This is a genomic window from Clostridium hominis, assembly GCF_014287825.1.
In the GTDB taxonomy this organism is placed as follows: Bacteria; Bacillota; Clostridia; order Clostridiales; family Clostridiaceae; genus Clostridium; species Clostridium hominis.
In genome coordinates, this window is record NZ_JACOOO010000022.1 from 57672 (window position 1) to 102823 (window position 45152).

General features: G+C 29.0%; 50 protein-coding genes and 1 other annotated feature (1 of these 51 only partly in view). Of the genes, 13 read left to right on the top strand and 37 right to left on the bottom strand.

Annotated elements, in window-relative coordinates:
- Together H8S20_RS10945 and H8S20_RS10950 are read right to left on the bottom strand one after the other, a co-directional pair.
- Window positions 1-318 carry the 5' portion of a biotin transporter BioY gene (locus H8S20_RS10945; RefSeq protein ID WP_032117917.1) on the bottom strand. Its footprint begins 237 nt before the window's first position, so the window shows 318 of its 555 coding nt (coding positions 1-318); the start codon lies at window positions 316-318; the stop codon falls past the left edge of the window.
- Entirely contained in the window at window positions 319-882 is a 564-nt protein-coding gene (locus tag H8S20_RS10950; RefSeq protein ID WP_186860129.1) for a hotdog family protein, read from the bottom strand.
- A gap of 58 nt (window positions 883-940) precedes the next feature.
- Here H8S20_RS10950 and H8S20_RS20700 point away from each other — a divergent pair, with 58 nt between their 5' ends.
- Window positions 941-1063, top strand: coding sequence for a hypothetical protein (locus H8S20_RS20700; protein WP_279288179.1), 123 nt, complete (start codon window positions 941-943; stop codon window positions 1061-1063).
- 158 nt (window positions 1064-1221) lie between these two features.
- On the opposite strand, the gene H8S20_RS10955 is transcribed toward H8S20_RS20700, so the two are convergent.
- The 4 genes from H8S20_RS10955 to H8S20_RS10970 form a co-directional block, all read right to left on the bottom strand.
- Window positions 1222-2445, bottom strand: coding sequence for an NAD(P)/FAD-dependent oxidoreductase (locus tag H8S20_RS10955; protein WP_032117915.1), 1224 nt, complete (start codon window positions 2443-2445; stop codon window positions 1222-1224).
- Entirely contained in the window at window positions 2442-2858 is a 417-nt protein-coding gene (locus H8S20_RS10960; protein WP_032117914.1) for a 4Fe-4S dicluster domain-containing protein, read from the bottom strand. Before H8S20_RS10960 ends, H8S20_RS10955 begins: the two co-directional genes overlap by 4 nt.
- Window positions 2859-2868: 10 nt before the next feature.
- Window positions 2869-4944 (bottom strand): molybdopterin oxidoreductase family protein, encoded by a 2076-nt coding sequence (locus tag H8S20_RS10965; protein ID WP_186860130.1) that lies wholly within the window; start codon window positions 4942-4944, stop codon window positions 2869-2871.
- Between the two features lie 129 nt (window positions 4945-5073).
- On the bottom strand, window positions 5074-5553 hold the full coding sequence (locus H8S20_RS10970; protein ID WP_186860131.1) for a peptidoglycan recognition protein family protein: 480 nt from the start codon (window positions 5551-5553) through the stop codon (window positions 5074-5076).
- A 193-nt stretch (window positions 5554-5746) separates the two neighbouring features.
- On the opposite strand from H8S20_RS10970, the gene H8S20_RS10975 reads away from it, so the two are divergent.
- Complete coding sequence (locus tag H8S20_RS10975) at window positions 5747-6532, top strand: Cof-type HAD-IIB family hydrolase (protein ID WP_186860132.1); 786 nt, start codon at window positions 5747-5749, stop codon at window positions 6530-6532.
- Window positions 6533-6576: 44 nt separating this feature from the next.
- On the opposite strand, the gene H8S20_RS10980 is transcribed toward H8S20_RS10975, so the two are convergent.
- Entirely contained in the window at window positions 6577-6810 is a 234-nt protein-coding gene (locus H8S20_RS10980) for a YgjV family protein (RefSeq protein WP_032117910.1), read from the bottom strand.
- Window positions 6811-7013: 203 nt separating this feature from the next.
- Here H8S20_RS10980 and H8S20_RS10985 point away from each other — a divergent pair, with 203 nt between their 5' ends.
- The gene (locus H8S20_RS10985) at window positions 7014-7328 is read left to right on the top strand and encodes a YbjQ family protein (protein WP_032117909.1); all 315 of its coding nucleotides are present in this window, start codon (window positions 7014-7016) and stop codon (window positions 7326-7328) included.
- Window positions 7329-7341: 13 nt separating this feature from the next.
- Window positions 7342-7482: a hypothetical protein gene (locus tag H8S20_RS10990; RefSeq protein ID WP_141395439.1), complete on the top strand. Its 141-nt coding sequence runs from the start codon at window positions 7342-7344 to the stop codon at window positions 7480-7482.
- A 138-nt stretch (window positions 7483-7620) separates the two neighbouring features.
- Here H8S20_RS10990 and H8S20_RS10995 read toward each other — a convergent pair whose 3' ends face one another.
- Window positions 7621-9570 carry a GTP-binding protein gene (locus H8S20_RS10995; RefSeq protein ID WP_186860133.1) on the bottom strand — a complete coding sequence of 650 codons (1950 nt, stop codon included), beginning with the start codon at window positions 9568-9570 and terminating at the stop codon, window positions 7621-7623.
- A 167-nt stretch (window positions 9571-9737) separates the two neighbouring features.
- On the opposite strand from H8S20_RS10995, the gene H8S20_RS11000 reads away from it, so the two are divergent.
- Window positions 9738-11096, top strand: coding sequence for an MATE family efflux transporter (locus H8S20_RS11000; RefSeq protein ID WP_032117907.1), 1359 nt, complete (start codon window positions 9738-9740; stop codon window positions 11094-11096).
- Between the two features lie 43 nt (window positions 11097-11139).
- Here H8S20_RS11000 and H8S20_RS11005 read toward each other — a convergent pair whose 3' ends face one another.
- Window positions 11140-11343, bottom strand: a complete 204-nt coding sequence (locus H8S20_RS11005) for a hypothetical protein (RefSeq protein ID WP_186860134.1) — start codon at window positions 11341-11343, stop codon at window positions 11140-11142.
- Window positions 11344-11556: 213 nt separating this feature from the next.
- Here H8S20_RS11005 and H8S20_RS11010 point away from each other — a divergent pair, with 213 nt between their 5' ends.
- Entirely contained in the window at window positions 11557-12129 is a 573-nt protein-coding gene (locus H8S20_RS11010) for a beta-class carbonic anhydrase (protein WP_186860135.1), read from the top strand.
- Window positions 12130-12226: 97 nt separating this feature from the next.
- Here the strand turns inward: H8S20_RS11010 and H8S20_RS11015 are convergent, their stop codons facing one another.
- Both H8S20_RS11015 and H8S20_RS11020 read right to left on the bottom strand, forming a co-directional pair.
- A complete protein-coding gene (locus H8S20_RS11015; protein ID WP_186860136.1) occupies window positions 12227-12721 on the bottom strand; it encodes a CarD family transcriptional regulator in 495 nt (164 codons plus the stop codon).
- 153 nt (window positions 12722-12874) lie between these two features.
- Entirely contained in the window at window positions 12875-13381 is a 507-nt protein-coding gene (locus tag H8S20_RS11020) for a CarD family transcriptional regulator (RefSeq protein WP_186860137.1), read from the bottom strand.
- A gap of 411 nt (window positions 13382-13792) precedes the next feature.
- On the opposite strand from H8S20_RS11020, the gene H8S20_RS11025 reads away from it, so the two are divergent.
- Window positions 13793-14530, top strand: coding sequence for an NAD-dependent protein deacylase (locus H8S20_RS11025; RefSeq protein WP_186860138.1), 738 nt, complete (start codon window positions 13793-13795; stop codon window positions 14528-14530).
- A gap of 29 nt (window positions 14531-14559) precedes the next feature.
- Window positions 14560-15942, top strand: a complete 1383-nt coding sequence (locus tag H8S20_RS11030) for a GTP pyrophosphokinase (protein ID WP_186860139.1) — start codon at window positions 14560-14562, stop codon at window positions 15940-15942.
- Window positions 15943-16061: 119 nt separating this feature from the next.
- On the opposite strand, the gene H8S20_RS11035 is transcribed toward H8S20_RS11030, so the two are convergent.
- From H8S20_RS11035 to asnA, 6 genes are all read right to left on the bottom strand, one after another.
- Entirely contained in the window at window positions 16062-17528 is a 1467-nt protein-coding gene (locus H8S20_RS11035; protein ID WP_186860140.1) for a glycoside hydrolase family 1 protein, read from the bottom strand.
- Window positions 17529-17557: 29 nt separating this feature from the next.
- A complete protein-coding gene (locus H8S20_RS11040) occupies window positions 17558-19423 on the bottom strand; it encodes a beta-glucoside-specific PTS transporter subunit IIABC (protein ID WP_186860141.1) in 1866 nt (621 codons plus the stop codon).
- Window positions 19424-19536: 113 nt separating this feature from the next.
- Window positions 19537-20370, bottom strand: a complete 834-nt coding sequence (gene licT, locus H8S20_RS11045) for a BglG family transcription antiterminator LicT (protein WP_032117898.1) — start codon at window positions 20368-20370, stop codon at window positions 19537-19539.
- Between the two features lie 274 nt (window positions 20371-20644).
- Window positions 20645-21328, bottom strand: a complete 684-nt coding sequence (locus H8S20_RS11050) for a 5'-methylthioadenosine/adenosylhomocysteine nucleosidase (protein ID WP_032117897.1) — start codon at window positions 21326-21328, stop codon at window positions 20645-20647.
- A gap of 23 nt (window positions 21329-21351) precedes the next feature.
- Window positions 21352-22656, bottom strand: a complete 1305-nt coding sequence (locus tag H8S20_RS11055) for a cobyrinic acid a,c-diamide synthase CobB (RefSeq protein WP_186860142.1) — start codon at window positions 22654-22656, stop codon at window positions 21352-21354.
- 80 nt (window positions 22657-22736) lie between these two features.
- A complete protein-coding gene (gene asnA, locus H8S20_RS11060; RefSeq protein WP_186860143.1) occupies window positions 22737-23750 on the bottom strand; it encodes an aspartate--ammonia ligase in 1014 nt (337 codons plus the stop codon).
- 63 nt (window positions 23751-23813) lie between these two features.
- Window positions 23814-24085: a binding site (T-box leader), on the bottom strand.
- A 251-nt stretch (window positions 24086-24336) separates the two neighbouring features.
- Here asnA and H8S20_RS11065 point away from each other — a divergent pair.
- The gene (locus H8S20_RS11065; RefSeq protein WP_032117894.1) at window positions 24337-24513 is read left to right on the top strand and encodes an HTH domain-containing protein; all 177 of its coding nucleotides are present in this window, start codon (window positions 24337-24339) and stop codon (window positions 24511-24513) included.
- A gap of 271 nt (window positions 24514-24784) precedes the next feature.
- Here H8S20_RS11065 and H8S20_RS11070 read toward each other — a convergent pair whose 3' ends face one another.
- The 5 genes from H8S20_RS11070 to H8S20_RS11090 form a co-directional block, all read right to left on the bottom strand.
- Window positions 24785-25525 (bottom strand): GerMN domain-containing protein, encoded by a 741-nt coding sequence (locus tag H8S20_RS11070; protein ID WP_186860144.1) that lies wholly within the window; start codon window positions 25523-25525, stop codon window positions 24785-24787.
- Between the two features lie 108 nt (window positions 25526-25633).
- Entirely contained in the window at window positions 25634-26071 is a 438-nt protein-coding gene (locus tag H8S20_RS11075) for a gamma-glutamylcyclotransferase family protein (RefSeq protein ID WP_032117893.1), read from the bottom strand.
- A gap of 1 nt (window position 26072) precedes the next feature.
- Window positions 26073-26714 (bottom strand): pyroglutamyl-peptidase I, encoded by a 642-nt coding sequence (pcp, locus tag H8S20_RS11080; protein WP_032117892.1) that lies wholly within the window; start codon window positions 26712-26714, stop codon window positions 26073-26075.
- A 143-nt stretch (window positions 26715-26857) separates the two neighbouring features.
- The gene (locus H8S20_RS11085; RefSeq protein WP_186860145.1) at window positions 26858-27787 is read right to left on the bottom strand and encodes a DUF979 domain-containing protein; all 930 of its coding nucleotides are present in this window, start codon (window positions 27785-27787) and stop codon (window positions 26858-26860) included.
- Between the two features lie 13 nt (window positions 27788-27800).
- Window positions 27801-28481 carry a DUF969 domain-containing protein gene (locus H8S20_RS11090; RefSeq protein ID WP_032117890.1) on the bottom strand — a complete coding sequence of 227 codons (681 nt, stop codon included), beginning with the start codon at window positions 28479-28481 and terminating at the stop codon, window positions 27801-27803.
- Window positions 28482-28793: 312 nt separating this feature from the next.
- Here H8S20_RS11090 and H8S20_RS11095 point away from each other — a divergent pair, with 312 nt between their 5' ends.
- Window positions 28794-29261, top strand: a complete 468-nt coding sequence (locus H8S20_RS11095; RefSeq protein ID WP_032117889.1) for a pyridoxamine 5'-phosphate oxidase family protein — start codon at window positions 28794-28796, stop codon at window positions 29259-29261.
- 104 nt (window positions 29262-29365) lie between these two features.
- On the opposite strand, the gene H8S20_RS11100 is transcribed toward H8S20_RS11095, so the two are convergent.
- The 4 genes from H8S20_RS11100 to H8S20_RS11115 all read right to left on the bottom strand — a co-directional run bounded on the left by H8S20_RS11100 (window position 29366) and on the right by H8S20_RS11115 (window position 32669).
- Window positions 29366-30100 carry a hypothetical protein gene (locus H8S20_RS11100; protein ID WP_186860146.1) on the bottom strand — a complete coding sequence of 245 codons (735 nt, stop codon included), beginning with the start codon at window positions 30098-30100 and terminating at the stop codon, window positions 29366-29368.
- 253 nt (window positions 30101-30353) lie between these two features.
- Window positions 30354-31235, bottom strand: coding sequence for an anti-sigma factor domain-containing protein (locus tag H8S20_RS11105; protein ID WP_186860147.1), 882 nt, complete (start codon window positions 31233-31235; stop codon window positions 30354-30356).
- A gap of 10 nt (window positions 31236-31245) precedes the next feature.
- A complete protein-coding gene (locus H8S20_RS11110; RefSeq protein WP_032117886.1) occupies window positions 31246-31911 on the bottom strand; it encodes a sigma-70 family RNA polymerase sigma factor in 666 nt (221 codons plus the stop codon).
- A gap of 98 nt (window positions 31912-32009) precedes the next feature.
- Entirely contained in the window at window positions 32010-32669 is a 660-nt protein-coding gene (locus H8S20_RS11115; protein ID WP_032117885.1) for a hypothetical protein, read from the bottom strand.
- A 413-nt stretch (window positions 32670-33082) separates the two neighbouring features.
- On the opposite strand from H8S20_RS11115, the gene H8S20_RS11120 reads away from it, so the two are divergent.
- Window positions 33083-33286 carry a hypothetical protein gene (locus H8S20_RS11120; protein ID WP_186860148.1) on the top strand — a complete coding sequence of 68 codons (204 nt, stop codon included), beginning with the start codon at window positions 33083-33085 and terminating at the stop codon, window positions 33284-33286.
- 192 nt (window positions 33287-33478) lie between these two features.
- Here the strand turns inward: H8S20_RS11120 and H8S20_RS11125 are convergent, their stop codons facing one another.
- Complete coding sequence (locus tag H8S20_RS11125; RefSeq protein ID WP_186860149.1) at window positions 33479-34111, bottom strand: HAD family hydrolase; 633 nt, start codon at window positions 34109-34111, stop codon at window positions 33479-33481.
- A 189-nt stretch (window positions 34112-34300) separates the two neighbouring features.
- Between H8S20_RS11125 and H8S20_RS11130 the strand changes: the two genes are divergently transcribed.
- Window positions 34301-34648: a DUF1622 domain-containing protein gene (locus H8S20_RS11130; RefSeq protein WP_032117882.1), complete on the top strand. Its 348-nt coding sequence runs from the start codon at window positions 34301-34303 to the stop codon at window positions 34646-34648.
- A gap of 144 nt (window positions 34649-34792) precedes the next feature.
- Here the strand turns inward: H8S20_RS11130 and rhaA are convergent, their stop codons facing one another.
- From rhaA to H8S20_RS11165, 7 genes are all read right to left on the bottom strand, one after another.
- Entirely contained in the window at window positions 34793-36067 is a 1275-nt protein-coding gene (gene rhaA / locus H8S20_RS11135; protein WP_186860150.1) for an L-rhamnose isomerase, read from the bottom strand.
- Window positions 36064-37485: a rhamnulokinase gene (gene rhaB, locus H8S20_RS11140; protein ID WP_186860151.1), complete on the bottom strand. Its 1422-nt coding sequence runs from the start codon at window positions 37483-37485 to the stop codon at window positions 36064-36066. Before rhaB ends, rhaA begins: the two co-directional genes overlap by 4 nt.
- A gap of 29 nt (window positions 37486-37514) precedes the next feature.
- On the bottom strand, window positions 37515-37835 hold the full coding sequence (gene rhaM / locus H8S20_RS11145) for an L-rhamnose mutarotase (protein WP_186860152.1): 321 nt from the start codon (window positions 37833-37835) through the stop codon (window positions 37515-37517).
- A gap of 124 nt (window positions 37836-37959) precedes the next feature.
- Window positions 37960-39111 carry a substrate-binding domain-containing protein gene (locus H8S20_RS11150; RefSeq protein WP_032117878.1) on the bottom strand — a complete coding sequence of 384 codons (1152 nt, stop codon included), beginning with the start codon at window positions 39109-39111 and terminating at the stop codon, window positions 37960-37962.
- Between the two features lie 61 nt (window positions 39112-39172).
- Window positions 39173-40207 carry an ABC transporter permease gene (locus tag H8S20_RS11155; RefSeq protein WP_042281342.1) on the bottom strand — a complete coding sequence of 345 codons (1035 nt, stop codon included), beginning with the start codon at window positions 40205-40207 and terminating at the stop codon, window positions 39173-39175.
- Complete coding sequence (locus H8S20_RS11160) at window positions 40207-41211, bottom strand: ABC transporter permease (protein ID WP_186860153.1); 1005 nt, start codon at window positions 41209-41211, stop codon at window positions 40207-40209. The genes H8S20_RS11155 and H8S20_RS11160 overlap by 1 nt, the downstream gene beginning before the upstream one ends.
- A 3-nt stretch (window positions 41212-41214) precedes the next feature.
- Window positions 41215-42726 carry a sugar ABC transporter ATP-binding protein gene (locus H8S20_RS11165; RefSeq protein ID WP_032117876.1) on the bottom strand — a complete coding sequence of 504 codons (1512 nt, stop codon included), beginning with the start codon at window positions 42724-42726 and terminating at the stop codon, window positions 41215-41217.
- Window positions 42727-42984: 258 nt separating this feature from the next.
- Here H8S20_RS11165 and H8S20_RS11170 point away from each other — a divergent pair, with 258 nt between their 5' ends.
- Complete coding sequence (locus tag H8S20_RS11170) at window positions 42985-44022, top strand: AraC family transcriptional regulator (protein WP_032117875.1); 1038 nt, start codon at window positions 42985-42987, stop codon at window positions 44020-44022.
- A 64-nt stretch (window positions 44023-44086) separates the two neighbouring features.
- Here H8S20_RS11170 and H8S20_RS11175 read toward each other — a convergent pair whose 3' ends face one another.
- The 3 genes from H8S20_RS11175 to H8S20_RS11185 all read right to left on the bottom strand — a co-directional run.
- Window positions 44087-44446, bottom strand: a complete 360-nt coding sequence (locus tag H8S20_RS11175) for a hypothetical protein (protein ID WP_186860154.1) — start codon at window positions 44444-44446, stop codon at window positions 44087-44089.
- Between the two features lie 5 nt (window positions 44447-44451).
- The gene (locus H8S20_RS11180; RefSeq protein WP_186860155.1) at window positions 44452-44616 is read right to left on the bottom strand and encodes an ATP-binding protein; all 165 of its coding nucleotides are present in this window, start codon (window positions 44614-44616) and stop codon (window positions 44452-44454) included.
- An 80-nt stretch (window positions 44617-44696) separates the two neighbouring features.
- Window positions 44697-45152, bottom strand: a 456-nt coding sequence (locus tag H8S20_RS11185) for a hypothetical protein (protein WP_207725309.1), incomplete at its 5' end; no start/stop codon positions are given.

The window sequence follows — 45152 nt, forward strand, 5'->3', positions numbered from 1 at the left end:
AGTAATAACGAGTACTGTTAATAAAAACCCTAAGAAATAACCGCCACTAGGTCCTACTAAAGTTCCAACACCAGACCTTCCCCCTGAAAATACTGGCAATCCAATTGCTCCAATAAGATAAAATACAATTATTGATAATACCCCATTCTTAGTATTCATTGTAATAGCTATTAAATTAATTATTATAGTTTGTGATGTTAACATTATTGGCGTAAATGGTAGGGGAAAAGCTATATATGATGATATGCATAAAAGAGCAACCATTAATCCAATAGCAGTTATATCTCTAACTTTATTTTTCTGTGCTACATTAATCATTTATTTAAATACTCCTTTTATAACTATTTTATTTATAGAAATTATTGATATAGTATCTCTATCTATATTGATAGAAATTTCTTCATTTACATATACCGGTCTTAAAAATCTAATTTCTAACTTTGAAAATTCTATTTTCCTATCCTTTAAATAGTTATCTATATAATTTAACAAAATCATACCTGGTACTATTAAATGTCCTTTGTCATGTAGTGTATTCTTATCACCAGTAATATTAATGAACTCTTCCACCTCTTTATAACTTACCTTTGCTAATAACTGCTTTTTATCCTCTATAGAGATGTAGTCGTCTTTTAATTTACTATTATTCCTTGGCCTTATTAATGTAATATCACAACTTATGCATTTCTTATCATTATCAACTATATAAGCCGAACATCGTTTATATAGTTGTCCATCTTTTGTAACTTCGCTTTTTATAGAAGCCATCTTTTCTTCATAATCATAATAAATATTCAAAACTGCTTTTCCTATAAAAAAGCCATTAACTCTTTTATCATATAACTTTCCTAATCCCTTAGCTAATTCATATATCCTATCCATCTCATCCTCCTTTTAATTAAAATACAGTATTTTTATTTGATTGTCAAACTATTTGTTTGTGAATATATGTAGTCTTACCTTTAGCAAGAGAAATGTTCAGCAAGCTGAAGATAAATATGTAGCTAAAGCTACAGAGAAATATTTTGCTTATGCAAAAGAAAAATGTATGTATACGACATAGATAAATATTGGCTTACGCCAGAATAAATAAATGCCTGCGGCATAAATCTTGTATCTGCCGTAGGCACATTTCTCTACACTTTTGATGTATATTGCCTTATCAGAAGGACATATTTCTCTTTATCAAAGTCAAATATTTCTCTTTTGCTTTAGCAAACTTTAATAAGTATATTCAAGATTTTCTTTTATATTAAAAAAATCTGCATAATCTATATCAAACAATGGTTTCTTTACTTTTGATACATCTATTTTTTCTTTTATAAGCTGAGTTAAAACACCTGCATAAGATAAATCCCCTTGGATTATAGCACCGTAAATCTTTCCATCCTTATATATAACTTTTTTATAATCCTTACCATCAAAATCTACTTCTTCTTGATATGAATCATCTGGTTTAACTACAACCCCTAAAGACATAGTTGCTAACCCTAAAAAATTCATTGTATTTTTACTACCAAAGAAATCTGTCATGTATAATTCTTTGCCATACATATTATTAGCTGCTATTATTCCTTCCTTTACTGCTGTTGGCCATATAGGATTTCTTCCTGTAATATCACCAGCACCATAAACGTCCTTAGTATCAGTTTCACCTTTTTCATTTATTATAAGTCCAAATTTATCTGTATCTATTCCACTATCTTTTAAAAATCCAATATTTGATCTTACTCCGGTACAAGCTATAACTAAATCACAAGGTATTTTATCTCCTGTATTTAAAAGTAATTCTACTGGGTTATTACTTTGGTCTAAAACTAGTTTTTCAGCTCTTACTCCAAGCTTTAAATCCACACCTTTATCTGTAAGCATATCTTGATAAACCTTAGCTGCATAACTATCTAATTGAAGTGGTAATATTCTATCTCCCATTTCAACCATAGTTAACTTAACATCATAATCTACAAGACCAGCTAACGCATCAACACCTACAAGACCAGCCCCTAGTATAACTACATTTTTGCATTTTTCTGCTACCTCTTTAATTTTAATGGCATCATCTAAATTTCTTAACCCTACAACATTATTCCCTTCCCTTAATCCTGGTACTGGTGGTATAAATGAGGATGATCCTGTAGCTAATAACACCTTATCATAGCTTAACTCTTCACCATTATCTAATTTTAATTTATGTTCCTTAGGATCTATGCCTATAACTTCAGTTCCTTTCATCCATTCTATATTATATAAATCAAAGAACTTTCTTGGGGTAAAATCTAAATCTTCTATAGTTCTTCTTCCATCTAAGTAATGATGAAGAATACACCTAGAATATACATAATCATCTTTTGAAATTAATATTATTTCAGCTGCCTTATCTAGCTCTCTTAAAGTTTTTGCTCCACTTATTCCTGCTGCTGATGCCCCAACAACCACATATCTCATATCTCATCTACCTCCTCTAGTGTTATTGCCGCCATAGGACATTTTGCTACACATTGAGGGTATCCACTTTCTGTTTCCCTACACATATCACATTTCATTACTTCCCTATTATTCAAATGATCCATTTTTAATACACCATAAGGACACGCCATTATGCACATAAAGCAACTTGCACATCTTGACTTATCGTATAAAACAAGACCACTTTCATTATCTCTTCTCATTGCTCCTGTCATACATGTATAAACACATTCTGGTCTATCACAATGTCTACAAAATATTGGTGAATATCTTCCTTCACTATTTATAGCAATTCTACTTCTTGTATCTTCTGAACCATGGGATACTATGCAAGCTGTCGTACAAGTCAAACATCCAATACATTTTTTCCTATCTATTTTAATTCTCTTCATAATTAATCACCTAACTTACTTTCTCTATATTAACTGGAACTAACTTATAAGAAGGTTCCTTTGAATATGTATCAAAAAAAGATGGTAATAATGCATTAGCTTCAATATAATGCATAGGTGCATATATTTCTCCCTTTTTAACTGTTCTAGAAAGTTTAGCTATAAATTCTTTGCTTACACCATTTGCAGAATTTACTCTAACTTTATCATTTTCTTTAATATTTAACTCTTCTGCAAGTTCTGGATTTATATTTATATAGGCATGTTCTGGTACTATAGCGGTAACAGCAGGTATTTCCCTAGTTCTAGTTTGAGTATGCCATTGCCCTACTGTTCCTCTTCCTGTATTTAATACATAAGGATATTCTTCAGATAATTTTATTGGCCACTCTGCTACATCTTCATATATAAGCTTTGCTTTTCCACTTGGAGTATAAAACTTTTTATCTTCAAATAATCTTCTTTCATTACATTCTAACTTTTCACCAGCTCTAAATGGCCATTGTACTCCCTTTGAGTTAGTAATCATATCATAAGTAACTCCTGTAATATCACAAGGCATACCCCTGCTACATTCCTTCAATGTCTCAAATGCTATCTCTGGAGTTCTCCATTTATCTAAAAGACTTCCCATACCAAGAGCCTCACCTATTTTCAAGAATATGTCATAATCAGTGAGTTCATCTTCATTCTTTTCAAGTACTGGATTTATAGTAGATAATCTTCTCTCTGTATTTATAAGAACACCTTTTTTCTTAAGTCCTCCAGTAGATGGCAATAATAAATGACAATATTTAGTTGTATCTGTTTCACCATACATATCTTGAACTACTAAGAAATCTATTTTCTCTGCTGCTTTTCTAAATTCTTCATTATTGATCCATGATGATCTTGGATTCGTAGCAACTACCCATAAAGCCTTTATTTCTCCTTCTATAACCTTTTGAATTATAACATTATAAGGTATTGTTGGCTTTTTAGGCAGCATTTCTTCACCTATATTTAAAGCCTTAGCAACAGCTTTTCTTCTTGTTTCATTATCATAATCACCACCACCATAAAGCCCAGTAGTATTACTATATACTCTTGATCCCATAGCATTGCATTGGCCTGTTATAGAATTAGCTCCTGTTCCTTCTCTTCCTATATTTCCTGTAATAAGTGCTAGATTGATTATTCCTTGGGCTGTTCTTACAGCTTGATAACTTTGATTTACTCCCATAGTCCACCAGAAGGATACTTTCTTACCATTATGTATTATCTCAGCAAGCTCTAGAACTCTTCCTTTAGATATTCCTGTTTTCTCTTCCACATTGTCTAAAGTGTACTTTTTAACATGTTCTTTGAAACCATCAAAATCTTCTGTGTGATTTTCTATAAACTCTTTATCAATCCATCCTTTTTCGATTAATACATTTGCTAAAGTATATAATAAATATAAATCTGTCTTAGGTCTTATATCTATCCATATATCTGAATTACATGCTGTTTCTGAACGTCTAGGATCAATAGTTATTATCTTTGCTCCTGGATTATTTTTGACTCTTCCCCAAAGTATTGGATGGGCAACTACTGGATTTGCTCCAATAAATATAATTACATCAGATACTTCTAAATCATGAAGTGTGTATGGCGGAGCATCAAATCCAAAACTTTGTTTATAAGCTACAACTGATGTAGCCATACAAAGCCTTGTATTACCATCACCATTTCCACCTAGATAATTTCTTCCTATATGTCCTATAAGAGCCATTTCTTCTGTTGCAAGCTGACCGGTACTTATAAATGCTACACTCTCTTTGCCATATTGCTCTTGTATTTCTTTTATTCTCTTTGCAAAATACTTGCAAGCCTCATTCCATGATATTTGATTCATGTTTCCTTCTTCGTCTCTTATTAGCGGTAATACTGGATTATTGTACTTTGTATTTTGTTTATCTAGATTTAATCCCTTAATACAACAAAATCCATTATTAACAGGATATCCTGCTGTAGGTACTACCTTTACAATATGATTATCTTCCACATGAAAATCTAAATTACATGCAATAGAACAATAATTACAAGTTGATTGTATTACTTTCATTTTATTTATCACCTCTCTCATCATCTTATTTTTAGTAATCTTTTATTCTATTATGCACACAAAAAAAGATAGGAAAATTCCTATCTTTAATACTAAATCTATTTATTCTATTTTCGAATAAGCATACTTTTATTTAATTTTATCTAATCTTTCAATTAATAATTCTCTAAACTTATCCATATCAAATAATAATCCTGGACACGTCTTCTCTACACCTTCAATTTCTCTATGTCCTATCACTCTAATAGGTTCAATATCATAATTAATCATAAATTCTAAACAAATATCTACTAAGCTTTCGATTTGTTCTTCAGTAGGTAAATCTTCATCAAAATTCCCCGCTAAAGCTATTCCTATTGAGTCCCTATTATGATTTTTAGCATGTGCGCCTACATACATACCCCTACCTTGAAATATATCACCACTTTTTTCAATAAAATAATTATATCCAATACCCGCCCACTTAAATCTCTCTATATGTAACTTATGAGTAGATTCTACAGTTAAGTTAGGATTATGAGTATGGTGAATAACTATTTTTCTTGGCTTATCAATTTTCATTAATTCCTCATTAAACTTTAAATCTATTACATTTATTTCTCTTTTCATAAATTATCCCTTCCTATGTACTTATACCTTGTACTTTTATAATTATATACTTATAAATTATATTTTACTATTTTTCCAAAATAATTTATATTTGTTTCGAAAATTCATCTTGTAAAACAATAAAAAACAATATAAACTGTAATCAAACAATAAAGTTTAATAAATTATATTAGATATTCTCGGAGGATTTTAAATGATAAAATTAATTGCAACAGATATGGATGGAACACTATTAGATTCAAATAATAAAATCAATCCTGAGTTTTATGAAGTTTTTGAAAAACTTAAAGAAAAGGATATTATTTTTGCTGCTGCATCTGGAAGACAATATTATAATCTTGTTGACAGATTTGAAGATATTAAAGATAACATGATGTTTATCGCAGAAAATGGTACTTTTGTTATGCATAAAGGTAAGGAAATTCTTCTTAACTCTTTAGATAGAAGAATTGCTTTAGAACTTATAAAAATTGGACATACTATCGAAAATGCTTATGTTATTCTTTGTGGAAAAAAAGCGGCTTATATAGATAATACTGATAAAAGATTTATGGAACAAGTCAATAAATACTATGCAAAAGTTAAAATTGTAGATGACCTTTCAAAAGTTCATGATGATATATTAAAAGTAACTATCTGTGACTTCAATGGTTCTGAAAATAATAGTTATAAATACTTTACTGATTATAATGATAAAGTTCAAATTGCAGTTGCCGGTGAAATTTGGCTTGATATGATGGCTAAAGGCGTAAACAAAGGACTAGCAATAAGCAAACTACAAAAGTTATTAAATATTAAGCATGAAGAAACTATGGTTTTTGGTGATTATTTAAACGACCTTGAAATGATGCAAAGTGCTTATCATAGCTATGCTATGGAAAATGCTCACTCTGACTTAAAGAAAGTTGCTAGATTTATGGCGAAGTCAAATGATGATAATGGTGTTGTTAGAACTATAAAAGAAAAACTAGAATTGTAAAATATAATAAGGGTTATGAAAAGATCAAGCTTTTCATAACCCTTTTAGTTTTGTTTATCTCTTCTCATCTTAATAATAAAATATATATTAACAAAAAATATAAATAAGTTTATTCCTCCAACAGGATAAGCCTTTATACTAAAACCATATATTACAAATAAGATACATCCTATGGAGTTTATAATTCTCAACTTAAACATATCAGTCATCAATAAAGATATTGCTATACAAATTGATGCCGCATACCCTACCCATTCAATAGTTGGTATTCCAAACATAATTATCCTCCTTAAATATTTTCTTTCTAAAAGTAATATTTGTATTTTTCTTTTAAAAGATTCCCTTTATTTTAATTTTATTAATTTTCTACGATGCTATATATTTTTTTAAATCTTTTTATACGTTTTTTAATAACTCTTATTGCATTCTCTTTTAACTCATGCTATTATAAGTACATAGAAAATTTTAGGAGGATTTATTTATGATTATATTAACTACTGATACAGTTCCAGGAAAAGAAATTGTAGAACTAAAAGGATTAGTAAAAGGAAGTACTATTAGATGTAAAAATATAGGAAGGGATATAACTGCAAGCTTCAAAAATCTTGTTGGTGGTGAAATGACAGGTTACAATGACATGCTTATAGAAGCAAGACAAATAGCTATTGGTAGAATGGTTGATGAAGCTGAAGCTATGGGTGCTAATGCTATAATAGGTATGAGACTTATGTCTTCTGCTGTAGCTGCTGGTGCTGCTGAAATGGTTGCATACGGAACTGCAGTTGTAATTAAGTAGAGGTAATTATAATATGATTATTGCTACTCTAATTATATTTTTCTATTTAGCTATTATTATAGGATCTATTGGACTTTTAATTTGGGCAATTAATGATAGGATTAAAGAAAAGAAACGTGAAGAAAAAGAGCATAAAGATTATAAAAAATATTAAAATTTCTTTAGCAGATATTAGAAATAATATTCTATCAAATGAAAATTTTAATATTCTTAAAAATAAAAATTACCTTTGGATAAGATGAAAATACTAGCTATACTATGTAAAAAATCATCTTCCAAAGGTATTTATATTTTAAATTATTTCACAATGCATCTCTTCCTCTGCTTTATCCCAAGGCACAACATATCCTTGTCCTTTTGAGCAAAAAATTGAACTTGAACTATATTCTATATCAGCATCTCTTCTATATCCAATCTCTTCAATAACCTCTTCAGTATTATGACACTCATCGTATCCATCAAAAATTAAATTTATACTTCCCTTTCCTTTAGAAAAAGCTATAACCTCTGAGCTGTAGTCCATAAAAGTCTTAACTGGACCTCTTCCTATTACCGTTACCCTATCTTCATTAATTTCTGGTGGATTAAATGTTCCACTTAATTTTTGTATATCCGATAAAACTCTTCCCATATAATCAAGTTGAACATCTATCTTAAACTTATAATATGGTTCTAATAATACATTATCCGCTTTTTCTAATCCTTGCCTTAAAGCTCTAAATGTTGCCTCTCTAAAATCTCCACCTTCAGTGTGTTTATTATGAGCCCTACCTGTTAATAAAGTAACCCTTACATCAGTTAATGATGAACCTGTTAAAACTCCATGATGCTCTCTTTCAAAAATATGTGTTCTTATTAAATTCATATGTCCGGTGGTCAGGTTATCTGCATGACATTTATTTTTAAATTCTATTCCTGAATTTCTTTCTAATGCTTCCAACTTTAAATGTACTTCTGCATAATGCTTTAAAGGCTCAAAATGCCCATAACCTTTTACAGAATTTCTTATAGTTTCTTTATATAATATCTTACATGGCCCAAAGTCAATATCTAAATTAAATCTATCTTTTACTACTTCTTTTAATATCTCTAATTGAATTTTCCCCATAATATGAACATGAATCTCTTGTAAACTTTCATTCCATACTACATTTAAAGCTGGATCCTCTGCATCTAACAGTTTAAAATATCCCAAAACATCTTTAATGTTGTATATCGGATCAAATATTACTTTAGACATCAACGTTGGAATCATGTTATATTTTATATTTTTATTTAATTCTCCTAGACCTTCTCCTGCATTAGCTCTTGATAAACCAGTTACAGCAAAAATATCTCCAGCTTTAACCTCATCAACAGTTTTAAATTTATTACCATTATATATTCTTATAGAACTTATCTTTTCACTAATATCTCCCCTGTACGTTATTTCATGTCTAACTTTTAATGTACCTTCTAAAGCTTTTATAAAAGTTACCCTATTACCATTAGCTTCATGACGTATTTTATATACTATTGCTGCAAACTTTGACTTTTCATCGTATTCAGTAAATGTTATATAGTCTAGATTGTTTAAAAGCTCTATAATTCCCTCATCTTGCAAAGCTGACCCTCCAAAACAAGGAAATACCTTATTTTCTTTTACTAAAGTTTTAAAAGTATTAATCCAACTTTGCTTATCATAGTCACCTTCGAAATATCTTTCTAATAAAGTTTCATCATACTCACTTATAAACTCTATAAGTTCTTGACTTAACTCTTCTTCTTTTATGTTTTCTTCTATGTAAAATATATCTTTTGACAAAACTCTTTTTATCTCATTAATAACCTTATCTTTATCTGCATTTACTCTATCAAGCTTATTTATAAAAATAAAGGTAGGAACATTATATTTTCTTAATAATTGCCATACTGTTTCTGTGTGTCCTTGTACTCCCTCTACTGCACTTATTAAAACTATAGCATAGTCCATTACCCCTATAGAACGCTCCATTTCTGTAGAGAAATCAATATGACCTGGAGTATCAACTAAATAATAAGTATTATCTTTAAATTCAAAAACTGCTCCATCAGAAAATATTGTTATTCCTCTTTCTTTTTCAATATTATGGCTATCCAAAAATGAATTTTTATGATCTACTCTTCCTCTGTTTCTTATCGACTTTGTATGATATAACACTTGCTCAGAAAATGTTGTTTTTCCAGCATCAACATGGGCTAATATACCAATTGTCTTCTTCATCTCATCACCTTACTTTTCTTAACTTATATTACCATCTATTTTACTCATAATATCATAATATTTTCATTTTGTGAAAATTGTTTTTTTCTTCTTGTTTAAAGGATAGAAAGATGGTATTCTATGTAATTGTGAAATAAATTAATTTAATTATTTGGGGAGGTTTAAAGATGACTAAAGATATGACTCAAGGTAGTCCAGTAAAGCATATTTTGCTTTTCTCTATACCTTTATTAATAGGAAATGTATTCCAGCAGTTTTATAGCATGGTGGATACGATAATAGTTGGTAGATTTGTTGGTGTTGATGCATTAGCTGCTGTTGGATCTACTGGTTCATTAGTATTTTTAATAAATGGATTTGCATTAGGTTTAACTAGTGGTTTTTCCGTTATGGTATCTCAACGTTTTGGAGCTAATGATGAAAAGGGATTACGTAAAGCCGTTTCAAGCTCAGTGGTATTATGTGCAGCATTAGTTGTAATATTAACTACAACTAGCTTAATAGCAGCTAAACCATTGCTTCATTTAATGAATACTCCTGATAATATTTTTAATGATGCATATATCTATGTGGCAATAATATTTGCTGGTATAGTAACTACAGTTGCTTATAATATGATGGCAAGTATATTAAGAGCTCTTGGTGATAGTAAATCTCCATTGTACTTCTTAATAATTTCTTCTATACTAAACATAGTATTAGACTTAGTGTTTATAATAAACTTTAAGATGGGAGTAGCTGGTGCTGCATATGCAACTATTATCTCTCAAGGTGTATCTGCTATACTTTGCTTCATATACATCTTAAAGAAATATGCAATTTTAAAATTATCAAGAAAAGATTACAACGTTAAAAAGAGTATGTATATCAAACATTTAAAAATTGGTATTCCTATGGCATTACAATTTTCAATAACTGCATTAGGTTTAATTACAGTTCAAGGTGCATTAAATGTTTTAGGATCAACTGTTATAGCAGCATATACTGCTTCATCAAAAGCACTACAACTAGTAATGCAACCAGCAGTTACTTATGGTGTAACAATGGCAACTTATTGTGGACAAAATCTTGGTGCAAAAAGATATGACCGTATAAAAGATGGTGTTAATAAAGCTGTTAAGATTTCTATAATAACTAGCATAATTTCAGGGTTTGTACTTATAGCTTTTGGTACTCAATTTGTTAAATTATTTATAGAAAATCCAGATGCTCAAATCATAGCTTACTCAAAACAAGTTCTTACTGTATCTGGAATATTCTTTATACCTTTAGGATTAATATTTATATTTAGAAACGCCCTACAAGGTATAGGAGAAAGTTTTGTTCCTATGATGGCTGGTGTTGCAGAACTTGGAGCTAGAGCTTTAGTGGCATTTACACTTCCAGCATTTTGGGGATTCTTTGGTATATGCTTGGCAGATCCAATAGCTTGGATAGCTGCATCTGTACCTTTAACACTATATTATCATAGAACAATAAAAAAATTATTAGCTAAATATGATACTTCAGATGAAGTTACTGCTTAAAATTATAGAAGGCAAGTCAAAATAATGACTTGCCTTTTATAATTTACTCTTCCTTAGCTTCTTGAACTAATTCTTCATTATCTAAATTTTGGTCTATAATTTCTTCTAAGTCTTCCTTCGCTACAACACAATTCCCATTATTGTTTCCACAATAAACACCTTTTTTAATAGGCGCAATCAAAAATCCAGCTACTACTCCCCCTAAAAAGCAAGCAGTTCCTAATAATATTTTTTCATTATTTTTCATTTAATTTCCCCTCCCATACAATTGCTTAATATATACTGAATATAATACATATTATTTATATAATAAAGTCTCTCCGTTTATTTACTATAATATTAATTATCTTTATTTATTATTCTAAAAAATTAACAAAACTTAAATATTAATAATATAGAATTAAATTGCTAACTAGTATATAATATATTTCAATATTCAAATATATTTGAGGTGTTTCTTATGAGTTTTAATAATTTAAGTAGATTAGATGAAATCTTATTATACAACAAGAAGTTCGTAGCTAATGAAGATTATAAAGAGTTTGAATCAACAAAAAATCCTAATAAAAAAATGGTTATTTTATCATGTATGGATACAAGATTAACAGAGTTATTACCTAAAGCACTAAATATAAAAAATGGTGATGCCAAAATAATAAAAAATGCAGGTGCTACAGTTATGCATCCCTTTGGAAGCATTATTAGAAGTATAATTGTTGCTGTTTACGAATTTGATGCAAAAGATATAATGGTTATTGGGCATCATGGTTGTGGAATGAGCAACCTAGATACTGATAGCCTTATAAATAAAATGGTAGAGAGAGGGATATCTACTAATACAATATCAACAATAAATAATTGTGGAATCGAAATTAATAAATGGTTACATGGATTTGAATCTGTAGAAGATTCTATAAGGGAAAGTGTGTCTTTAATAAAAAATCACCCGCTAATCCCTAAAGATATAAATATTCACGGTCTCATTATAGATCCTTATACAGGTAACCTTGAAGTTGTTATAAATGGTAATTAATCATATAGAAAAAAAGCTATAAAATTACTTATAGCTTTTTTCTATTTTGTAAATATAATTGTTCTATTTTCTTATGTTTTTATGATAATCCTATATATTAAACTATATTTTCTTTTATATAATCAGTAACTTCTTCTGGTGATATATCATAGATAACAGAAAATTCTTCACTTAATAGTTTCTCTGCTATTTGAATTATTTCATCATCACCTTTACTTAACTTTTTACCTATAGCCTGTTTATTTTGCCTATCTAAATCTATACTTCTTATTATTGTAATTAACTCTTCACACTTTCCTGTTTTAAGCATAGACTTAAACTGTTCATTTCTCTTTTTATCATCTTCTATACATAAAACTTCTCTATTATTTATGTCATTAATTAATGAAGTTATTTCTTCTTTTGAAAGAATCTTTCTCATTGCAATTCTTTCATTATCTACAGGAATTTTTATTACTGTATTCTTAGAATAAATAGGATCTAGAACATAACACTCCCTTTGCATATTATTTGCAAACTTCTCATTAGTTATATCTACTACCTGACAAACTCCTACATTTCCATACATTATGTGTTCATTGATTTTAAACATCAAAACACCTCCATCCTTAATTTGGATTTTAATTGTGGCAATTTTAAAAATAAAAAAAATAGTTTTAACAACCTTAACGAAGTTATTAAAACTACTTGCTGTAATTCTATTATACCACACTTTATAACTTTAATCTAAACAAATATTTACCACCTATATATTCTGTTCCTTAATATGACTTGATATATACTTAGGAACCGCTTTAGAATCAATGCCTAATACAAATGCAACCTCTTCATTTAGCAACTTTTCTGCCGCTTGCATTATTTCATCATCAACTTTATATAATTTCTTACCTAGTGATTTTCTATCTTTTTTATTTAAATATATAGTTCTTATCAAAGCAATTAAATCCTCACAATCACCACTTTTTAACATAGTCTTAAAATGCTCACTTCTAGTTTTATCATCATTAATCCACTCTGTCTCGATGTTTGGAATAACATTTATCAATTCTTCTATATCCTCTTTAGACAGTACTTCTCTCATCTTAATAGTAGTATTATCAACCGGTATTTTAATTACTGTATTTTTAAAATAAACTGGTTCTAATATATAGTATTCCATCTCTTGTCTACCTAAAAACTTTTCCTTTTTTATCTCTATTATTTTACAAACACCTGTAGTTCCATACATTATATAATCATTAACTTTAAACATTTAATCTTCTCCCTTCTTAACATTTACTTGCTTTTAGCGTATTAAAAAACTTTATAACCTTCGACTAAAGCAGCTAATAATCATATTAAAAATAAAAAAAGCAGCTCTAACAACTGGACTTACGTTGTTAAAACTACTCGTTGTATTATTATTTTATCACTTTTTTAAAGATGAATGTAAGTAAAATATTTTTAGAATATTTATTTTAAGCCTTAATGACTACCATTACCCCATAGGGTGAGCTACAATAATATTGCAGCATCATAAAGTTCATTTTCATATATATATTCCTTATGCATGCTTTCCACCTGATAATAAGTGTAGCATAGGCTATAATTCAATACATATATTTTATTTTTCTCTTTATTTGTGTAATAATAAAAATATATAAGATTTCATGGAGATGATTTAATGAATAATAAAATTGAAGAATTATCAACTATATTAAAAAATAGTAATAACATAGTATTCTTTGGAGGAGCTGGGATGCCAACAGAGAGTGGAATTCCTGACTTTAGAAGTTCAAATGGCTTATTTAATGAAAAACTTAATTTAACCTTTACCCCTGAACAATTAGTATCTCACTCCTTTTATATGAGATATCCTGAAGAATTCTTTAACTTTTATAAAGCGAAACTAATTTATCCTAATGCAAAACCTAATCCTGGACATATAGCTTTAGCTAAATTAGAAAAAATAGGTAAACTAAAGGCAATCGTAACTCAAAATATTGATGGTCTTCATCAAACTGCTGGCTCAAAAAATGTTTTTGAACTTCATGGTTCAATCTGTAGAAATTACTGTGTAAAATGTCATGAATTTTATGATGAAAACTTCATTTTAGAGTCTATGGGAGTTCCTACTTGTACTAAATGTGGTGGCTCTGTAAAGCCTGATGTTGTTCTTTACGAAGAAGGATTAGATGATAATGTAATTCGGGGTGCTGTTAGTGCAATTGCTAATGCAGATACATTAATTATTGGGGGTACATCACTTGTTGTTTATCCAGCTGCTGGACTTATTAATTATTTCCGTGGAAATAATCTAATCTTAATAAATAAAAGCGAAACTACTGCTGATAAAAAAGCTAATCTTGTTATAAGAGATAATATCGGTAAAGTACTTTCAAGTGCTGTAGAATTGTTATAAAAAAATACATAAGAAATTGAGGTGCAAACTTGAGCATAAAAGAATTTGAATATTTAGATATAGCTATTAACGAGTTAAATGATAAATCAGATTTCTTGGAGGAATGCTGCATTCCTCTAGAGGAAGCATTTTCAGATATATTAAGTAATAGTGCCTGTGACTTTACTAATATAAGCTGTAGAGTTAAATCTAGCAAAAGCTTAAAAGAAAAAATACTTAGAAACCGTTATTACAAAAAGTTTCCTGATGCAAACCAGCTTATATATAACTTAAGTGATTTAATTGGAATTAGAATAGAGTGTAAATTTGGTGATGATGAAAAAAATATATATCGTTTCCTAAAAAAATATTTTAACAGAAAATATAATGAAGATTACTTTTTTAATGAAAAATATACAAATATACTTCTTAAACTTTCAGGGAAACAACCTCAAAAGCAAAAGAATGGTTTTACAATATATAGACTTGATGGTAAATATATTTACAATGATATTACCATTCCATTCGAACTACAAATAAAATCATTAGTTAATATGTTTTGGGGTGAAATTGAACATCAAATAATATATAAAAATTCTCACTATATTATAGAAGATCAATTTTTAAAGGATCTCATGAATTCAATAAAGAATAGTTTGACTATGATAGATAAGCAACTGTTAACAGTGCTAAATCACGTTGAATCTAAAAAGAATAAAGACTCTAGTTCTAGAAAGAAGCATTTAGAAGAAATAGTTTCTAAACTTATTTATGATTTATTCTCTAGAAAAATGAAAGATTCTATTAATATGATTATTGACTTTAAAGATTCTTGTGAAACTATTGTAAGATATACTTTTTTTGCAGATGACAACAAGTCTGATTCTGAATCTACAGAAATTTTAATAAATGCTCTTAATAGATTAAATCAAATTTCTGATGAAGACATTGACTTTGATTCTGATTTGAATTTTGAAAGAAAACCAGTTTATAATAACTCATTTTCAAAAACTTTAGGTAAATATTTTGAAGGTGTTCTGAATACTGAATTTAGTTGGAATTTATTTTTTAGAATACTTTTTGCCCTAGAACCACTTAATAATGTTGGTGACTTTGAAAAATTCTTATCTTTTCTTAAATTAAATTATACAGAATCTAAATATATAAATAAGCAAAAAGAAATATTAATAAATGCTTTTAACGATGACTTTAATATAATTGATGAAGCCATACAGTTACAAGTAGCTAAAACATTAATATCTATTGATAAAATTGATATAGTTTATGATTATAATATAGCCGAAATAAATGATGCAATTGAATATACTTATAAATATATTTCAGATAACATAAATTCTATTGATGAATGGAATGTTAATTCTCATTCTATCCTTGAAAGCCTTACTAAAGATATTACGGATTCAATTGAATAGTTTTAACTAATACCTTATCATCATAAAAATTAAATACTTATAATAATAAGCTCTTAAAGGCTTTATTTAATGCCTTTAAGAGCTTATTTCAATAAAAACCCCAAATTCTTTTAAATTAATTACTTAACATCCCCTAAATCTTCTCCGTTAGTTTTTATAACATTTTTATACCAATAGAATGAATCTTTCTTGTATCTTTTCTTTGATCCATTTCCAAAGTCATCTTGATCTACATAGATAAATCCATATCTTTTTGACATTTCTGATGTACCTGAGCTTATTATATCAATCGGTCCCCACATAGTATATCCAATTAAATCTACTCCATCTTTTATAGCTTCCTTCATTGCTTCAAAGTGTCTTCTATGATAGTCAACTCTTCCTTCGTCATTAATAGTTCCATCTTCATTTAATTTATCTAATAATCCAATACCATTTTCTAATATAAACATAGGTTTTTCATATCTATCATAAACTGTATTTAATGTATATCTTAATCCTACAGGGTCTATTTGCCATCCCCATTCACTACCTTCTAAATAAGGATTCTTTAATACATTCATAACATTTCCAGAAGTAATTTCAAGATTTGTGGCATCTGCACTTGATATCATAGACATATAATAACTAAATCCTATGAAATCTGCAGTATTCTCTTTTATAACTTCTAAATCACCATCTTCCATTTTTATGTTAATATTATTTTCAGTAAAATATCTATCCATATACCAAGGATATTTACCTTTTGCTTGTACATCTAAATAGAATTGGTTTCTCATTCTATCATCATAAAGCATTTTCATAACATCGTCAGGCTTGCAAGTATGCGCATATGTTGTAAAATAAGCAACCATACATCCAATCTTATTATTGTTATCTATTTCATGAGCTAATTTTGTTGCTTTTGCCGCTGCAACAAATTGGTTATGTATACCTTGGAATAAAGCTTCTTCATAGTTATCAAAACCTTCATTAATTATTCCTAAGGTTTTCGGACCAGCCTTAATACTCATATTTATTTCATTAAATGTAACCCAATACTTAACTTTTCCTCTGTATCTTGTAAATATTGTTTCGCAGTAGTTTAAGTATAAATCTATAAGCTTTCTATTATACCATCCACCAAATTTCTCCATTAAAACTAATGGCATATCAAAGTGAGATATAGTAATTAAAGGCTCCATATTATGTTTTAAACATTCATCTATAACATTTTCATAATATTCTAACGCTTTTTCATTAGGAGTTGTATCATCTCCATTAGGAAATACTCTCGACCAAGCTATAGAGAATCTAAATACACTAAAGCCCATCTCTGCTAATAAAGCTATATCTTCCTTATAAGTATAATAGAAGTCTATTCCTCTTCTCTTAGGATACATAGTATCATCTAAATCTTTTTTAGCCACTTCAATTGCTTCCCTAGTAAATGATACTTGTTTAGTTATTTTTCTATCTAATTTTTTATTGTACATTGTTACGTCCGGTATAGTCATAGATCTACCATCTACATTATAAGCTCCTTCTGCTTGACAAGCTGATATAGCTCCCCCCCATAAGAAATTATCTGGAAATTGTGTTCTCATATTCTTTTCCTCCTAAATCTAACTATTTATTATTTTACTTCTAATAATAAGTCGTTCTTATCTACTGTTTTATTGCCTGTTACTATAAAGTCATTATAAATTGTATGATTGGTTACTATTACTGGAGTAATAACTTCATAACCTTCATTTTTTATTGCATCAATATCAAACTCTACTAATAAATCATTAGGTTTTATTTTATCTCCTTGCTTAACATGTGATATAAAATGCTTACCTTCTAAATTAACTGTATCTATTCCAACATGAATTAAAACTTCTACTCCAGAATTTGATCTTAATCCTATAGCATGTTTAGTGTTAAATATTGCATCTACAGTTCCTTCAAATGGAGCATATACCTTACCTTCTAATGGTTCAATTGCAACTCCCTTGCCCATTACTTCCTGTGCAAAAACTTTATCACTTACTTCAGATAATGGATTTACTTGGCCTTTTAATGGACTTAATATTTTATCATTACCTATTAATGCTATTTTTTCTTCCACTTTTGAATTTCCTTCTACATTTGTAGTTTCTTCAATCTCTTCATCTATCCCCATAATCATTGTTAACACAATCGAAAGACCTACTGATATTAATACTGCTGCTACTAAAACTAAAAAACTATTCGCCTTAATATTTCCTAATGCAAATACTCCAGGCATCCCCATTGCTATTGAAGTTCCCCCAAACATAAAGAATATTGCTGATGCTATACCTGCTGAAATCATTGCCGCATAAAATGGCTTTTTATACTTTAAGTTAATACCATACATTGCTGGTTCAGTAATACCTAATAATCCTGAAAATCCACTTGTACCTGCTATTGATTTCATCTTCTTATTCTTAGATATTAAAAATACTCCAATAGCTGCTCCACCTTGAGCTAAGTTTGAAAAGATAGCACTTGGATACACTACAGAATTACCAAGTTCCGCTAATTGCTGTACTTGAATCGGTACAATTGAATAATGCAAACCAAACATAACTAAGACTGGTCTTAATGCACCTAATAAAAATGCTGCGAAAATTCCACCTTTAGCAAATAACAATTCTATACCTTCTGCTATTCCAACACCTATATATGAACCTATAGGTCCTAAAACTATTAATTGAAGGGGTAACATTATAAGTAATATAATCATTGGAGTAAATATAACCCTAACCATTTCTGGTATTAATTTGTCTATCTTTTTGTAAATAAGGCTTAATACATATACAGACATTATTATTGGGAAAACTGTATTACTATATTTTACAAGTAATATTGGTAACCCAAAGAAATCAATACTTCCCATTTGTCCTGCTGGTACTGCTTTTGCTGCGTCTAGAATAGTTGGATACATATACGCTGCTGCTAAGCAAACAGATAACATTTCACTTGTTCTAAACTTCTTAGCAGCACTTATAGCTAGGAAAAATGGCATAAAGTAGAAAATTAAATCTCCACCCATAGCAATAACTTGTGCAGCGCCTGAAGCTGGGTCAAGTAATCCATATTGAGTAAGTATTACATGTATACTTTTCAGCATACCGCATCCAATAAGTGCTGGTAATACTGGTGTAAATATCCCTGCAACTGTTTCTATTACTGCATTTATAGGATTCCTTTTTGTTTTTTTCTTATCTACTTCAACATCTAGATCTGTTATTTTAACCATCTTCTCTAACTCTTCATAAACGGCATTTACTTTTGCTCCTATTACAACCTGCAATTGCCCACTCTTATTCTGAGCTGTAATTATCCCCTCTAATCTAGATAGAACCTTCACATCGGCCTTATTATCATCCTTTAAGTTTAACCTTATTCTAGTGGCACAATGAGTTAAAAACGTTATGTTTTCCTCTCCGCCTATATGCTCCAATATTTGTGAAGCCAATTCTTTGTTTGTCATTTGATATTCTCCTTCCAATTACAATTTAGAAATATAGTTTATAAAAAAATGACCAAAACAACCTCCAAAAACAAGGTTATTTTGGTCATGCCTGATCGAATCAGTAACAATCCTTATTTAGTTACTCTTGAAGTAACTCTTTGTATATGTAAAACTAAATATAATTTTTCATCAATAGAACAATTCCATCCATAATTAGATTTTAAAAATTCTTCTATTTTATGTACGCATTCATTTTCATTAGTATACTGCTTTTCTACTATTTTATATAAGTTTTCATTTTCGCCCTCTAATGAAGATTTATTTAACTGTCTATATATAAAATATTGTAAATGCTTAACAAACCGTGTGAAATTAATGGAAGATTCATCAAGTTCTATTCTAAAATGATACTTTACTATCCCAAGAATATCTCCTATAATTTCAGTTATCTTTGCTGTCTGATCTATTTTATTATCACCTATTTGTGCATTTATAAAATGTAATGCTATAAAAACACTTTCTGGTTCAGTTAATCTAATTCCTCTCTCATTTCTTATAATCTCTATTGCTTTTACCCCTATTTTAAATTCATCAGGATATAGATGTTTTATCTCCCACTCTAAAGGACTTTTTACTTCTACTCCCTGATTAAATCTTTGAATAGCATAAGAAATATGATCAGATAAAGTTAATAATATGTTTGTATTTAACTTCTTACCTAAATATTCTTCCCCATATTTTATAATTTCTTGAGTCAAATATATATCTTCTAAAGGTATGTCTTTAAACATTTCTAGGTAGTCATTATTACTTTGTGTTACAAAAATTTTCTCTATTATACTTTCATCTCTTAACTCATATGGCGTCTTAGGAAAGCCTATTCCTTTACCTATTACTATAACCTCTTCATCTTTTGCATTTATAGCTAATGCAATATTATTATTGATTTTTTTAATAATTTTCAATTATAATCCCCCCTTTAGCTAAAAATAAACGTAAAAAAATACCAAAAATAAAACACAAGTCTTATTTTTGGTAATGCCTGCTTACTCAGTAACAATCCGTATTTAGATAATACCACCTGAAGAAATCGTTGTCAACACTAAATAAATTATTTCCATCCATTTCTTTCTTTTAATTTCAATTTCTTATTTAGTGTTTATCTTGTTGATTTATCCCTCAGCTCATCTTCTATAGAATTAATAAAAAATAAAGGTCATCATAAGACAACCTTTATTTTTATATTGTTTCTAATAATCTCTTAAGAATCTCTATGGAATTTTTTGATGCAAATACACAATTGCGCTCAAAAGTTTCCACTCCACTTTCTTCTCCTGTATCGGTTATTGATCTAATTGCTATAAAAGGAATTCCATTTACATAACATACATGAGCAATACTTGCTGTTTCCATATCTACACAAAGAGGATTAAACCTATCTATTATCTCTTTTCGTCCATTATCCGTTATAAAAGCCTCTCCAGTTACAATCTTTCCAAAAAGTATTTTTTGACTAAATTCCTCTGTATCAATAACCTTTTTACATAATCCAATTAGGTTATTATCTGCTTCAAAAAATATATTTTCCATCCATGGATGATACTCTGTTAATATCTCCTCTGCTACATCATGATATGCTACTTTAGTTGATATAACAGTATCCCCAATAGATAAATCATTATTAATTGCTCCTGCAACACCAGTTACAATAATATGAGTTACATCAAACTTATCTATTAGTATTTGGGCTGCAATTGCAGCATTAACTTTACATACACCACTGTATAAAGCTACTACTTCTATATCACTATACCTTAAAGTATAAAAGGTTAGCATAGCTATTGTCTCTTTTTTCATAGTATCACATTCATCAATAAATGAATGAATTTCATCCTCTGAAGGACCAATAACTCCTACTCTCATAAATTTTATCTCCTTGATATTTCTTATTCAATTAACCACTTTAAAAATTCCATATTGCCAAAGAAATGAATATGAGGATAACCCGCTATAGTATTTTCCTTTTTATATCCACAATTCCATTTTAAAGTATTCCCATTCCAACTTTCTTTTGTAACGTTATATATACGCTCTTCTTTTATATCTACATCTGACTTGTGGAATTCATGGCAATTTATATTTATATTTATATTTATCTTTTCCCCTTGAATTTCTACGTTTGAATATCCAAATCGTTGCAAAGACTTAGTCATATAAGTATATCCCCTAAAAAAACCTACCATCTCACAATCTTCTATTCTTTCCGTTAAGTACATTAACCCACCACACTCAGCATAGCACTTTAAACCTTTTTCTAAAGCTTCTTTAATACTATTCCTCATAGATCTATTTTGGGCTAATTTTTCTTTAAAGACCTCCGGATATCCTCCACCTAGATATAAAAAATCAATATTTTCTGGCAACTTCTCATCTTTTATTGGACTAAAATAACTAACATTACCTATCTCCTCTAAAAGCTCTAGGTTTTCCTTATAGTAAAATCTAAATGCTTCATCATAAGCAATTGCTATATTTATTTTTCTATCATCTAAATGAAATCTATCCTTTACTTCTAATTTCACTTCTTTTGAATTTTGAAGTAAATATGTTATATCAATATTTTTCTCAATTAACTTAGCACATCTTTCTATCTTATCTACCATATTATTAACTTCAACACTTTGAACTAATCCTAAATGCCTACTTTCAAGTTTTATGCTATCATCTTTCGGAATATATCCTAAAACCTTCACATCACAATTTTCCTCTACAACTGCTTTTAAAAGCTCATAATATTTCTGATTAACCGCGTTGAATACTACACCTATTATATTAGCATTTTTAAAGTTTTTAATTCCATTAATCTCTGCCGCTAAAGTTGTACATTGGGCTTTGGGGGTTAAGACTAATACTATCGGTGTATCACTTAGTAACTTTGAAATGCTATAAGTAGAGCCTTTTTCAGTTATACTAACTCCATCATATAACCCCATTACTCCTTCAATTACTCCAAAGTCACCACTACCTCTTAAAAAACTAGCCTTAACACCTTCTTCACCCATAAGATGTAAATCTAAATTTCTAGATTGTTTTCCTGTTATCTCACTGTGAAAGCCACTATCTATATAATCTGGACCTACTTTATATCCCTGTACGTCATAACCTTTATTTTTTAACAATTTCATTAATCCTAAAGTAAAAGTAGTCTTACCACCACCACTACAGTTAGAAGATATAATTATACTTTTCATCTAATATTGCCTCATTTCTTATAAATTATATTCCTCATTATACCATAGGGTTTTACCATCATCGAAGTTATCTATTCGATCTATAATAGTACTATTCCACCATCTTCACATTCCCTTAAAATATCATCTGTCCAAACTGCAGATTGTACTTCACCAACATGAGCTTTCTTTAAGAAGAACATACATATTCTTGATTGTCCAATTCCTCCACCCATAGTATATGGTAATTCTCCATTTAATAAAGCTTTATGAAATTCTAGCTCCCTTCTTTCATTGCAACCTGCTAAATCCAATTGCTTTGATAATGCTCCTTCATCTACTCTTATTCCCATTGATGATACTTCAATAGCTCTATCTAATACATGTGACCAGAATAATATGTCTCCATTTAATTCCCAATCATCATAGTCCGGAGAACGTCCATCATGTTTTTCACCTGACTTCAACTTTCCACCTATCTTCATTATAAAAACAGCACCATACTCTTTAGTAATTGCATCTTCTCTTTGCTTAGAACTTAAAGCTGGATACATATCTTCTAATTCTTGTGAAGTTATAACCTTAATTTCATTAGGTAATACTGGAGTTAATTCATTATAAGTTAGATGCATATAACTTTCTGTAACTTTAAAAACTTCATATATTTTCTTTACAACCTCTTTTAAAGTTTCTTCTGTTCTATCTTCTTTTCTAATTATTTTTTCCCAATCCCACTGATCTACATAAAGAGAATGTAAATTATCTAATTCTTCATCTCTTCTTATAGCATTCATATCTGTATATAATCCTTGTCCAACTTCAAATTTGTATCTCTTCAAAGCCATTCTCTTCCATTTAGCTAAGGATTGTACAATTTCCATTTGTGAATCTTTTATTTCCATTGCATCGAAGCTCACCACTCTTTCTACACCATTAAGGTTGTCATTTATTCCTTGGCCTCCTTTTACGAAAATTGGTGCAGATACTCTCGTTAGGTTTAGGCTTTCAGCTAAATTAGCTTCAAAAAAATCCTTTATCTTTTTTATAGCAACTTCTGTTTCTATTAAATTCAGTGTAGGTTTATATCCTTTTGGTACAATTGTCGATTTTTTCATATAAATGACCTCCTAAAAAATTTATTAATTAATTTTAAATATAAAAAAACCTCTCATCCCTATAAAAGGGACGAAAGGTATCTTCCGCGTTACCACCCAAATTAGCTAATAATAAGCTCACTCATTAACAGTACATAATTATACTGCTGAATTTTTAACGGTATTATTCCGCCTAAGTCTACTTAAGTGGCCTTTACTATCTAGTAGCTTACTCTCACTTGTTCGGTTAGGTGCTCAAAGATGTTTTTCACTACTGCTTCCATTATGGGACTTTCACCACCACCCACTCGCTTATAAACTTATTCAATAGCTACTCTTCTTATCACTGCATTTCATTATCTAATTTATATACTATATTATTCCTTTTTTGATAATGTGTCAATAATTTATTGTATTTTTTTATTTTTTATAAATAGTAGTTTTCTTAAATTACGAAAACATTAACTCGTTATCAATATTTATTATTAATTAAAAACAATTATTGATTTTTGCAGTATATTATGTTATATTATGGATAAAATATACATATAGATAATTTTCTATATTTTTAATGATGAATTCAAATTTTATTTAAAGGAGATATACAATGAGCGCTAAAGAACAAGTTTTAAATTTATTAAAAGAAAATTCAGAAGCAATGAAAGCTGGTGAAATTGCAACTGCATTATCAATAGATAAAAAAGAAGTTGATAAAGCAATAAAAGCTTTAAAAGAAGAAGGAAGTATAACTTCACCAAAACGTTGCTTCTATACAAAAGCATAATAATTAGACTCCGTCTAGTTTAACTTTTATTAACACTTTTACTATGATATTATATAAATTCCCAAAAGCCTATGTTAAGTTATATGCTAACATAGGCTTTTCTCTGTATAATATATAAATATATATATATATATAACCATTCTATCTTCTCATAAATTCCTTTACACTTTCTTTTACTCATATTTATTTAAGTTTTATTTTTTATAATACTATTAATTATTTATATAAAAAAATAGCTGTTCATCTTCAATTGTGACAGCCATTTATCTTATTATAACGCTTTTGTTTCAATATTCTCTATATTTATATGTTCATTGTCTCCATAAAAAAGATGTCCACTTTCATAATTTTCCCCATTAACTAAAATTCTTATATTATTCACATTATAATTATAAGAATAAGTAAGAGCTAAAGAATTTAACATCCCAATTTCTGCTGCAGATCCTAAGCTTGATGAGAAATCATAATAACTACTTGATAAATTAACCGTTATAGAATCTCCATCTAATTTTGCAGATAAAACTTCAACATTTGATGGTAACGCCAAAAAATTTGCTCCTGCTGAATCTTTTAATCCATTAGTTAAAGCCTTAGTTAAAGCTTGATCTATTACTTCAACTACTGTGTCTTTATAATATATAACATCTTCAACACCATTATAGAAAAACAATCTACAGCTTCTTGTAACTTCCTCGGATTCGCTTTGATTCTCCCCTATACTTTGATTACTTTCTTGTTCTTCTTTTACCGATTCATCATTAACATTATTTGGCTCTTCACTTGCTTGCTCATTTAACACTTCATTTTTTTCTTCTTGCTTATTCTCTTCTTTACTCTCATTTGCATCTTGAATTGTAATTGGAGATTTCTCATCATTTGAATTTTCTTTATCTTTTTCTATATCTACAACAATATTATTATCATTTGTTTCTTTTCCTACTTCCTTTTCTCCACAACTCACCATAGAAATTGCAATTCCCATAATTAATAATGTTATAACTAACTTTTTCATACTTATACCTCTCATAAAAAAATAACTTTACATAAATAATATTCTTTATATTATTCAAAAATCCTTTTTTAAAAAATAATGAGGTTGCATTTTACAACCTCATTAATACTATGATGTTTTCTTCAGCATATAGCTTGCCCAGTCACCATTGTTAATATATATGCTATTATTATTGAAAACTTCCTCATCATTCATAGCATAATAGTAAACATAACAACTCTCTGTCTTACCATCTTCTAATTCAACATCCATAACTATTCTATTATATTCATTTCTGCTATCGTTAACTCCATAATAGTTTTCCATTTCGTCCATTGGAATCATTACTTCTTCAAAGTTTTTAATAGTCATAACTTCCCCAATAACTATATCCTCTCCTTCTAAAAGAGCTGGATATCCTTTATGAGGCATATGATAAAGCTTTCCTTTTACTTTTCCTAACTTAGCATCATTGACTTTTCCCTTTAAATATTTATCGTAATTATAGAAACCAGTTCTTAAGCTACCATAAACAAATATCTTCTTTTGTTCTCTAGGTTCTAACATTTTAGCAAACAGCTCCACCAACAGCTTTGATATCTTCTGAATTTTCTACTGCTGCTTTTATACATAATTCTAGACCTTTTGCAATATCATTTATGTTCATGGCTGGCTTATCTGCTTTATCTATAGTTTGTGCTGGTATATATGGTACATGTATAAATCCACCTTTAGCATTTGGATACTTCTTATCTATCATGTATAATACCCCATACATTACGTGATTACATACAAATGTTCCTGCTGTATTTGAAACAGCTGCTGGAATTCCGTTTTCCTTCATTTCTTGAACCATAGCCTTTATTGGTAGGTTTGAGAAATATGCTGCTTCTCCATCTTCATATATAGTTATATCTATTGGTTGATTTCCTTCATTATCCTTGATTCTTGCATCATCCATGTTTATTGCAACTCTTTCAGGCGTAACTTGGAATCTTCCTCCTGCTTGTCCTACAGAAATTACTATGTCAGGATTATGAATTTCCATAGCTTCTTCAATTTTAGCTAAAGATTTTCTGAATACTGTTGGTATTTCTAACTTAATTACTTCTGCTCCTGAAATTGTCTCAGGTAATAATTTAACAGCTTCTAAAGCTGGGTTTATGCTTTCTCCTCCAAATGGATCAAATCCAGTTATTAAAACTTTCATCTATTATCTCTCCTTCTAATATCATTAGTTTTGTATACTCAATATTATAAAGCTATAAATACTAACTTACAAATGTTAATATCTAGATACTATTTAAGAGTTAAGAATAAATAAATTCTTAACTCTTTTATTTTTTAACTATTTTAGAATGCTAATACATACATTAAAATAATATGTACAAATAATAAAGCTAAAGCAACTGGTGCTTGTTGCTTAATTATAGCATTTTTATCGTCTATTTCTAAAAGTGCTGCTGGCATTACATTAAAGTTTGCTCCCATTGGAGTCATTAATGTTCCACAATAACCTGCTGTTAATGCTAATGCTCCTGCAATAGCCGGATTAGCTCCTTGTGCATAAACAAATGGAATACCTATTCCAAGTGTTATAACTGAGAATGCTCCGAATGCATTTCCCATGATCATAGTGAATACTGCCATGCCTATACAGTAAGCTGCAACACCTATTAATATATTCCCTTGTGGAAGTACACTTGATATAGCTGTTGAAATCACGTCACCTACACCTGCAGCTGTAAATACAGCTCCTAGTGCTGCTAATAACTGTGGTAATATACTTGTAGTTCCAACAGATTGGATCATTCTATGTGAATCTTCAACAAACATCTTTGGATTAGCTTTTGTAACTATAAATGTTGTTATCATAGCTAAAATTGCTGCAACACCTATAGAAGCTGTTCCTGATATCGGTGTAAATTGTGCTATTACTAATGCTGCTATAGCTATCATTAGTGGTGGTAAAAATATTTTTATTCCTAACTTATTAGCTTGATCTTCACCAAATTTGTAATCTAAATCTTTTATAGTACCAGGCTTAACTTGCTTAGTAAATGTAAGAATACCTATTACTACAAGCATTCCTCCAACAACGTTGTAAGGTAATTTATGACCAAATATAAATATTATCCCTAGTAAAGCCCAGAATAATGCTGTCCCATATCTTGCCGGATTGCTTTTATCTTTTAAAGATAATACTGTAGTGCTTAACATCATAATACCAATTAATATATAAAATAGCTCTAGTAGCATATTTGAAATTGCTGCAAAATCCATGTATTATTTCCTCCTACTTCTTAGATTTATTCTTTGTTCCGTATAGTTTGTCCATTTTTTTATCAAGAATCATATTTTGAATAAGTACAAACACGAATGCAAATACTGCTATTGGAATTGAAGCTTTTGCTACATCTATTCCTGTTGCATTATATCCTAACTCTGTTAAACTGTTTGCCACAAGTAAGACCCCTGAACTTGCTAAGAATAAATTCTGCCCAAAGAAATTTCCATAGTTTTCTGCTGCAGCTGATGCCGCTTTAATCTTATCTTCTGTCTTCTTATCAATTTTTCCATGCTTACCTATAGCTGCTCCTTGAGCCATTGGATTTATTAGCGGTCTAACAAACTGTGGATGCCCACCTATTCTTACGCTTGCTGCTCCACATAGTTGTCTTATAAAGCAATATAATGTTAATAATTTACCTGTTGAAAGATTTTTAACATTACTTATTAATTGAATTGCCTTTTGTTTTAATCCATATCTTTCACAAATACCAACTACTGGTAAAGTTAAAATAAAGATTGTCATTAATCTCTGATCAACGAATGTCTTTCCTAAAACCGTTAATATTTCATTTATATCCATATTCGCTGCTAATCCTGTAGCAAGTGCTGAAACTATTATTACTGCAATACTATCAAATTTTAGTGCAAATCCGATTATTACAATTAGAATTCCTATAAGTACCATTTACTCTCCTCCTTAAAAATATCTAATTAAAAGATATATCATTTTTCGTCATTTGTCTACAAGAATTTTGTGGATGACATGCATTTTTATAATATTTCCTTAATATAACCCCTATATTTTTAATATTTTATCAATTATCCATACATTAATTTCGCAATTCAATTTTCCTTTTATTGAATTTTCTAAAAACTTTATTGTTATCTTCTTTTTGTCATTGTAAAATATTACTGTATTCTTATTTAAAGTAATTAAATAATTTAAAAATAAATATAATATTATTACTATCTCTTATGATTATCTGGAGGTTAAAATATGTTTCGAGAAATGCGTAAAAAATCAAGAGAAATTTTTGCTGATAATATAGCTGATATTTTAAAAACTGCTGAATATGGAACTTTAGCTACTGTTGATGAGAATGGCATCCCCTATGCAACTCCATTGAGTTATGTATATTTTGATAATGCTATATATTTTCATTCATCTCCCTATGGCCACAAATTAGATAATATCGCAAATAATTCTAAAGTATCATTCTGTGTTGTTACCGATACAGAAATTATTCCTGAAAAATTCAGTACAAAATATAAAAGTGTAATTGCTTTCGGTACTGCATCTTGGGTTATTGGTACCGTTAAAAATGCTGCCCTTATGGAATTCATAAAAAAATATTCCCCACAATATCTAGAAAAAGGAAAAGATTACATTGAAAAAGCAAAAGCTGCAACTACAGTTATCAAAATTGAAATTGAACATTTAACAGGGAAGGCAGCTATTAAGTAAAAATTTTTAATTATAAATGAAAAATTAGAGGAAGAAATTCACTAATCTGAATTTTAAAAGAGAAACTGCTATAGCAGTTTCTTTCCTAGCCCTAGAATTTTTTATTAAATAAAGTATTCTTTTATCTTTTCTTTTAATTTTTCTTTATTCTTTTCTAATTGAACTAACCTATTTACATTAGCCCCTGATGGATGCGGAAATCCTTTAAGCACTTGATTTTCATTTAAAATTCCATTGTCTATAAAAGTATTTAGTACTTCTTCTACTGCTGAACCTAAAGGTATAACAAATACATCTTCGAGTTTATTAAACTCCTCAATAAAGTTCTCATTTACGTACTTCATTAAGAAATCACTTTTAATTAGCTTTGGTGTGTGCCCAGTGTAGTTTTTTCCTTTAACAAAAACAGGATAAGGTATTAATGATATTGTATGTAATAAATAATCCTTATCTTCGAATAGCTCTGAGCAACTATTTATTCCAATAATCTTATTTAATTCTATTTTATCTAACATACTTATTATGTTTTTACGTAAACTACCACTAAACCTTCCAGCTGCTTTACATAGATATTTAGTTTCTTCTAAAGTTTTACCTTCTTCTATACAAATTCTCGCTGTTTTTATAGCCGTGCTCATCTGTTGAAATCCTGGAGTTATTCCAACTATAAATAGCTTAGCCTTTTTATTTAGATATTCATTATGAGGAGCATAATATATCTCTATATCATTAAATTTATCTACTAGAAACTTTTCTATTATTAAATCTTCTCTTGTGTATTTTTCTTTCAAAGGTAGCTCTTTTATTTTATCAATATAATCTTCTAAGTATTTCTTCATCTCGTTTTCCTCTTTAAATATTAACTTTTTTAATATAATATCATAAACTCTTAAGTATTATTTACTAAACCTACTAAAAATATTTTATCAATACTTAAGTTCAATATCATTATTACTTAAGCATTGATAAATTTTCCCTCAAGACCTAAATAAATATAATCTCCTAAAAATAAAAAAGGCTAAGCAAACTTTTCTAGTTGCTCTAGCCTTTTAAGATTCAATAATAATATTTTAAATATATGACTTCATTTTATTAATCGTCATTTTCCTCATGATTATCATCGTCATCACTTTCCTCATGATTATCATCTTCATCATCATTATTATCCTTATCATTTTCGTCTTCTAATCTATCTTCTAACTCATCTTGAAGTTCATCTAGCTGCTCTTCATCTAAAAATATACTTCCATCAACATTCCTTAGTAACTCTAACATTTCTTGAGTACTTAAGTTTTCTATAGCATCTTCAAAATTATCTTCATCAAGTTTTACTAATGCCTCATACTTACCTAAGCTAATTCCTTGACTTTTAGCTTTTTCTAAATCTGACTTTTGCCCTTTCAAGAATGCTACCTCAGTACCTTTAAATGTATTTTTAATAGTTTTTTGAATATCTTTTTCATAATTTATATTCTCATTTCCGATAAACGAGAATCCTACTAAAACAGCATTATTATTACTTAAGTAATTATTTTGGCTTAGTAAATCTTTTAATGCCACTGTCCCTTCTTGAAAGGTCATTCCTTTAATTTTATCTAAACCTAATGCAATAGCATCATCATTTATTCCTTTTACATCCTTTATAATTCCATTTTGGTCTAATTCAAACTCTATACTAGGATTAATATCAAAGGTTAAAACTGCATAAACATTATTCATTTTACTAGAGAACATATTCATTATTGGATTTATTAAAATTACAAATAAAGCTGCAATTGCGCCTAGAGGTACTATATACTTTCTAAAAGGAATTACCTTAGCCGTATCTTTCTTAATATAAATATCTTCTTCAAAAAAGAATACTGATTTTCCAACCTTTAGGCCATCTTTATTTTTTATTCTGACTAATGTCCCATCTTCTTTCATAATAATAACATAGTCATTTTTAACTTCCATAACTATCCCTTTAAACATACTGCACCTCCTATCTCTTTATCCATAATCTTAAATTTCTAAAATTCTTATCAATAATAATTACAACAGATATTATAAATTTCTTACTTCGTTTAATTACCTTTTCTGTTACTGAAAATTTTACTGAGATTTGTTTTATAGGAAGTCTTCTTTTTTCATACATAAAGCTAGTTAGTGACTTTTCCTTGCTGACCTTTTCAGATAATTCTATAGCATTTCTTCTAGTATCCTCATGCTTAGGAGCCTCATCTACTAAGTCTTCAAAAGTAAAACCAAAAGCTTCTATTTCTTCTTTTAATTTACCTATTTCATTTGATAATTCATCACTTTCTTCAACTACTGTCTCTGCTACTTCCGATATATCAATACCTTTCTCTTTAAGGGCTTCTATTGATTCAACCTTATTATTTTTATTTTCTTTTATAAGATAATTTTTCACCCTACTACTTATGACAAGCTTTGCAAAAGCTGAAAAACTTCCCCTACTCTCTTCATATTTGTCTATAGCCTCCTTAAAAGCAATAAGTGCTATACTTAATTCATCATCATTTTCTACAGACACATATCTTCCTGTAATAGAACTTACTGTCTTTACTATAAATGCCATATAATCTTGAATTAATTTGTCTATACTCTTATTTTTAATGTCATTAATATTCTCTTCTGCAAATTCCATTTAGCTATATATACCACCTCTCTGTTTTATATTACAACAATATCTCTAGGAATTTCCCCCTAGAGATATTGTTAACATAATACTGAAGTAAAATTCAATTAATCATTGTCGTTATGATCATCTATATCATTAAATTCATCATGATCATTGTCATCGTGATCATCATTATGATCTAAATCTAATCCAGCTTCATGTTCTTTCGCATCAATTATATCTTCTATTATATCATCATATTTTTGTCCATATTGCTTTTCTAATTCACTTTCTAAGATATCATCCCAATTTGCACCATTTTTAACTAATAGATCATTTGCCCAGTTTGTCCCATATTTACTTTCTATAGCTTTTACTATTTCATCTTTTTTAGCTTTTTCTTCTGCTGTATAATAATCATCGTGGTCTAAATCATCTATATCTAATTCATTTTCTTTTCTTTCTATAAGATCATCAATTAGATCATCATACTTTTCCCCAAAATATACTTCTAATTCATCTTCTAATATGTCATCCCATTTATCACCATTCTTTGCTGATAAATCTGTTTCCCAATTTGAGCCATATTTATTTACTATATAATTTTCTATTTCTGATGTACTAACATTTCCTCCAGTATATTTTGAAGTTTCTGTTGTTACATTTACTGGTTTTACCTCTACTGTTTTGTTCACTCCACCATCATTACTTGAAGCCATTGCTGTTAAGCCTGCTCCACATACACCTGCTACTACTAATCCTACTAAAATCTTATTCATTTTCATTTTAAATTCCTCCATTTACTTTCTTTTAATATTAAATACCTAATCTATTTTTTATTTAGGTACCATTTCTCTCATTTTCTTTAAAATTTTTTTACATTATTAAATACAATGTATTTCTTCATTTTAGGTACCTTTTAAGTAAAAAACTAAATTTTTAATTTGAACTTTTCAACTTAACCTGAATAGTGAATTTCCTTAAATTAATCTTTTATTTCTCACACATCATTAGATACAATTAATATTTTAAGTTTAGGTACCTTTTTATTAGTCTTGTTTTAATTAAGTATTGATTGGAATAGTCTCTGTTAATTCTATTGTAGAATCAGATGAGATTTTCTTTGCATATTCATATAAAGGATCTATAATAAAAATATAAATTCTTTAATAATATTAATAAAAAGAGAGGGTACTTTATGAGAAATAATACATGTATAAAATGCCATTCTAGTAAAATAGTAAAAGTAGGTGAAGAATCAAGGTACAATAATGCCATATGTATAAATGCCTTTAAAAATGCTATATCAACAAAATACATATGTTGTGATTGTGGGTACTTTGAAGAATATTATGAGAATAAAAATGACAGGGAAGCTATTTATAAAAAGTTTAAAGAATAATATATTAATATACTGTGAGTTAAAAGTGGACAAATTTATACTTGTTCATTTTTTATTCTAAATATCTACATTCATTCAAAATAGAGCCCTTTATTATAGTTTAATTTTTTTATTTTATACCTTAATAACCTTTTGGAAAATAAAAAGAAGCTATGCATTTGCTTAGCTTTCTTAATCTATAATAATATTATTTTATTTTTCTACTATATTTTTTAGTGCTTCAAAGCTTTCAATTACTAATTCAGCGTCTTCAACATTGCCAAATCCATACTTCGCATAAACAAAAGGTATATTACATTCCTTTGTTGCATTGTAATCCCCTTCTGTGTCGCCAACATATATAGGATTTTGTAAATTATTTCTCTCAATAACTAACTTTATGTTATCACCTTTAGGTAATCCAGTTCTTTCGTAGTTTTCAAAATCTATAAAATACTTTTCTAATTTATGAGCTTCTAAGAAAGCCTCAACATACCCGCATTGACAGTTACTAACAATAAATAACTTATACTTTTTATTTAGTTCATCAAGTACCTCTTCTACTTTATCATATAATTTTCCACCATTTATTCTTAAGTAATCACATTCAGCAGCTGCACATTCATCAAATATTTTCATTCCTAATTCTTTATCAACATTCGGCAATAATTTTTCTACTATTTTTTCTGAAGTTAATCCCATTACACCATTAATTTCCTCAATAGTAATAACTCTATTTAGTTCAGAATAGTTATTTGATAATATCTTATTCCAAATTTCTAAAATACTAGAACATGAATTCCATAAAGTTCCATCAAGGTCAAATATTATACTATCTATTTTCATACCCATTTCTCCACCCTTAAAATTGTATTTTTACTATTTGTCCAAATTTTCTCCAACATTAATATACCATCATATTCCATATAAAATCCACATTTATATATACTACTCATAAAATTATGCAGAATATATTCTAATACTTTTATGTTAATTAGGGCAAATTAAAATATAACTTTATTTTGAGGTGTTTTTATGCTAGAAGAATTATTTGATAAATATCTCCCAATTTTAATTCATCTTTTCGAATTGATGGGAATTATTATACTAACTCTAGGTACTTTTACCGCTTTCATAAACTATTTTAAAGGAAAGGTATCAAAAAAAGATTATAAAATAAAATATGAATTTGCAGATGTTATGGTCACATCATTAGACTTCAAGCTTTCAGCTGAAATTTTAAAGACAGTAATAATAAGAAGCAAGGAAGAACTAGTTATCCTTGCTGTAGTGTTTATAATAAGAATTATTATGACCTTTGTATTAGAAAGAGAAATGAAAACTCAAGAACGTAAAGCGTCAAAAACTTCAGAATCAAAATAATTCATATAATATTATTCATTAAGAAAAAGTTCTGTTAGCTAGCATTCTTAATATGTAATGCTTACACAGGCACATTATACTCTAGTATTTAGAGTTAGTACCTAAGTAAGTTTTATATATCAGGATTTCACTAACAGAACCGTACTACTTTCTGTTATTTAAAACTTCTTCTTCATATTTTTTAACTTCTTTTATCCACTCTTCCCCTACTGGAACATTATTTTTTGCACAGTAGTAATTCCATATATCCCCTAATGGATATGTCTTAAACTCTTCCATTAAAGCTAACCTTTCTGTGAAATTACCATCATCTTGTAGCTTTCTTAAATAATCATTTGGAATTAGTAAGGCTGATAATAATGCTTTTATCATATTTCTAGATCCTATTGTCCATGCAGCTATTCTATTTATACTTGCATCAAAATAATCTAGTCCTATAATAATTTTATCTAATGAATCATTTCTTACTATTTCCTTTGCAATTTCTTTAAGCTCATCATCAAAAATAACAACGTGATCGCTATCCCACCTTACAGGCCTACTTACATGTAAAGCTACTTTATCATTAAACAATGTCATAGCAGATAATTTATCTGATACTACCTCTGTTGGATGATAATGTCCTGTATCTAATAATGGTACTAAGTTATTTTTATTAACAAAATTAATATAAAACTCACTTGAACCAACAGTATAACTTTCAGCACCTATTCCAAATACTTTTGATTCTACAGCATCTAAGTTATATTTTTTATCTATTTCAACACTAAATATCTCCTCTAATGAATCTTTAAGCCTCTTTCTAGGCCCTAATCTATCAGCTGGAATATCCTTATATCCATCTGGAATCCAAAGATTAGTTAAACATGTTTGTCCTAGTTCTTTTCCAAAGTATTCTCCAATCTTTCTTGATGCTATAGCATGTCTTATCCAGAAATCTCTTATTTCTTTATTAGGACTAGATAATGTTAAATTATCAGCAGCCTTTTCATGAGAAAATATTGTTGGATTAAAATCTAATCCTAGACCATTCTCTTTCGCCCATTTAACCCAATTAGCAAAATGCTCAGGTTTTAATTCATCTCTATCAACAAATTTCCCATCTGTTTCTGCATAAATAGCATGTAAATTCACTTTATGTTTACCTGGAATCAAACTTAAAGCCTTATCTAGATCTTTTCTTAATTCTTCTGCATTTCTAGCCTTTCCTGGATAATTTCCAGTAGCAGCTATTCCTCCAGATAACTCTTGATTATTAGCTTCAAAACCTGTAACATCATCACCTTGCCAACAATGAATAGATATTTTTATATCCTTTAATATATCTAAAGCTTTGTCTACATCTATTCCCCATTTTTCATAATCCTTTTTAGCTGTCTCATATCTGCTTGATAGTTCATATTTTTCTTTTATATTCATACTCTCCCTCCTACTAATTCTAAATTAAATTTTTTTATATCAAATGAATTTCTAATAGTATCTCTAGCTTCCTCTAAAGTATTTAGCTCTCCATAGCTTAAAAGTTGTGCAACTATATTACCTATAGCAGTTGCTTCAATAGGGCCTGCTAATACCTCTTTACCTGTAACATTAGCTACAAGCTCATTAAGAAGATGATTTTGGCAACCTCCACCAAATATATTTATTCTCTTAAACTCTTTTTCAAAAATCACTTCAAGGTCATCTACAGCTTTTTTATAGCTATGTGCTAAACTGTTAAAAGCGCAAAATGCCACTTCTCCAACACTTTCAGGTACTCTTAACTTATTTTCTTTGCAGTAATTTTGTATTTCACAAACCATATTGTCAGGATTTAGAAATCTATCGTCATCAACATCTATAATAGATTCTAAATAGCTTGCCTTTCTTGCCTCATTTACTAATTCAGCAAATGAGTATTTATTATCATAGTTTCTCTTAACCTCTTGTATAATCCAAAGCCCCATTATGTTTTTTAAAAATCTAAATCTATAATCTATTCCACCTTCATTTGTAAAATTATATTCCATTGATTGTGGTACACATATTGGAAACCTATTTTCAACACCTATTAATGACCAAGTTCCGGAGCTTAAATAAATACTATCTGAGTCATTACATACAGATGATATAAAGGCTGAACCTGTGTCATGAGTTGCAGGCAATATTACTTCTAAATCAAATCCTAATTCATCTTTTAATTCTTTTCTTAATCCACCAAGCTTAGTTTTGGGCATAGATATCTCTTGAAAAATTTCACTAGGTATTTCTAATTCTCTTAATATTTCTTCATCCCATGTCTTATCAAAGGAGTTTATTAACTGAGTTGTTGAAGCATCAGTATACTCATTTACCTTTTTCCCTGTAAGTAAAAAGTTTAAATAATCAGGAATCATTAAAAAAGCCTTTGATTTTTCTAAAAGCTCTGGATTATTTCTTTTTAGAGCAAAAAGTTGATAAATTGTATTTATTCTATTAAATTGAATCCCTGTATGGAAATATAGTTTATCTTTAGAAATAACCTTTGATAATTCTTCAATCATACCTTCTGTTCTTCTATCTCTATAAGATACTGTGTTTCCTAAAACTTCATCATTTTCATTAAGCAATATAAAGTCAACTCCCCAAGTATCTATTCCCATACTTTTAGGAATCTTGTTTAATTTTTTACATTTCTTCATCCCATTTTTTATTTCATTAAATACATGCTTGATATCCCAACAATATTCTCCATCTACTTTTTTTATCCCATTCTCAAATCTATAAATCTCTTCTAGCTTAATTTTGCTATCTTCTATATACCCTAAGATATGTCTTCCACTGGAAGCTCCAATATCTACAGCTAAAAAATATTCCATAGCTTTACACACCCTTTTCAATATTTATCTTATTCTAAAAAAAATACTGGTTTTAGATCTACACATACTGGACTATTGTCAGGATTAGTCTCCATAATATCAGACATGTAATCCCACCACTTTTTACATATCTCAGTTTTTGCACTTTCGTTCCATCTATCTAAATCATCAACCTCTATGTAACCATATAGGTAGTTTGTCTCCGTATCTAAATATATTGAATAATTACTTCCACCATATTCATGTATCATTTCTTTCATCTCTGGCCATAAATTATTATGCCTTTTTTCATATTCTTCTTCATATCCTTTATAAAGTTTCATTTTGAAACATCTTCTAACCTTGCTCATAATTTCACTCCAATACTACTAATAAACTAAATAAATTTAAAATTCTTTCAGGAATTTTTTAATGTAAGACGTCACCTATTTGGTTTCAGTGACGTCTTAAAATTTAATTAAAAGATATTGAGGTTTACAATTTATCTATCCAATTAGCCATATTTTCTTTGCTGAATACGTATGGATTTCCTACTATAATTAAAGATCCATCATCATCAGTGTGTTTAATTGTTTCCATAGTTCTTGCTGGGTATTCACCAATTGCATCCATTTCAAATGTACTTCCTACAGAACCATCATATCCATCTTTGTAAGCAGCCCATGTTGCAGCAGCACCTACACGACCAAGGTCTATAACATCCCATAACATCATATATGGACATACAAAATCAAAAGCATTATCTGATTCTTTTGTTGGCATAAATGTTTGCATTTCACTCGGTAATCCAAGACCTGTTAATTTAATCTTACAATTTGGATTAGACTTTAATGCTTGACCAGCTGCAGCCATACCGACAGTTGTAGGTGATATTATAACGTCAACATTATTTTCAGCTATAAATGCATTAGCTTGAGTTGTACTAACTGTTGGGTCATCATTACCATATTTTTTAGTTAATTCAGGATTAACTTTACCCTTATACATAGGTTTAGCTAATTCTTCTTCCATCTTTGCAATCCAACCATTTTGAACTGGTGTATCAATAGAAGCTGATAAAACACCCAATTTTATTTCATCTCCAGAATAACTTGAAAGAGCATCCTTTGTAGCCTTTTCCATATCACCATCTTTTGGATAATCTATACCAAGAGCTATTAATGTAGCAGCTTGAACTAATGATGAACCTATACCTTCTTGTGATGTTGGGTCAATATGTGTTAAACGTAGAGATGGATCTAACTTTGAGTCAACAGATACAACTTTTATTCCAGCAGCTTCTGCTTTAGCTAGAACTTCATCATATCCAGTATCCCCATTTGTTGATATTGTTAATGATGCAATTTTTTGAGTTATTAATTCATCTATTAACTTAACTTGTGCCGCAACAGTAGTTTCTGCCGGACTCTTATACACAGCCTCTTCTCCTTGAGCTTTAATATACTCTTGGAAACCTTCAGCCATTAAATCTCCAAAAGAGTTACCTGTACTCTTAAACATGAATACATGTTTTCCTTCCATGCTTCCTGAAGAACTTGATGAACCAGAATCACCTGATGAACCGCACCCAACTAATGTACTAACTGCAACTGTAGCAGCTAGTAATACAGATAATATTTTTTTCATTTATTTTCCCCTCCACTAATTTTAAATTTATTTATAGTAGCAATTGCTACAATAATTCATATTATTTATTTCTCTTTGAAGCAAAGCTTGCTTTCATATTCGCAAAAAATTGCTTATTAATATTAGGTATAAGTACAGCAATTATTAAGATAACTCCTGTAACAATCTTTCTTGTATTAGCATCTACTCCTAGCAATCCTAAAGTATAAGAAAGGAAAGCCATGATTAATGTTGCTATAACAGGTCCATATACTTTACCTTTTCCTCCACTAGTAGATATTCCCCCTAGTACAGCTATTGCTATAACTTCTAATTCATATCCTTTACCCATTGTAGAGCTGACACCACCGCCCATACGACCAACAAAAAATATTGCAGATACAGCTGCCATAATTCCCATTATTACAAAAGCCATAATCTTTACTCTCTCAACATTTATTCCTGAGTACTCACTAGCTACCTTATTATTTCCTATCATATATAACTCTCTACCAAATTTGCTTCTGTGTAATACTACAGCAAATATAGCTGCAAATATTAAGAAACAAATCAATGATAATGGTACAAACCCAAAAAGATTTTGCCACGACAATGTCTTAAATATTGGTGGAAAATTCTTAAGAACGTTAACATCTAATACAATTTTTACAATCCCTCTAAACAAAGACATTGTGGCTATTGTTACTATTACTGCTGGCATCTTAACCTTAGCTACTAAAATTCCATTAAATAAACCACATAGCCCACCGGCTATAATCCCACAAACAACTGCTATAACTGAGTTAATCCCTGCATCCATCATTAGTCCCATAACCATAGAACTTAATATCATTATTGACGCTACTGATACATCTATATCTCCAAGCATTAATATAAAAATCATACCTAAAACCATAAATGACAAATCCATACCTGATTGTATTATTGACGGAATAGTTCCTGCTGCAAAATACAAATTTGGCTTTGATATCATTAATACAACATTTATTAAGATAAGAATATAAAGTAATATCATTTCCCATCTTACAAGGAACTTCTTTAGGTTAAACTTTTCTTTTACTCTTAAATCTCGTACTTCTACGTTTTTGTTCTCCATTATATCAAAGCTCCTCTCTCTTTTAATGCTCTCTTATCTGCCATCTTTAAAGTTATAATATTAATTGCAACTGCAATTATAATAATTCCACCTTGTATTGCATCTTGCCATACACTTAAGCCTGGAAGTAAGCTGATAAAATATGATATAAAACCCATCATTACTGTACTTATTACAACACCGTCTATACGTCCCTTTCCTCCAACTATACTTACTCCACCTAATATACAAATTGCTATAGCCTGCATTTCAAAACCTTCTGCCATACCGTAAAAACTAATAGCATGGTTTGCTGTATATAACATTCCAGCAAGGCCTGACAATGTTCCACAAAGCGTATATGCTAATATCTTCACATTACCTTCATTAATACCAGAAATTTTTGAAGACTCAGAGCTTGTACCAATTGCATATATTCTCCTTCCTGGCCTTGTTATAGCTAAAAATATAGCTGCTAAAGCAAAAAGGATAATTGCAATCCACGTTATATTATAAATTCCTAAGAAGTTTCCTTCTGCATACCATGTGTATCCTGAGGTAAATAGATGAGGGAATAACCAATTTCCTCCACTTACTAAAAATGCTAAACCTCTAAATGCATACATAGTTCCAAGTGTACTTATCATAGGAATCATATTTAATTTTCCTATTAAAAATCCATTTACAAATCCACATAAAGCTCCAATTATAAGTGATACTAATACCCATACGATTGCTGGAACACCTGGATTATTACTCATTAGTAATGATGTTATTACTCCAGTTAAAGCAAGAATAGAACCCACTGATAAATCTATACCTCCAGTAAGTAAAACAAACATCATTCCTATTGATAATATCGCGTATATAGAGTTATTTCTAAGCATTGAAATTATTGAATCCACTTTAAACATCGCTGGTGTTATTATTAAACCTAAAACTATTAAAATAACCATACCAACTAAAAGTCCAAAATTTCTATACTGAGTTATTCTTTTTAATATGCTTTCTTTATTTTCCGCCATCTATTACTCCCCCTTAACTTCAGAAGTTTGCTTCTTTAAAGACGCTTCTAAAATTCTCTCTTGAGTAGCTTCTTTAATACTAAAACTATCTGTCACCCTACCAGAACTCATGACAACAATACGATCAGCCATACCTAATACTTCTGGCATTTCTGAAGAAACCATAATTATTGTGTACCCATTACTTGCTAATTCATTCATAATTTCATATATTGAGTATTTCGCTCCTACATCTATTCCTTTTGTAGGTTCATCTAGAATTAATACCTTTAAATCACAATTTAATAATTTAGCGAAAACTACTTTTTGCTGATTCCCTCCTGATAAAGATGCTGGAGTAGCTTCAATATCTTTAGCTTTCAATTGAATCTTCTCACAAAGTTCAATAGATTTATTCATCTCATCGTCAACAGCAACTACACCTTTTTTAACAAAATTCTTTAAAACTGGTGAAGTAACATTTTGATATATAGGAAGCTCATTTATAAGCCCTTGTACTTGCCTATCTTCTGGAAGTAATCCAATTCCAAGCTTTAAGGCATCAATTGGACTTTTAATCTTTATAGATTTCTTATCTAATAATATTTCACCACTATCTGGTGCAAGTATTCCAAATAGACTTTGACATACTTCTGTACGTCCTGCTCCAACTAACCCTGTTAAAGCTAATATTTCACCTTTCTTTGCATTGAAAGATACGTTTTTATAATATCCTTCTTTAGATATATCCTTAACTTCTAAAACTACATCTCCAACTTTTGATGTTTTATTTGGATACATTTGATCTAGTTCCCTACCCACCATAGCTGTTATAAGGTCATGGTTAGCTATTTTATCAACATCCCATGAACCTATATACTTAGAATCACGTAGTACTGTAACTCTAGTAGCTACACGATACATATCTTCAAATTTATGAGTTATAAATATAATTGAAACTCCTTGATCTCTTAATCTATCTACTATCTTATATAATTCTTCACACTCATATTTGGTAAGTGATGCGGTAGGTTCATCCATTATCAAAATTCTTGCCTCTCTCGATAAAGCTTTTGCAATTTCAACTAATTGTTGTTGAGCTACACTTAAAGTATTCATAGGCTTAGAAACATCTATCTTATCACTAAGTGGTGCTATAATTTCCTTTGCACGCTTTCTCATAGCTTTCCAATCATAAGTATGAAACTTAGTAGTTATCTCTCTCCCCATAAATATATTTTCAGTAACAGATAAATCTGGAAATGCTGTTACATGTTGATAGATAGCTGCAATTCCTAGTTTTTCTGAATCCACTGTAGATTTAAAAGCTACTTCTTTGTTATCTAATAAAATAGTTCCGCTATCCGGTTTATGAACCCCTGTAATTACTTTTATAAAAGTTGATTTCCCCGCTCCATTTTCTCCCATCAAAGCATGAACCTCACCTTTTTTTAACTGAAATTGTGCACCATTCAATGCAATAACTCCTCCGAATGTTTTAACTACATCCTTCAACTCGAGTATGTAACTTGCCATAAATAAACCCCCTCAAGCTCCTTTATTTTTATCCTTATAATTTTCCTACTTTAAACGTTTACTTATTGTTAAAAGTTTTCTTTATTTCTAAATTAACATTTATCGGATAATTATATTTTAGGCTTTTAAAGTTAAAAGTTTAATGACAAAAACAAAGTACACACTGTCACTTTTTAACATTTATTTGAATTTTTTCAATATTCTGATATAATATTAATTAAGATTTTTTCTTAACTTATTTCTATTGGAGGTATTTTTATGGATTATTCTGAATTGGAAAACATATTAAAAATGAATACAACTTCTGAAAAACATATATTAAATTCACTAAGCCTTTTTAATAAAAATACCTTAACCTATAAAGAAATAATTACTATCTTAGACCCAATTCTTCACTACAAAATTGAAAATAATTTATTAATATTAAACGATAATATGGTTTTGCTACCTGATGAAAACGTTACTATAAGTAAACATCACAGATATATTAGAGTTCCAGATCATAAACATAATTTTATTGAACTTATATATGTATATAGCGGCTCATGCACTCAAACAATAAATGGATCAACTATAGAACTGAAAACAGGTGAAGTGTGTTTATTAGATACAAATGTTATTCATTCCATTGAAGCAGCAAGTAAGAATGATATAATAATTAACTGTCTAATGAGAAAGGATTACTTCGATACTTCTTTCTTCTCCAGATTATCTTCAAACAACTTAATTTCTAACTTTTTAGTTAATGCTATTTATCAAAGTAAAAGCCATAATAATTATATAGTATTTCATTCAGGGAATAATTATAAACTAATGAGATTTATGCAAGACTTAATGTGTGAATACTATGAAAACTCAATTTGCTCTAACGAAATCATAAACTGCTATATAATTTTAATTTTTTCTGAATTATTAAAAGTGTATCAAAATCAAACTAACGAACTAGCAATAACAAATAAAAAAGATTGTACTCATAGCATAGCGGATATATTAGAATATATAGAAAATAACTACTCTACAGCTACACTAACATCTACAGCAGATCATTTCCACTTTCATCCCAATTACCTAAGTTCATTAATTAAGAAAACTACCGGAAAATCATATAAAGATATAATACAGGAACATAAACTAAAAAAGGCCTGTTCATTACTTAAAAATACAGATATTACTATAGAAGAGATTTCTTCAGAGATAGGATATAATAATCTTAATTTCTTTTATAAAAAATTCAAAAGTTTATATGGGGTTACTCCTTCAGAATATCGTAAAATAAATACTAATCTCTATACTTAAATATGCTTTTATAAATATGGTTTTTAGCAAACTAAAAAGGACCAAACTTGGTCCTTTTAGATAGTTATTTATTAATTTCATCTGTTATTAATGACTTAGATATATACATTGAACTTATTATCTTCTTAAGTCGTGCATGATGAGCAGTACCTTCTGCGAATTTTATTTGCGCTTTTTCACATTTACTAATAATCGAAGATACTGGGCGTATTGCTTCTATAAGTTCTTCTTTTGTATACTTATCCATAACATTTTGATTTTCTATTAATAATTTAGAAATATATAAAGCTTTTATCCTATTCTTAAGAAGTGTATGTTGTGATGTACCTTCTTCAAATTTAGGCTGCATTTTTTCACAATTTTTAATTGTTGAATCTACTACTTGTAGCGCTTCTATTAAATCTTCTCTTCTGTATTGGCTCATATCTTTTACCTCAAACTTAATTTAAAAATTATCTTATTCTCTTTAAATCTATATGATAAACTACCTTCATTCTCTTTTGCAAGCTCTTTACACAAATATAATCCAAGTCCCGAACTACTTACTTCTTTCGATATATCATTATATTCATTTACCATTATTAATTTTCTCATAAATAAAAAACCTCCATATATTATTTAATTATATAATACCTGGAAGTTTTTACATAGCAATTTCAATTGTTACAAACTTATTAACTTGCCTTTGAATCAAAATTAACTCTATTAAGTAATTTCAATTTTTTTATATCTAAATTACTATTATCATCGTTGTAATCATGCCACCTTTTCATAAATTCCTCATTTAAATCTATTAAATCTTGAAAATACACAATATTAAAATCATCTATAAAATTCTCTTTATTATTACTAAACTCTTCTGATTTAAGTAAGTTTATTACAAAGCCTCTATTCCAACATTCATCATTCATATATTTATTATTAATAACTTGTCCTTCATATGGCAATATTTTTTCTACAGTCTGTCTAATTATATTTTCATCATTATATAAAGCTATCAATAAATTTGTAAAATTCACTTTAGATGGTGCTATTTTATTAATATAACAATCTATATCATACTTTTCCTTTATATAATCATTAAATCTAATTATCTTACTTAAACTCAAAAGCCAACTATTATTATCAAA

What these genes read in the sequence shown, in the direction of transcription:
- H8S20_RS10950 (WP_186860129.1), bottom strand. Translation starts at nt 882, where the DNA reads ATGGATAGGATATATGAATTAGCTAAGGGATTAGGAAAGTTATATGAT.
- H8S20_RS10955 (WP_032117915.1), bottom strand. Translation starts at nt 2,445, where the DNA reads ATGAGATATGTGGTTGTTGGGGCATCAGCAGCAGGAATAAGTGGAGCA.
- H8S20_RS10960 (WP_032117914.1), bottom strand. Translation starts at nt 2,858, where the DNA reads ATGAAGAGAATTAAAATAGATAGGAAAAAATGTATTGGATGTTTGACT.
- H8S20_RS10965 (WP_186860130.1), bottom strand. Translation starts at nt 4,944, where the DNA reads ATGAAAGTAATACAATCAACTTGTAATTATTGTTCTATTGCATGTAAT.
- H8S20_RS10970 (WP_186860131.1), bottom strand. Translation starts at nt 5,553, where the DNA reads ATGAAAAGAGAAATAAATGTAATAGATTTAAAGTTTAATGAGGAATTA.
- H8S20_RS10975 (WP_186860132.1), top strand. Translation starts at nt 5,747, where the DNA reads ATGATAAAATTAATTGCAACAGATATGGATGGAACACTATTAGATTCA.
- H8S20_RS10980 (WP_032117910.1), bottom strand. Translation starts at nt 6,810, where the DNA reads ATGTTTGGAATACCAACTATTGAATGGGTAGGGTATGCGGCATCAATT.
- H8S20_RS10985 (WP_032117909.1), top strand. Translation starts at nt 7,014, where the DNA reads ATGATTATATTAACTACTGATACAGTTCCAGGAAAAGAAATTGTAGAA.
- H8S20_RS10990 (WP_141395439.1), top strand. Translation starts at nt 7,342, where the DNA reads ATGATTATTGCTACTCTAATTATATTTTTCTATTTAGCTATTATTATA.
- H8S20_RS10995 (WP_186860133.1), bottom strand. Translation starts at nt 9,570, where the DNA reads ATGAAGAAGACAATTGGTATATTAGCCCATGTTGATGCTGGAAAAACA.
- H8S20_RS11000 (WP_032117907.1), top strand. Translation starts at nt 9,738, where the DNA reads ATGACTAAAGATATGACTCAAGGTAGTCCAGTAAAGCATATTTTGCTT.
- H8S20_RS11005 (WP_186860134.1), bottom strand. Translation starts at nt 11,343, where the DNA reads ATGAAAAATAATGAAAAAATATTATTAGGAACTGCTTGCTTTTTAGGG.
- H8S20_RS11010 (WP_186860135.1), top strand. Translation starts at nt 11,557, where the DNA reads ATGAGTTTTAATAATTTAAGTAGATTAGATGAAATCTTATTATACAAC.
- H8S20_RS11015 (WP_186860136.1), bottom strand. Translation starts at nt 12,721, where the DNA reads ATGTTTAAAATCAATGAACACATAATGTATGGAAATGTAGGAGTTTGT.
- H8S20_RS11020 (WP_186860137.1), bottom strand. Translation starts at nt 13,381, where the DNA reads ATGTTTAAAGTTAATGATTATATAATGTATGGAACTACAGGTGTTTGT.
- H8S20_RS11025 (WP_186860138.1), top strand. Translation starts at nt 13,793, where the DNA reads ATGAATAATAAAATTGAAGAATTATCAACTATATTAAAAAATAGTAAT.
- H8S20_RS11035 (WP_186860140.1), bottom strand. Translation starts at nt 17,528, where the DNA reads ATGAGAACACAATTTCCAGATAATTTCTTATGGGGGGGAGCTATATCA.
- H8S20_RS11040 (WP_186860141.1), bottom strand. Translation starts at nt 19,423, where the DNA reads ATGACAAACAAAGAATTGGCTTCACAAATATTGGAGCATATAGGCGGA.
- H8S20_RS11050 (WP_032117897.1), bottom strand. Translation starts at nt 21,328, where the DNA reads ATGAGAGTAGGAGTTATTGGTCCTTCAGAGGATGAAATTCATTCATTT.
- H8S20_RS11055 (WP_186860142.1), bottom strand. Translation starts at nt 22,656, where the DNA reads ATGAAAAGTATAATTATATCTTCTAACTGTAGTGGTGGTGGTAAGACT.
- asnA (WP_186860143.1), bottom strand. Translation starts at nt 23,750, where the DNA reads ATGAAAAAATCGACAATTGTACCAAAAGGATATAAACCTACACTGAAT.
- H8S20_RS11065 (WP_032117894.1), top strand. Translation starts at nt 24,337, where the DNA reads ATGAGCGCTAAAGAACAAGTTTTAAATTTATTAAAAGAAAATTCAGAA.
- H8S20_RS11070 (WP_186860144.1), bottom strand. Translation starts at nt 25,525, where the DNA reads ATGAAAAAGTTAGTTATAACATTATTAATTATGGGAATTGCAATTTCT.
- H8S20_RS11075 (WP_032117893.1), bottom strand. Translation starts at nt 26,071, where the DNA reads ATGTTAGAACCTAGAGAACAAAAGAAGATATTTGTTTATGGTAGCTTA.
- pcp (WP_032117892.1), bottom strand. Translation starts at nt 26,714, where the DNA reads ATGAAAGTTTTAATAACTGGATTTGATCCATTTGGAGGAGAAAGCATA.
- H8S20_RS11085 (WP_186860145.1), bottom strand. Translation starts at nt 27,787, where the DNA reads ATGGATTTTGCAGCAATTTCAAATATGCTACTAGAGCTATTTTATATA.
- H8S20_RS11090 (WP_032117890.1), bottom strand. Translation starts at nt 28,481, where the DNA reads ATGGTACTTATAGGAATTCTAATTGTAATAATCGGATTTGCACTAAAA.
- H8S20_RS11095 (WP_032117889.1), top strand. Translation starts at nt 28,794, where the DNA reads ATGTTTCGAGAAATGCGTAAAAAATCAAGAGAAATTTTTGCTGATAAT.
- H8S20_RS11100 (WP_186860146.1), bottom strand. Translation starts at nt 30,100, where the DNA reads ATGAAGAAATACTTAGAAGATTATATTGATAAAATAAAAGAGCTACCT.
- H8S20_RS11105 (WP_186860147.1), bottom strand. Translation starts at nt 31,235, where the DNA reads ATGTTTAAAGGGATAGTTATGGAAGTTAAAAATGACTATGTTATTATT.
- H8S20_RS11110 (WP_032117886.1), bottom strand. Translation starts at nt 31,911, where the DNA reads ATGGAATTTGCAGAAGAGAATATTAATGACATTAAAAATAAGAGTATA.
- H8S20_RS11115 (WP_032117885.1), bottom strand. Translation starts at nt 32,669, where the DNA reads ATGAAAATGAATAAGATTTTAGTAGGATTAGTAGTAGCAGGTGTATGT.
- H8S20_RS11120 (WP_186860148.1), top strand. Translation starts at nt 33,083, where the DNA reads ATGAGAAATAATACATGTATAAAATGCCATTCTAGTAAAATAGTAAAA.
- H8S20_RS11125 (WP_186860149.1), bottom strand. Translation starts at nt 34,111, where the DNA reads ATGAAAATAGATAGTATAATATTTGACCTTGATGGAACTTTATGGAAT.
- H8S20_RS11130 (WP_032117882.1), top strand. Translation starts at nt 34,301, where the DNA reads ATGCTAGAAGAATTATTTGATAAATATCTCCCAATTTTAATTCATCTT.
- rhaA (WP_186860150.1), bottom strand. Translation starts at nt 36,067, where the DNA reads ATGAATATAAAAGAAAAATATGAACTATCAAGCAGATATGAGACAGCT.
- rhaB (WP_186860151.1), bottom strand. Translation starts at nt 37,485, where the DNA reads ATGGAATATTTTTTAGCTGTAGATATTGGAGCTTCCAGTGGAAGACAT.
- rhaM (WP_186860152.1), bottom strand. Translation starts at nt 37,835, where the DNA reads ATGAGCAAGGTTAGAAGATGTTTCAAAATGAAACTTTATAAAGGATAT.
- H8S20_RS11150 (WP_032117878.1), bottom strand. Translation starts at nt 39,111, where the DNA reads ATGAAAAAAATATTATCTGTATTACTAGCTGCTACAGTTGCAGTTAGT.
- H8S20_RS11155 (WP_042281342.1), bottom strand. Translation starts at nt 40,207, where the DNA reads ATGGAGAACAAAAACGTAGAAGTACGAGATTTAAGAGTAAAAGAAAAG.
- H8S20_RS11160 (WP_186860153.1), bottom strand. Translation starts at nt 41,211, where the DNA reads ATGGCGGAAAATAAAGAAAGCATATTAAAAAGAATAACTCAGTATAGA.
- H8S20_RS11165 (WP_032117876.1), bottom strand. Translation starts at nt 42,726, where the DNA reads ATGGCAAGTTACATACTCGAGTTGAAGGATGTAGTTAAAACATTCGGA.
- H8S20_RS11170 (WP_032117875.1), top strand. Translation starts at nt 42,985, where the DNA reads ATGGATTATTCTGAATTGGAAAACATATTAAAAATGAATACAACTTCT.
- H8S20_RS11175 (WP_186860154.1), bottom strand. Translation starts at nt 44,446, where the DNA reads ATGAGCCAATACAGAAGAGAAGATTTAATAGAAGCGCTACAAGTAGTA.
- H8S20_RS11180 (WP_186860155.1), bottom strand. Translation starts at nt 44,616, where the DNA reads ATGAGAAAATTAATAATGGTAAATGAATATAATGATATATCGAAAGAA.